Annotated in this window: 54 protein-coding genes, 1 tRNA gene and 1 riboswitch (1 of these 56 running past the window's edge); of the genes, 17 read left to right on the top strand and 38 right to left on the bottom strand. The window is 52.4% G+C overall.

Features of this window, described 5'->3' with window-relative positions:
* The 4 genes from xseA to D568_RS0109720 form a co-directional block, all read left to right on the top strand.
* Positions 1-515: the 3' end of an exodeoxyribonuclease VII large subunit gene (xseA, locus tag D568_RS0109735; protein ID WP_020209411.1), read on the top strand. The gene continues 856 nt to the left of window position 1, outside the view; the window shows 515 of its 1371 coding nt (coding positions 857-1371); its start codon lies beyond the left edge, outside the window; the stop codon is at positions 513-515.
* A 14-nt stretch (positions 516-529) separates the two neighbouring features.
* Positions 530-668, top strand: a riboswitch (TPP riboswitch).
* A gap of 40 nt (positions 669-708) precedes the next feature.
* Positions 709-1869, top strand: a complete 1161-nt coding sequence (gene thiO, locus D568_RS0109730) for a glycine oxidase ThiO (protein ID WP_020209410.1) — start codon at positions 709-711, stop codon at positions 1867-1869.
* The gene (gene thiS / locus D568_RS0109725; RefSeq protein WP_020209409.1) at positions 1862-2086 is read left to right on the top strand and encodes a sulfur carrier protein ThiS; all 225 of its coding nucleotides are present in this window, start codon (positions 1862-1864) and stop codon (positions 2084-2086) included. Before thiO ends, thiS begins: the two co-directional genes overlap by 8 nt.
* 2 nt (positions 2087-2088) lie before the next feature.
* On the top strand, positions 2089-2883 hold the full coding sequence (locus D568_RS0109720) for a thiazole synthase (RefSeq protein WP_020209408.1): 795 nt from the start codon (positions 2089-2091) through the stop codon (positions 2881-2883).
* A 73-nt stretch (positions 2884-2956) separates the two neighbouring features.
* On the opposite strand, the gene D568_RS0109715 is transcribed toward D568_RS0109720, so the two are convergent.
* From D568_RS0109715 to trmJ, 20 genes are all read right to left on the bottom strand, one after another.
* Positions 2957-3853 carry an AEC family transporter gene (locus D568_RS0109715; RefSeq protein ID WP_020209407.1) on the bottom strand — a complete coding sequence of 299 codons (897 nt, stop codon included), beginning with the start codon at positions 3851-3853 and terminating at the stop codon, positions 2957-2959.
* A 72-nt stretch (positions 3854-3925) separates the two neighbouring features.
* A complete protein-coding gene (gene der / locus D568_RS0109710; RefSeq protein ID WP_020209406.1) occupies positions 3926-5305 on the bottom strand; it encodes a ribosome biogenesis GTPase Der in 1380 nt (459 codons plus the stop codon).
* Positions 5306-5347: 42 nt separating this feature from the next.
* Positions 5348-6490: an outer membrane protein assembly factor BamB gene (gene bamB / locus D568_RS19845; RefSeq protein ID WP_020209405.1), complete on the bottom strand. Its 1143-nt coding sequence runs from the start codon at positions 6488-6490 to the stop codon at positions 5348-5350.
* Positions 6487-7155 (bottom strand): YfgM family protein, encoded by a 669-nt coding sequence (locus tag D568_RS0109700; protein ID WP_020209404.1) that lies wholly within the window; start codon positions 7153-7155, stop codon positions 6487-6489. The genes bamB and D568_RS0109700 overlap by 4 nt, the downstream gene beginning before the upstream one ends.
* A 35-nt stretch (positions 7156-7190) precedes the next feature.
* Positions 7191-8459, bottom strand: coding sequence for a histidine--tRNA ligase (hisS, locus tag D568_RS0109695; RefSeq protein ID WP_026286954.1), 1269 nt, complete (start codon positions 8457-8459; stop codon positions 7191-7193).
* A gap of 27 nt (positions 8460-8486) precedes the next feature.
* On the bottom strand, positions 8487-9599 hold the full coding sequence (gene ispG, locus D568_RS0109690; protein WP_026286953.1) for a flavodoxin-dependent (E)-4-hydroxy-3-methylbut-2-enyl-diphosphate synthase: 1113 nt from the start codon (positions 9597-9599) through the stop codon (positions 8487-8489).
* A gap of 3 nt (positions 9600-9602) precedes the next feature.
* Positions 9603-10550 carry a RodZ domain-containing protein gene (locus D568_RS0109685; protein ID WP_020209401.1) on the bottom strand — a complete coding sequence of 316 codons (948 nt, stop codon included), beginning with the start codon at positions 10548-10550 and terminating at the stop codon, positions 9603-9605.
* 6 nt (positions 10551-10556) lie between these two features.
* Positions 10557-11342: a type IV pilus biogenesis/stability protein PilW gene (gene pilW / locus D568_RS0109680; RefSeq protein ID WP_020209400.1), complete on the bottom strand. Its 786-nt coding sequence runs from the start codon at positions 11340-11342 to the stop codon at positions 10557-10559.
* A gap of 17 nt (positions 11343-11359) precedes the next feature.
* Positions 11360-12526 (bottom strand): dual-specificity RNA methyltransferase RlmN, encoded by a 1167-nt coding sequence (gene rlmN / locus D568_RS0109675; protein ID WP_020209399.1) that lies wholly within the window; start codon positions 12524-12526, stop codon positions 11360-11362.
* A 16-nt stretch (positions 12527-12542) separates the two neighbouring features.
* Positions 12543-12968: a nucleoside-diphosphate kinase gene (gene ndk / locus D568_RS0109670; protein WP_020209398.1), complete on the bottom strand. Its 426-nt coding sequence runs from the start codon at positions 12966-12968 to the stop codon at positions 12543-12545.
* A 127-nt stretch (positions 12969-13095) separates the two neighbouring features.
* Positions 13096-13512, bottom strand: coding sequence for a SufE family protein (locus D568_RS0109665; protein WP_020209397.1), 417 nt, complete (start codon positions 13510-13512; stop codon positions 13096-13098).
* Positions 13513-13523: 11 nt separating this feature from the next.
* On the bottom strand, positions 13524-14063 hold the full coding sequence (gene sufT, locus D568_RS0109660) for a putative Fe-S cluster assembly protein SufT (RefSeq protein ID WP_020209396.1): 540 nt from the start codon (positions 14061-14063) through the stop codon (positions 13524-13526).
* Positions 14064-14071: 8 nt separating this feature from the next.
* On the bottom strand, positions 14072-14434 hold the full coding sequence (locus D568_RS0109655; RefSeq protein WP_020209395.1) for a HesB/IscA family protein: 363 nt from the start codon (positions 14432-14434) through the stop codon (positions 14072-14074).
* Between the two features lie 9 nt (positions 14435-14443).
* Positions 14444-15697: an aminotransferase class V-fold PLP-dependent enzyme gene (locus D568_RS0109650; protein WP_051084041.1), complete on the bottom strand. Its 1254-nt coding sequence runs from the start codon at positions 15695-15697 to the stop codon at positions 14444-14446.
* Positions 15654-16964 (bottom strand): Fe-S cluster assembly protein SufD, encoded by a 1311-nt coding sequence (gene sufD / locus D568_RS0109645; protein WP_020209393.1) that lies wholly within the window; start codon positions 16962-16964, stop codon positions 15654-15656. The genes D568_RS0109650 and sufD overlap by 44 nt, the downstream gene beginning before the upstream one ends.
* Positions 16964-17713 carry a Fe-S cluster assembly ATPase SufC gene (sufC, locus tag D568_RS0109640; protein ID WP_020209392.1) on the bottom strand — a complete coding sequence of 250 codons (750 nt, stop codon included), beginning with the start codon at positions 17711-17713 and terminating at the stop codon, positions 16964-16966. Before sufC ends, sufD begins: the two co-directional genes overlap by 1 nt.
* 45 nt (positions 17714-17758) lie before the next feature.
* Complete coding sequence (gene sufB / locus D568_RS0109635; protein WP_020209391.1) at positions 17759-19195, bottom strand: Fe-S cluster assembly protein SufB; 1437 nt, start codon at positions 19193-19195, stop codon at positions 17759-17761.
* 96 nt (positions 19196-19291) lie between these two features.
* On the bottom strand, positions 19292-20437 hold the full coding sequence (locus tag D568_RS0109630; RefSeq protein ID WP_157497811.1) for a cysteine desulfurase family protein: 1146 nt from the start codon (positions 20435-20437) through the stop codon (positions 19292-19294).
* Position 20438: 1 nt separating this feature from the next.
* Positions 20439-20912, bottom strand: coding sequence for a Fe-S cluster assembly transcriptional regulator IscR (gene iscR, locus D568_RS0109625; RefSeq protein ID WP_020209389.1), 474 nt, complete (start codon positions 20910-20912; stop codon positions 20439-20441).
* A gap of 115 nt (positions 20913-21027) precedes the next feature.
* Entirely contained in the window at positions 21028-21813 is a 786-nt protein-coding gene (gene trmJ / locus D568_RS0109620; RefSeq protein ID WP_026286949.1) for a tRNA (cytosine(32)/uridine(32)-2'-O)-methyltransferase TrmJ, read from the bottom strand.
* Positions 21814-22002: 189 nt separating this feature from the next.
* Between trmJ and D568_RS0109615 the strand changes: the two genes are divergently transcribed.
* Positions 22003-22806, top strand: coding sequence for an inositol monophosphatase family protein (locus D568_RS0109615; protein WP_020209387.1), 804 nt, complete (start codon positions 22003-22005; stop codon positions 22804-22806).
* A 43-nt stretch (positions 22807-22849) separates the two neighbouring features.
* Here D568_RS0109615 and D568_RS0109610 read toward each other — a convergent pair whose 3' ends face one another.
* From D568_RS0109610 to queA, 5 genes are all read right to left on the bottom strand, one after another.
* Positions 22850-24886 carry a PAS domain-containing protein gene (locus D568_RS0109610; protein WP_020209386.1) on the bottom strand — a complete coding sequence of 679 codons (2037 nt, stop codon included), beginning with the start codon at positions 24884-24886 and terminating at the stop codon, positions 22850-22852.
* A gap of 94 nt (positions 24887-24980) precedes the next feature.
* Positions 24981-26138, bottom strand: a complete 1158-nt coding sequence (gene secF, locus D568_RS0109605; RefSeq protein ID WP_020209385.1) for a protein translocase subunit SecF — start codon at positions 26136-26138, stop codon at positions 24981-24983.
* 10 nt (positions 26139-26148) lie between these two features.
* On the bottom strand, positions 26149-28005 hold the full coding sequence (secD, locus tag D568_RS0109600) for a protein translocase subunit SecD (protein ID WP_020209384.1): 1857 nt from the start codon (positions 28003-28005) through the stop codon (positions 26149-26151).
* Positions 28006-28152: 147 nt separating this feature from the next.
* Positions 28153-29268, bottom strand: a complete 1116-nt coding sequence (gene tgt, locus D568_RS0109595; RefSeq protein ID WP_040516628.1) for a tRNA guanosine(34) transglycosylase Tgt — start codon at positions 29266-29268, stop codon at positions 28153-28155.
* A gap of 118 nt (positions 29269-29386) precedes the next feature.
* Positions 29387-30430, bottom strand: a complete 1044-nt coding sequence (queA, locus tag D568_RS0109590; protein ID WP_020209382.1) for a tRNA preQ1(34) S-adenosylmethionine ribosyltransferase-isomerase QueA — start codon at positions 30428-30430, stop codon at positions 29387-29389.
* Between the two features lie 110 nt (positions 30431-30540).
* Between queA and D568_RS0109585 the strand changes: the two genes are divergently transcribed.
* From D568_RS0109585 to D568_RS0109560, 6 genes are all read left to right on the top strand, one after another.
* Positions 30541-30627: transfer RNA gene (locus tag D568_RS0109585), tRNA-Leu, on the top strand.
* Positions 30628-30772: 145 nt separating this feature from the next.
* On the top strand, positions 30773-32047 hold the full coding sequence (gene egtB / locus D568_RS0109580; protein WP_020209381.1) for an ergothioneine biosynthesis protein EgtB: 1275 nt from the start codon (positions 30773-30775) through the stop codon (positions 32045-32047).
* Positions 32048-32062: 15 nt separating this feature from the next.
* Positions 32063-33031, top strand: a complete 969-nt coding sequence (gene egtD / locus D568_RS0109575) for an L-histidine N(alpha)-methyltransferase (protein WP_020209380.1) — start codon at positions 32063-32065, stop codon at positions 33029-33031.
* A 55-nt stretch (positions 33032-33086) separates the two neighbouring features.
* A complete protein-coding gene (locus D568_RS0109570; RefSeq protein WP_020209379.1) occupies positions 33087-33773 on the top strand; it encodes a PhzF family phenazine biosynthesis protein in 687 nt (228 codons plus the stop codon).
* A gap of 82 nt (positions 33774-33855) precedes the next feature.
* Positions 33856-34773, top strand: a complete 918-nt coding sequence (locus D568_RS0109565) for an adenylate/guanylate cyclase domain-containing protein (RefSeq protein WP_020209378.1) — start codon at positions 33856-33858, stop codon at positions 34771-34773.
* A gap of 12 nt (positions 34774-34785) precedes the next feature.
* A complete protein-coding gene (locus D568_RS0109560) occupies positions 34786-35253 on the top strand; it encodes an RDD family protein (protein ID WP_020209377.1) in 468 nt (155 codons plus the stop codon).
* Between the two features lie 21 nt (positions 35254-35274).
* Here the strand turns inward: D568_RS0109560 and lptG are convergent, their stop codons facing one another.
* Together lptG and lptF are read right to left on the bottom strand one after the other, a co-directional pair.
* Positions 35275-36333, bottom strand: a complete 1059-nt coding sequence (lptG, locus tag D568_RS0109555) for an LPS export ABC transporter permease LptG (protein ID WP_020209376.1) — start codon at positions 36331-36333, stop codon at positions 35275-35277.
* On the bottom strand, positions 36330-37421 hold the full coding sequence (gene lptF, locus D568_RS19835; protein WP_020209375.1) for an LPS export ABC transporter permease LptF: 1092 nt from the start codon (positions 37419-37421) through the stop codon (positions 36330-36332). Before lptF ends, lptG begins: the two co-directional genes overlap by 4 nt.
* Before the next feature lie 204 nt (positions 37422-37625).
* Here lptF and D568_RS0109545 point away from each other — a divergent pair, with 204 nt between their 5' ends.
* From D568_RS0109545 to D568_RS0109535, 3 genes are read left to right on the top strand one after another with little or no spacing between them, the layout of a single operon-like run.
* Positions 37626-39107 (top strand): leucyl aminopeptidase, encoded by a 1482-nt coding sequence (locus D568_RS0109545; RefSeq protein ID WP_020209374.1) that lies wholly within the window; start codon positions 37626-37628, stop codon positions 39105-39107.
* Positions 39104-39529 (top strand): DNA polymerase III subunit chi, encoded by a 426-nt coding sequence (locus tag D568_RS0109540; protein ID WP_020209373.1) that lies wholly within the window; start codon positions 39104-39106, stop codon positions 39527-39529. The genes D568_RS0109545 and D568_RS0109540 overlap by 4 nt, the downstream gene beginning before the upstream one ends.
* Before the next feature lie 19 nt (positions 39530-39548).
* Complete coding sequence (locus D568_RS0109535; RefSeq protein WP_020209372.1) at positions 39549-40139, top strand: hypothetical protein; 591 nt, start codon at positions 39549-39551, stop codon at positions 40137-40139.
* Positions 40140-40147: 8 nt separating this feature from the next.
* On the opposite strand, the gene D568_RS0109530 is transcribed toward D568_RS0109535, so the two are convergent.
* The 6 genes from D568_RS0109530 to D568_RS0109505 form a co-directional block, all read right to left on the bottom strand.
* A complete protein-coding gene (locus D568_RS0109530) occupies positions 40148-41344 on the bottom strand; it encodes a sugar efflux transporter (protein ID WP_020209371.1) in 1197 nt (398 codons plus the stop codon).
* Between the two features lie 110 nt (positions 41345-41454).
* The gene (gene aceF / locus D568_RS0109525; protein WP_020209370.1) at positions 41455-43371 is read right to left on the bottom strand and encodes a pyruvate dehydrogenase complex dihydrolipoyllysine-residue acetyltransferase; all 1917 of its coding nucleotides are present in this window, start codon (positions 43369-43371) and stop codon (positions 41455-41457) included.
* 105 nt (positions 43372-43476) lie between these two features.
* Entirely contained in the window at positions 43477-46125 is a 2649-nt protein-coding gene (gene aceE, locus D568_RS0109520; protein WP_020209369.1) for a pyruvate dehydrogenase (acetyl-transferring), homodimeric type, read from the bottom strand.
* Between the two features lie 284 nt (positions 46126-46409).
* Complete coding sequence (locus tag D568_RS0109515) at positions 46410-49127, bottom strand: insulinase family protein (RefSeq protein WP_020209368.1); 2718 nt, start codon at positions 49125-49127, stop codon at positions 46410-46412.
* Between the two features lie 5 nt (positions 49128-49132).
* Positions 49133-50218 (bottom strand): AI-2E family transporter, encoded by a 1086-nt coding sequence (locus D568_RS0109510; RefSeq protein WP_020209367.1) that lies wholly within the window; start codon positions 50216-50218, stop codon positions 49133-49135.
* A gap of 9 nt (positions 50219-50227) precedes the next feature.
* Complete coding sequence (locus D568_RS0109505; protein ID WP_020209366.1) at positions 50228-50500, bottom strand: sulfurtransferase TusA family protein; 273 nt, start codon at positions 50498-50500, stop codon at positions 50228-50230.
* 245 nt (positions 50501-50745) lie between these two features.
* Here D568_RS0109505 and D568_RS0109500 point away from each other — a divergent pair, with 245 nt between their 5' ends.
* Complete coding sequence (locus D568_RS0109500) at positions 50746-52182, top strand: M48 family metalloprotease (RefSeq protein WP_020209365.1); 1437 nt, start codon at positions 50746-50748, stop codon at positions 52180-52182.
* 29 nt (positions 52183-52211) lie between these two features.
* Here D568_RS0109500 and D568_RS0109495 read toward each other — a convergent pair whose 3' ends face one another.
* Genes D568_RS0109495 through D568_RS19830 form a run of 3 tightly spaced genes read right to left on the bottom strand, consistent with a single transcriptional unit; the run spans position 52212 to position 54045 of the window.
* Complete coding sequence (locus D568_RS0109495; RefSeq protein WP_020209364.1) at positions 52212-52421, bottom strand: SlyX family protein; 210 nt, start codon at positions 52419-52421, stop codon at positions 52212-52214.
* An 11-nt stretch (positions 52422-52432) separates the two neighbouring features.
* Complete coding sequence (locus D568_RS0109490) at positions 52433-53662, bottom strand: serine hydrolase domain-containing protein (RefSeq protein WP_020209363.1); 1230 nt, start codon at positions 53660-53662, stop codon at positions 52433-52435.
* Complete coding sequence (locus D568_RS19830; protein WP_020209362.1) at positions 53659-54045, bottom strand: c-type cytochrome; 387 nt, start codon at positions 54043-54045, stop codon at positions 53659-53661. Before D568_RS19830 ends, D568_RS0109490 begins: the two co-directional genes overlap by 4 nt.
* Before the next feature lie 86 nt (positions 54046-54131).
* Between D568_RS19830 and yciH the strand changes: the two genes are divergently transcribed.
* The gene (yciH, locus tag D568_RS0109480; protein ID WP_020209361.1) at positions 54132-54455 is read left to right on the top strand and encodes a stress response translation initiation inhibitor YciH; all 324 of its coding nucleotides are present in this window, start codon (positions 54132-54134) and stop codon (positions 54453-54455) included.
* Positions 54456-54550: 95 nt separating this feature from the next.
* Positions 54551-55090 (top strand): hypothetical protein, encoded by a 540-nt coding sequence (locus D568_RS0109475; RefSeq protein WP_020209360.1) that lies wholly within the window; start codon positions 54551-54553, stop codon positions 55088-55090.
* An 875-nt stretch (positions 55091-55965) separates the two neighbouring features.
* On the opposite strand, the gene D568_RS0109470 is transcribed toward D568_RS0109475, so the two are convergent.
* Positions 55966-56169 carry a hypothetical protein gene (locus D568_RS0109470; RefSeq protein WP_020209359.1) on the bottom strand — a complete coding sequence of 68 codons (204 nt, stop codon included), beginning with the start codon at positions 56167-56169 and terminating at the stop codon, positions 55966-55968.
* 908 nt (positions 56170-57077) lie between these two features.
* A partial coding sequence (locus D568_RS0109460) for an IS3 family transposase (RefSeq protein WP_020209357.1) occupies positions 57078-57671 on the bottom strand: 594 nt, incomplete at its 5' end.

The raw sequence follows: 57671 nt of genomic DNA, 5'->3' as shown, positions 1-57671 counted from the left end.
AGCAGCGCGAGCTGGCGCTTGGCAAAGCCATCGCTACTCAGTTAGCGCAAGTGCACGCAAAGCTCGACGCCTTGCAAAAACGGCTCCGCCATCCGGGCGAGTCTTTACGACACCAGGCTCAACGTCTCGACCAGCTTGAAATTCGCTTAACACGCTCGATGCAACAGCGTCTGACACAATGCTCACAGCAGTTTGCCAACCTGCAAAAGCGACAGCAGCACCAGGCCCCACAACCACGCCTAAAACAGGCACAACAAAATCTGGCTGGCCTGCAACAACGGCTTGAGCACACCATGCAACTGCGTCTTGCCAACCTGCAGCAGCAACTGCAGGAAAAAGCCCGCCTACTGGATAGTGTCAGCCCATTGGCAACACTTAACCGTGGCTTTGCTGTCGTCAAAGACGCGCAGGGCACAGTAGTGCGCGATGCCTCACAACTGCAAGCTAAGCAGCAGCTCACTACTCAGCTAGGCACCGGCGAGTTTACCAGCGAGGTGATTGCAACCTCGTCTTAATATCTTTATATTGAGCGCACTTGTCGGGGCGCCTTGGCCACGTAAACAACCCAATTGTTTGCAAAATGTGGAGCGAAGGCTGAGATCGGTACGGCCGAACCCGTGGAACCTGAACAGGCTGGCACCTGCGGAGGGAACAAGTAACGCCAGCACTGGCGGCCTCCCTGATTCCAGCCTCATACGTGAGGCAATTGTGACCGCAAGTTTTCCCAAATTAACTTCGGATGCCAACATTGGTATCGCAGGCGCAGGCTTACTCGGCAAACTCCTTGCCTGGCGGCTTAGCACTGCAGGGTTTCGCGTGAGCCTTTTTGATGCCGCAAGTATGAGCAACCCTCAATGCGCCGCGCACACGGCCGCCGGAATGCTCGCCCCCATCAGTGAAGCCGCAGAATCCGGGCCTGAAGTGTACACCATGGGCGTATATGGACTTGAGCGCTGGAGCCAATGGCTAAACGAGCTTGGAACAAACGCCGCAACGTGCATTCATCAAAATGGCAGCTTGTTGGTAGCCCACCCGCAAGACGAAAACGAGCTGCACCAATTTTTGGCCGACACACACAAGCTTCGCGCAGAGCCAGGCTGCAGTATTCAGCAAGTACAAAGCGCTGAGCTCCAACAGCTGGAACCAGACTTAAGCCGACAATTTCAAAAAGGCCTACTGCTATCGCCCGAAGCGCATCTGGATAATCGCCAGCTACTGCAGCATCTACATGAACAACTGTCTCTGCCACAGGTAAGCATTTACGAGAACACAAGCGTTAGCGCAGAGCCTTTTTGCATCAAGAACAAAAATACCGCCGAGCGTCATACCTTTGACCTCGTACTTGATTGCCGTGGGGTGGGCGCACGAGAAACACTGGCAAACTTACGCGGTGTACGCGGCGAAACCTTACATCTGGAAACCACAGAAGTCATATTAAACCGCCCCGTGCGGTTAATGCACCCGCGCTATCAATTGTATATTGTTCCCAAACCAGATCATCGTTTTGTCATTGGCGCAACGCAAATCGAAAGTGAAGACACTTCACCGATCTCATTGCAATCAAGCCTTGAATTATCAAGCGCTGTTTACACCTTGGCACCGGCCTTTGCCGAAGCACGAATAGTAGAAGCCGGGGTTAATCTGCGCCCCGCCTTTGCCAACAACTTACCCAGCGTAACCGATCAGCCGGGGCTGATTACGGCCAATGGGCTTTACCGCCACGGGTATTTACTGGCGCCCGCGGTTGTCGACCACGTAATGGATGTTATTCAGCACACTTGCCAAAGTCCTTTCGGCACACTATTTAAAAGCCCCAATAACTGTTCATCAAACACTACGAACTTAAGCAGCGAGCCTGTGTATGAGTAATCGCACCATAGAAGTTTTTTTAAATGGCGAGTCTTGCCTATTGCCGGCAGGGAGTGACCTCGCCGATGCTATCGAGCACTGGCTAAGTGAACAACAAATACCAGAAAAATTTGCCGCCGCCATTAACGGCGAGTTTGTGCCCCGCTCCGCGTATGCTGACACACTGCTCGGCAGCGGCGATTTAATTGACATTGTCGCGCCGGTAGGAGGAGGTTAATCATGCAATCCGATGAATTAACACTGTACGGTAAAACGTTTACGAGCCGCTTTTTACTGGGCACCGCACTGTACGAATCCCCGGAGCAAATGCGCGACAGCGTTAGCGCCTCCGGCGCCGAAATAGTAACCTTAGGCCTGCGCCGACAAAACCCAAGCGCGGGAGACGGCGAACGTTTTTGGCAACACATTCGCGAAACTGGCTGCACTCTGCTACCCAATACCGCCGGTTGTAAATCCGTGAAAGAAGCGGTGAACTTAGCGCAAATGTCTCGAGAATTATTCGACACCGATTGGGTTAAGTTGGAAGTGATTGGTGATGACTATAATTTACAGCCCGACCCCTTTGCCCTTTTAGAAGCAACGCAAGAACTAATAAGCCAGGGCTTCAAAGTATTACCCTATTGCACCGATGATTTAATTTTATGTCAAAAATTGGTTGAGGCCGGGTGCCAGGTTCTCATGCCATGGGGGGCACCAATAGGCACAGGGCGTGGATTATTAAACCGATACGCATTAAAAGCTTTACGTGAACGTTTTAATTGCCCGCTGGTGGTTGACGCTGGCCTGGGCGCCCCCTCCCAGGCAGCAGAAGCCATGGAGATGGGCTACGATGCGGTGCTGTTAAATACGGCTGTAGCTAAAGCGCAAAACCCGCCATTAATGGCTAAAGCTTTTGCCGGCGCGATCAAATCCGGCCGAGAGGCTTACCTGGCCGGTTTAATGCAAACACGTCAAACTGCAAGCCCAAGCACACCTACCATTGGCCAGCCTTTTTGGCACCAACAAAAAACCTAAAAAACTCACACAGTGCAATAATGTCCACAACACATCGTGTGATGTGTCGACATCAAACAGAGAGTAAAAAAGATTATTGCAGTAGGAAGCGCCAAACAAATAGCGACAGAATTCCTGCCGGCAGGCTGTATCCGACCAGTGATGCAGCGAGCCTGGGGGCCAGGTTATAGCGCATTGCTAACACACCGGCTGAAATCATCGCTGGCATTCCCGCCTCTAAAACCACCACTTGGTGCGCTAAACCAGTCCCACCATAGAGGTGCGAAAACAGCACCGCAACGAGTGGCTTAAAAACGCAGTACGTCAGCAGTGCAGCACTGAATACGACGATATCTTCGCGGTTAAGCTTCAAGCGCCAGGATATGCCCACAGCCACCATCACTACAGGTACCAACGTCCAAGCAACAAACCTAAAACTTTGATCCAACCAAACCGGATACTCCCACCATAGCAACGCAAAAGCCAACAATAAGCAGAGAAAAGGTGGAAAGCTCATAATTCGTTTGGCGATAGCAACAACAGAAGCCTGCCCACCGCTATAGCCAACGGCGACAGCTATGCCAAAGGTGTTCAACGCTAAAAAGGTGCCAAACTGATCATACAAAATGGCGTAACCGACTCCTTCGGACCCAACCAAAGCGTCAATCAGGGGGATGCCCACAAAACCGGTGTTGCCCAACGGCAGCATTAATAATAAACAACCGCTTATGGATTTCGACAGAGAAAAGAGACGTGAAGCCAGTAGCACGCCAAGCGCAGTTACCACCATTACTGACCAACACACCAATACGGGCAGAATTATGGTGGCATCAAAAGTTAAGCGCGGTAACTCGAAAAAAATGAGCGCTGGCAGGGCAATATTGATGACATAAGCATTAAGCCTGGCCGCTAAAGACTCGCCCGCTAAGCGGCCAAACTGAAGCGCCAGCCCCACAGCCAAACAAAAGCCGATTAAAACGAACGAATTCATCAGTGTTTAGCGGCTCGCAAGTCACACAATAGCCTTATATAAGCGCGTCGCACACAGAACATACAGTGCTTATTAGCTGCCTTTGCGAGGTGCGCGGCGCGAACTGCGCGCCGGCGCTTTGGCTTTTTTACGACCAGCAAACGGGTTATCGCTTGACCGAAACTCAATACGCACTGGGGTGCCACGCAAGTTCAATGCACGGCGGTACGTCTTTTCCAGATATCGCTCGTAATGAGCGGGAACCTTTGCTGTTTGATTACCATGAATCACAATCACTGGCGGGTTGGCTCCGCCCGCGTGCGCATAACGCAGCTTAATGCGACGACCGTTGATCATCGGTGGCTGATGCTCGCTGACAGCGTCTTGCAGAATTTGAGTTAAAAAGCTGGTAGACAGCTTATCGGTAGCACTTTGGTAGGCCTGCTCAATGGACTTATAAAGCTCACCCACTCCCGTGCCGTGCAGCGCAGAAATATAGTGAATATTGGCAAAATCGATAAAACGTAAGCGCCGATCCAGTTCGTTTTTCACATACTGCTTATGACTGTCTTCCAGCCCATCCCACTTGTTTAACGCGACCACCAAAGCGCGACCCGCATCGATGACCGTGCCCATCAGGTGTAAATCTTGCTCCACTACACCTTCACTGGCATCAATCACCAGAATAACCACATTGGCATCATCAATTGCCTGTAGCGTTTTTACGATAGAAAATTTTTCTACCGAAAGGGAAACATTTTTTCGCCGACGAACACCCGCGGTATCAATAATGGTATAGGGCTTACCGAAACGCTCATACTGAATGTAAATACTATCGCGGGTGGTGCCAGGCAAGTCGTAGACGACCACTCGGTCTTCGCCCAGCATACGGTTTACCAGGGTAGACTTACCAACGTTGGGCCGGCCAACGATGGCCATTTTAATGCCCTTGGGCGCCTCGGCTTCAATTTCTTCTGGCGCGGGGGGAATAGCTTCAAGCACCGATTCCATCATCGACTTTACACCGCGACCATGGGTTGCGGTGGTGGCAAAGACCTCACCTAAGCCCAGCTCGTAAAATGGTGCAAGGGCGATATCAGGGTCCATACCATCAATCTTATTTGCCACGAGGTAGGTAGTTTTACCACGCTGGCGCAGCTCTTTGGCAATCATGTGATCGGCTGCGGTTAAACCGTCCCGCGCAGACACCATAAACAAAACGATGTTCGCTTCTTCAATGGCCTGCAAAGACTGTCCCGCCATTACCGTGTCTATGCCCTCTTCTTCACCGCTGATACCACCGGTATCAATCAGCATACAGCGACGCTCACCAATCAGCGCTTCGCCGTATTTTCGATCGCGGGTAAGGCCTGCATAGTTCGCCACAATGGCGTCGCGACTGCGGGTTAAACGGTTGAACATGGTGGACTTGCCAACATTAGGGCGTCCGACCAAAGCAATAACAGGGATCATAGTTTTAGTATCTGATACGGCCGCCCGCAGGCGGCACGAGGGTTATTTAGGCGAGATGCGGTAGGCGGCGAGCTTGCCATCGTTGGCCAGTACGTAAAATAGCTCACCATCACTCCATAAAGGTGCACGCACCCCAGAGCCATCAATGTTAGTACGCGCGGCAAAACTGCCATCGCTGCGATTCAGTACATGAATATAGCCGTCGTCATCGGCTACTGCCACATAGTCACCCACGCTGACCGGGCCCGTTAGCAGGCGGCGCAGCATCTGTTCATTGCGCCAGCTTTCGGTGCCGCTGTTGGCATCGTAAGCAACTACAGCACTGTTGTCTTCGGTCACAAACAGCTCGCTACTGTCAAACCATAACTCTTGGTAGCTGGAAGAATCCACCGCCCACAGAGGACGGCCGGTAGCACGACTGACCGCCATTAAGCGCCCCTGATAACCACTGACATACAAAATGCCATCCACTAAAATCGGAGACGCCTGAATGTCGACCATTTTTTCCAGATCAGAGCGGCCTTTCGGCATAGCCACACGCTGCTCCCACAAAATCAAACCATTTTGCGGATTGAAAGCCATTAATCGACCGTTAGAGAAACCGGCATAAATGGCAGAGTCAGTAATAACAGGTGCAGAGCGGCCCCGTAGCGTCAGCTTGGGTGGAGGGTTGTCGTAAAACCAAAGCACTTCACCCGTTTGCGCATCCAGTACTGTAAGACGGCCATCCAGGGTGTGTGCTGCCACCACCTTGCCGTCACCTACCGGTGTCGACATAATTTCACTACTGAGCTGGGTGCGCCATAGTTCGCGGCCATCATCACTACCCAGCGCCAGAACTTCACCTTCATCGGTGCCCAACAAAAGTTGTCCGCCACCAACACCCACCCCACCGGCGAGTAACTCATCGAGGTCACGATCCCAGCTAACCTTACCGCTTTGACGGTCGATTACCGTTAATTCACCACGATAATCCACCGCATACAGCAGGCCATCATTGATGGCGGGCTCCAGGCGGGTGTGACCATCGCCCTGCCCTACACCAGAGCTGCGCTTCCAAACCCGATCGACTTTAGCGGTGGGCTCAAAATCCACCAACTCCATAGGCTCTGTGCCATCTTCTTTGCCAAACAGTGAACAGCCAGCCAGCAGCGCGGTCAATGACAGGGTCAGAACTAATCTCATGCAGACGGCTCCTCGGTACTGGCCGGTTTCATGTCGTCAGCTTTCATCTGCAAAACCAGACGACGCTGCTGGTCGCCATCAAAATTTTCCAAGGCCTGTTGATACGAGGCGTAGGCGGCAGATTGATCGCCCTGCATGCGCAGCACATCGCCGCGCACTTCAGCTTGCTCTGCCACAAAGCCTGCGGAAGCTTCTGACTTGACCAAGCTAAGTGCCGCGTCAAAATCGCCTTTAGCCGCCAACACCCGAGCCAGTCGCATACGCGCGATTTCCTGGAAAGCTTCAGTGTTGGCGTTATCTACCACCCACTGCAGCTGCTGCTGCGCTTCGTCAAGATTGCCATTTTCTACCGCCGCTTTAGCCGCAAAAAAAGCGCCCTGCGCCGCGTAGGCCGTATCGTCGGCACTGTCTTTAATTTGCGCCGCCAAATGGGCTGTTGTCGCGGCGGCCTCGTCACCAGCAGCCTGCCCTGAGGCGCTGGCAACAATCTCTTCATAGGTATCAGAAGCTTGCGCAATACGCTGTTGCTCAGAACTCTGCCAATAGTTCCAGCCAAAGTAGCTGGCCGTCGCCACGGCCACGCTGGCTATGATTGTGGTGCCATACTCTTTCCACAGCCTTTTGAGGTTTTCTAGTTGTTCTTCTTCGGTCAGATGATCGCTCACAATCTACTCCTAGCGGATTCTACTCATTAATTAGATTAAAACTCACCCAGCAACTGCGTCAGTGCTGACTGTTTACAGGTTTCCTGAGGTTTATCTTCACGCAGATATTTTACCCCGACTTCACCGGCTGCCGCTTCGTTCTCGCCCAAAATAAGGGCGATAGCCGCGCCGCTTTTATCGGCTTTCTTCAGCTGGCTTTTAAAGCTGCCACCGCCGCAGTGCATACTCAAACGCAGGCCCGGAAGCGCCCGGCGAATGCTCGCGGCTAATTTTAATGCTTCGGCCTGAACATCGCCCACCGCGGCCAAATACACATCCACGGGGCGTGACAATGATTCGGGCACATGGCCTTCGCTTTGTAGCAAGAGTATCAGTCTCTCAAGGCCAATCGCAAAACCTACCGCCGGTGTAGCGCGACCGCCGAGCTGTGCTACCAGATTGTCGTAACGCCCCCCGGCGCACACCGCACTCTGCGCGCCCAGCTTGTCGGTCACCCACTCAAAGGCAGTGCGCGAGTAGTAATCCAGTCCACGTACCAGACGACGATTGATCTGGTATGGGACACCGGCGGCATCCAGCAGTTGCGTCAACTGTGTAAAATGCTGCTCGGACTCTTCATCCAGATAGTCTTCTAAGCTAGGGCCGGCGTCCAGTAATGCCTGGGTGGCTTCGTTTTTACTGTCGAGAATACGCAGCGGGTTGCTGTCCAGACGACGCTTGCTGTCCTCATCTAACTGGTCTTTACGCTCGCTTAAGTAATCTACCAATGCCGTGCGGTAGCGGGCGCGAGCTTCATCGCTGCCCAGCGAGTTAACCTGTAACTCGACGCAATGCTCAAGCCCGAGCGTCTGGAACAGGTTGTAGCTGAGCAGTAAAAGCTCGGCGTCGATATCTGGCCCCTGCAGGCCGTAGGTTTCAATACCCACCTGATGAAACTGACGGTAGCGTCCTTTCTGTGGCCGCTCGTAGCGAAACATGGGGCCCATGTACCACAGACGCTGGGTCTGGTTATACAACAGGCCATGCTCTTCGCAGGCACGCACACAACTGGCTGTACCCTCGGGTCGCAGGGTCAAACTCTCGCCGTTGCGGTCTTCAAAGGTGTACATTTCTTTTTCAACGATATCGGTCACTTCGCCGATGGAGCGTTTAAATAGATCGGTTTGCTCCATAATCGGAAATCGAATTTCGCTGTAACCAAAACCCGCTAGAGTCTGTTTAATCACAGACTCTAAGTGCTGCCATAACGCCGTTTCGGCGGGCAGCAAATCGTTCATACCGCGTATTGCCTGAATCTTCTTCAAACTAATTCCTTACTCGATCCGCGCATTTTAATAGCGCGCAATAATATTCTTTTCACTCTGTTCTTTTTCCGCCGCTTTACGGCGAATCAGTTTTTCCAAGTCGTCCACCAAGGATTCATTGGTTAACTTGCTATCAGGCTGACCGTCCACGTAGACCAGGTTGCTCGGAGTGCCACCGGCGAGACCAAGATCCGCCTCTTTGGCTTCGCCAGGGCCATTTACCACGCAACCGATAACCGCGACATCTAGAGGCACTGTAATGTCCTCTACCCGGGTCTCAAGTTCGTTCATAGTTTTGATTACATCAAAATTCTGACGCGAACAACTAGGACAAGCGATGAAGTTCACTCCCTTGGTGCGCAACTTTAAGCTTTTCAGTAGGTCCCAGCCTACTTTTACCTCTTCGACCGGATCGGCAGCGAGAGAAATACGAATGGTATCGCCAATACCATCTAAAAGGAGCGCGCCCAAACCTACGGCGGACTTAACCGTACCGGCGCGCAAACCGCCAGCCTCGGTAATACCCAGGTGCAGTGGCTGATCAATTTCTTTAGCCAACAACCGGTAGGCATCCACCGCCATAAACACATCGGACGCCTTAACACTGACTTTGAAGTTATCAAAGTTCAAATCCTGCAGAATAGACACATGACGCAGCGCTGACTCCACCAAAGCTGCAGGTGTTGGCTCGCCGTACTTTTTTTGCAGGTCCTTTTCCAAAGACCCCGCATTAACCCCAATACGAATCGGGATATTCATATCCCGCGCTTTATCCACCACTGCACGAATGCGCTTCTCACGACCGATATTACCCGGGTTAATACGCAAACAATCAACACCCAAATCAGCAACGCGCAACGCGATGCGGTAATCAAAGTGGATATCGGCTACCAATGGCACAGTCACCTGTTTGCGAATCTCGCCAAAGGCTTCAGCGGCCTCCATAGAAGGCACCGAAACCCGCACGATATCTGCGCCGGCATTTTGCAAACGCTGGATTTGCCCCACAGTCGCGTCAACATCGCAGGTTTCCGTATTGGTCATACTCTGCACCGCGATAGGCGCATCGCCGCCGACCGGCACATCGCCCACCATTATCTGGCGAGACTTACGGCGTTTTATGGGTGATTCATGATGCATAGACTACTGATCGCTCCCGGCGACAAAATTAACCACATTACCTGTGGTGGAAGATGGCACTTGAACGGCATTACCGTTTACTCGCGCTGAGACACCTTCAGCATTGCCTAGTCGAATCTGAAACGGTGCGACACCGAACAACTCAACGCTGCTACCGGCTTCTTGCAACGTCTCTAACAACACTTCTCCCTCTGCGTCACGAACCCGCACCCAACAATCCAGTGAAAATGCGAGCGCTATTGTATCTGTGGCAGGATCAAGCTGCGGTGCGGCCTCTGATTCAGAGACCAGACTCTCCTGAGAGTCGCTCAACACTGCAGCTTCTTCAGAAGGTGCAGAGACAGCGGTCATTTCTGAACTGATAGAATTCCCGAGCTCTTGCTCTGGAGACTCTTCAAGCTCGGCATTACTTGCTGGCTCGAAAGACAGCTCGTACGGGTTAGCTTGCTCGGCAGAGTTAGCGGGTGAGTCTAAACGGGTTATGTCCGAAGCATTACTTAACTCAAGCTGTTCAGGCTCTGCCTCATTAGACACAGCAGCGGGCGAAAGGTCATTGTCAGCGGCGAAGTACCAATAAGCCAGCCCCCACAAAACCAAAATAATAATGACCATTACCAAACGCCCCGCCCAATTGGAGCGCTTGCCACCCATTTTCACATTCAGAGACTCCGATGCCGGTAACGGCTGCGCCTCTGAAGGAGCCAGTTGGTCAAAACGCTCAACCAAGGGCGCGCTATCAATACCTAAAAATTTTGCATAGCTGCGAATATAACCCCGGGTAAAAACAACCGAAAACATTTTCTCGTATTCACCCGCTTCCAAGGCTTTCAGCTTGTTGGGTTGAATGTTTAGCTCGGTGCACACCTGTTCAGAACTGATGCCCTGGCGTTCACGCTCGGCACGAAGCATTGGCCCAGGTTCAAGTTCAGTCAGTGATTCTGGCTGAGTCATACCGGTTTAATTCTCCAGCATCTGTGTGTATTCCAAATACTCCTGAGAATAGGGATATCTGTTTTTTAACAATAGCGCGTAACTGGCTTCTTTATTTTGATTGCCAAATATTCGTTCAATTTTAATCCCAAGCAATAGCGTTTGAGGAACGGGCCGGGCAATTTGCTCGTAGGCGTCTAAGTATTTCTTGGCATCGGTATAGTCTTTCTGGGAAAAGTTTAAGGCTGCCAACTCGTACTTAACCGTAGGTAACGCAGGGTCAAGACGATTGGCATGCTCAAACACGGCCTCAGCTTTTTCCGGTTTATCCAGCTTAATCGCGGTACGCCCTAGATTTACCATTGCCTGGGCACGATTATCGTAATCCAAATCTTCGGCGGCGATCTCAAACTGCTCGTAAGCATCTTTATAACGCTCGTGGCTGTACAAAAACACTCCATAATTATTGCGCCCGCGCGTGTAATTCTTATCCAGCCTTAACGTCTTTTTAAAATACTCTTCAGCCATTTCGGGCTCGCCCTCAAGCTGGTAAAGCATCGCCATGGCAAAGGTCGCATCTACCGAGCGAGAATCGATTTCAAACGCCTTACGCAGATGATGGCGCGCGGACTCACGATTCTGTGCTTCGATATACTTGAGCGCCAACGTAACATGACTGTCGAGCGCCTTTTCTTCGTCAACCTGATACTTCGATGGCGGCACAGTGCTTACGCAACCCACCAGTAAAATTGCGCAAAATATCGCTATTAACCATTGACTCAGTGCTGTTACTCGCAGGTGTTTTTTCAACACGACTTTGCCTCTAGTTTTTATTGACTAACAATAGTAACCGGCTCTGCCTGGGAAAACTGTGCCCTGTATCTCTCAGAGCGTTTGGTTCGGTCGTTTACCTCACCGGCCAGCTGACCACAGGCCGCGTCGATATCATCACCGCGGGTAGTTCGCACCGTGGTGATGTAGCCTTCCTGCATCAGAATGTCCTGAAAACGACGCATGGCATTATTGCTCACCCGTTTGTAGTTGGACAAATTAAACGGATTGAACGGAATTAAATTGATTTTCACCGGCACGTCCCGCAGCAACTCGGCCAACTGTCGAGCATGCTCAGGGCGATCGTTTACGTGATCGATGAGGGTATACTCAATGGTGATTTTGCGGTGAGTATCCGGCAGCGACTCGATATAGCGCTTCGCCGAAGCCAGCAACATTGCAATAGGATACTTTTTATTAATGGGCACCAGCTCGTTGCGCAACTCATCGTTCGGCGCGTGCAGAGAAATCGCCAGGCAAGCATCGGTGTAATCTCCCAAGCGATCCAGCTCAGGCACCACACCGGAAGTACTGAGGGTTACCCTGCGCTTGGAGATACCGTAGGCGTTATCGTGCATCATTAAATTCATGGCATCGACAACGTTATCGAAATTCATTAACGGCTCGCCCATACCCATCATCACGACATTCGTGACTTTACGAGGGCCGTTCGGGGTCAACTGGCCGAAGGACTTGGCCGCAATCCACACCTGAGCAATGATTTCGGCGGCCGTCAAATCACGGTTAAATCCCTGTTTGCCTGTCGCACAGAAGCTGCAATCCAAAGAACAGCCCACTTGCGAGGACACACACAAAGTGCCGCGCTCACCATCGGGAATAAAGACCGTCTCGACCACACTGCCGCCGGTGACTCTAATCAAGAACTTTCGGGTTCCATCGGCCGAATCCAACTGCCGCAAAACCTCCGGGCCGCGAATCTCACAGTGGGCTTTCAGTTTTTCCCGCAGCGCTTTGCTGATATTGGACATTTCATCAAAATCGTCCACGCCCAGCTGATGAATCCATTTAAGTACCTGGGCGGCGCGAAAGCGCTTCTCACCCATAGACTCAAAAAACGCCACCAGCTTAGCTTCGGTTAACCCCAACAGGTTTACCTTGGCTTGCTCTGTGCCGGTAACGGTTTGATTTGTATCAGCGTTGGTCATGATGTCACCTTCGCGCTTAGCGCGGGTAAATCTCCTGAGCATTGAAAAAATAGTCAATTTCGCGCGCGGCGGATACCGCACTGTCCGAACCATGCACCGCATTGGCACTGACGGCAGTGGCGAAGTCAGCGCGAATGGTGCCAGGGGCAGCCTCTTCGGGGTTAGTGGCGCCCATCAGCTCACGGTTGCGGCTGATCGCAGCTTCACCTTGCAGCACCTGCACGCACACAGGTCCCGACATCATAAATTCCACCAGTGACGGAAAAAACGGACGCTCTTTGTGCTCAGCGTAAAACCCTTCGGCTTGCTCGCGGGTTAACTGCAACATTTTCAAGGCAATGACTTTCAGGCCGGCCTCTTCAAAACGTGCGACGATAGCGCCGATATGATTGTTGCCCACGGCATCTGGTTTAATGATCGATAAAGTCTGTTCTACAGCCATTTGGCACTCCGTTCTTCCATCCGAAACCGGGTAATAGGCCCTTAAGGGAAACCCTATATACCCAAAACCCGCGGATTATACGCGGGTTTTGGGTATATTTATACGTAATCGCACCCAGCGCTAAGGCTCAAGCAGCCGCGATGCCTTGAATTCGCTGAACCATGGCCTTCAGACCATTTCCACGGGTGGCACTGAGGTGGTTGAGCAGGTTTAACTGCTCGAAATATCCCTCAATGTCAAACTCAGACACCTCAGCCGGGGTCTTGCCATTGTAGGCGGCCAAAACCACCGCCAGCAGGCCTTTAACAATAAACGCATCGCTATCGGCGCTAAAATGCAAGCGCTCATCCTGTAGACGACTCACGAGCCAAACCTGACTCTGACAGCCGCGCACCAGGTTTTGCTCAGTCTTATGTTCGTCCGCCAGCGGGGGAAGCTCTTTACCAAGGTCAATAATATACTTGTAACGCTCCTCCCAGCCGTCGAAAAAACTTAGGGTATCGACAATATCGTCCGCCGTTACATCCACACCAAATTCAGTCACAGAACCCCACCTTAAAAGAACATTCCAGTTTCCAGCTGCGCTTCTTCGCTCATCATGTCGCGATTCCACGGGGGATCAAACACCAGCTCTACGTCAACTTCACGCACATTTGGCACCTGCCCAACCCGGTACTCTACATCCCCTACCAGTACCGGTCCCATACCACAACCGGGCGCAGTCAGTGTCATAGAAATACCAACGTGGCCGCGCTGCTGATCAATATCCAACGCATAGATCAAACCGAGATTTACCAAATCCACAGGAATTTCTGGGTCAAAGACGGTTTTTAACGCCTCCCACACCTGAGACTCTTCAATTTGACCATCGCCAGCGTCAACAAAATTCAGCTGCTCGGGCTCTTTGCCGATAGCAGCGGCGTCCAGCCCATCGACACGCACCATCTGCCCCTGAAAGCTGAGGGTGTAGTTGCCACCCAACGCCTGAGTAATAGTAACGAATGTATCTTTGGGGATGGTGACGGGAGTACCATCAGGCACACGTCGTGCCGGGCAGTCAGCCTGTGTGACCACCATTTCTCTCTCTGCGGCCATAAGCAGTCCTAACCGATGTTAAAGCTTTCCCCACAACCGCAATAATCGCGCGCATTGGGGTTTAAAAACGCCAACTGACGGTTAACACCCTCAGTGACAAAATCGATGGTGGTGCCACGAATCACGGGCAAACTGGCTGGATCCAAATACACCTCTACACCATCCGGCAGATGGATTACTTCATCACCTTGCTCAGCCTCTGGCACCAAATCGAGCACATACATATAACCGGTGCAGCCACTTTCTTTAATTGATAGGCGTACGCCGCGGGCACCGCTCGAATCTGCCTGCAATTGTTGCTTGAAGTGAGCTGCGGCTTTATCGGTAATCTCGACAGCTACAGTCTTAGGATCGAAACTTTCTACACTCATAAGCTCCCCTTAAGCGAGAAACATTTTGGCTTTTGCCAAGCCTGCCATTAGCGCATCTATGTCGGCCTGGGTGTTGTACAGACTAAAACTGGCGCGCACGGTTCCAGGTAATCCATATTGATCCATGATGGGTTGTGCGCAGTGATTCCCCGTGCGCACGGCAATTCCCTGTTGATCCAGAATCATGCCTATATCTTGCGGGTGGGCAAAATCTGCGACAAAGCTCATCACCGCGACCTTGTGCTCGGCGCGCCCGACCAGTTTAAAGCCACCCAATTCAATGAGCGCCTGCTCGGCGGCACCCAGCAGTTGTTTTTCATGGGTGTCTGCCCCACTGCGGTCCAACCCACGCAGAAAATCGACCGCGGCCCCCATGCCTACCGCTCCGGCAATATTCGGTGTACCGGCTTCAAATTTGTAGGGAAGCCTGTTGTAAACGGTTCCGGCAAAGCTCACAGATTCAATCATTTCACCGCCGCCCTGATAAGGCCGCATCGTCTCTAACAGCTCACGTTTTCCGTACAATACTCCCATCCCTGTGGGACCGAACATTTTATGGGCTGAGAACGCTAAAAAATCACAATCTATTCGCTGTACGTCTATAGGCCAATGAGCGATGGACTGAGCCGCATCCACCAGCACTTTTGCACCGACCGCGTGGGCTTTTTGAATCACATCTTCAACGGGGTTGATAGAGCCGAGCGCGTTGGAAACATGTCCCAACGCCACCATTTTTACGCGCTCATCCAATAAGCTGTCGAAGACCGCCAGATCAATCACGCCAAGCTCATCCACAGGGATAGGCTCGACCTTGGCCCCCACCTCTTGCGCCACCATTTGCCACGGCACAATATTCGAGTGATGCTCCATTGCGGACACCAATACGCGATCGCCGGGCTGCAAATGTTCACGCCCCCAACTGCTGGCAACCAAATTAATACCTTCAGTAGTACCTCGAGTCCAAAGCACCTGCAGTGAGGTTGGCGAATTAATAAACTCAGCCACCTTATTGCGGGCACCCTCAAACTGTTCAGTTGCCCGGTCACTCAGGGCATGAGCGCCACGATGCACATTAGAATTATCAAATCGATAATAATTAGCGATTGCCTCAATAACCGACTCAGGCTTTTGAGTCGTCGCAGCGTTATCCAGATACACCAGCGGGTGACCATTAACTTCTTGCTGCAGAATAGGAAACTGGGCGCGAACGGCAGCTACATCAAAGCTCGTCAAAAGACTCAGCCTCCAGTTGCAACAACTCATTTTCCCGGCCGAACTGCTCTGCAAGAATAGGCAGTAAGTAATTCATCACAGCTTCATTTTTGATGGTTTGAATCAACTCATTAATAAAGCCAAAACTCATCATCACCTTAGCCTGTTCTTTACTCACTCCACGAGTCTGCAGGTAATAGAGCGCCTCATCATCCAACTGCGCCACGGTTGCCCCGTGAGCACACTTAACATCGTCAGCGTAAATCTCAAGCTCTGGCTTGGTATCGATTTCAGCACGATTCGAGGTCAACAGGTTTTTGTTGGATAACTCGGCCAGCGTTTTTTGCGCATCTTCAAAAATATGAATCCGGCCGTTAAATACGGCTTTGGCACGATCACCGATAATCCCGCGAAATACCTCATTGCTAGTGCAATGAGCAACACGGTGTTTAATGTTGGTGTGGTAGTCAACCACCTGCTGGCCACGCGGCATATACACGCCTTGCAACTCTACGTGCGCTCCCGGACCGCAATGCTCTAAAACGTAATCGTTACGAATCAGCTCACCACCTTTGGCAATGGCAAAACCATCGAAGTTTGCATCGCGCCCCAACTCGACAAAAACACCGCCCGCATGGGTTATGCCTTCTTGCTCAAGATTAAGGCGATAATGCTGAACACTGGCATTGTCCGCGAGAAAGATTTCTGTTTGCGCGGCAACTAAATTGGCTTGCTGTGCATCGCTGGAAATAAATTGTTCAATAATTTCAGCTTCAGCTCCAACACCTAAAACCACCAGCACACGTGTTGCAATCAATTGCGCCGCTTCGCCACTGGAGTAGTTAACCACATACAAGGGTTTATCAAGCTTTTGGCCTGCCGTGACGTGCACTACCACGCCCTCAGTAGACGCGGCCTCGCTTAAAGCGGCAAAAAGATGTTGCGAACTGTCCGCCAGGGCTCCTAAACGGCTCTGCACAAGCTCAATCTGTTGTTCATTCACCGAGGCAAAAGTTGCCACTGCATCGGGTAAAGAATCTGACTGCGCTTGATCCAACACGCCATTTACAAATACTAACTTATAGGCATCTAGCGCTATCAAGTCCTTCTCTGGCACAGATACCGGCTGAACCTCGGGCAGCCTCAACTCTTTTTTCGCAAGACCGGCCAATGAGGTGTATTTCCAGTTTTCTGTGCGACGGTTAGGCCAGGGGGTTGCAGCAAAACGCTCGGCCCCGCGGCGGCGCACAGCATCGAGCCAAGCGGGCGCGCTTTGCGTTTCAGCGAGCTTCAGCGCAGCGGTTTGCAAATCGCCCATTAAGCCACCTCACCTTCTAGCCAGCTGTAACCCTTCGCTTCTAATTCCTTAGCCAGACTTTTATCGCCAGATTTGACAATTTTTCCATCGGCCAAAACGTGAACAAAATCTGGCACGATGTAATCCAAGAGACGCTGGTAGTGGGTTACCACAATGAAGCTGCGTTCCGCACTGCGCATAGCGTTCACACCGTCGGCAACGGTCTGCAATGCGTCGATATCCAAGCCGGAATCCGTTTCATCCAGAATACAAAGCTTGGGCTCGAGCAGCATCATCTGCAGAATTTCATTGCGCTTTTTCTCGCCGCCGGAAAAGCCCTCATTCACCCCACGCTTTAAAAAAGCCTGGTCGAGCTTCACTTTCTTACTGGTTTCGCGGGCAAGCTTCATAAATTCGACGCTGGACAACTCAGGTTTCCCCTGATGCTTGCGCACGGCATCGACCGAAGCTTTTAAAAATTCCATATTACTCACGCCGGGGATTTCCACCGGGTACTGAAACGCCAAAAACAAACCTTCGCGTGCACGCTCTTCAACGTCCAACTCCAGCAGGTCTTTGTCAGCAAAGGCCACTGAACCATCGGTAACCGAAAATGCTTCGCGCCCAGCGAGCACGCTGCCCAGTGTACTTTTACCCGCACCATTGGGCCCCATAATGGCATGAACCTCACCCGGCTTAATGTCCAGGCTCAGGCCTTTTAGAATATCTTTGTCTTCAACGCTGGCGCAGAGATTGTTAATGCTTAACATGACTTGATCATCTCTTGTCGGTCAGGCCGCGGCCTGATTTTCGATTTAACCTACCGAGCCCTCAAGGCTCACTTCAAGCAGCTTGCCGGCCTCAACCGCAAACTCCATAGGCAGTTCTTTAAACACTTCGCGGCAGAAGCCGTTAACGATCATCGATACTGCTTTTTCCGCGTCCAGACCACGCTGCTGACACAGGAACATTTGATCGTCACTCACTTTTGAGGTGGTAGCCTCGTGCTCAATTACCGCGCTTGGGTTTTTACTTTCGATATACGGGAAGGTGTGCGCACCACAGCGATCACCGATTAACAGCGAGTCACACTGGGTATAGTTACGTGCGCCTTCCGCGCCCGGATTCATACGCACCAGGCCGCGATAGCAATTTTGGCTTTTACCCGCCGATATGCCTTTTGAAATGATGGTAGAGCGGGTGTTTTTACCGATATGAATCATCTTGGTACCGGTATCGGCCTGCTGATAATTATTGGTCAGCGCGACTGAGTAAAACTCGCCCACACTGTGATCACCACGAAGAACACAGCTTGGGTACTTCCATGTCACAGCAGAACCTGTTTCGACCTGAGTCCAGCTGATTTTCGCACGGGTATGACACACCCCGCGCTTGGTCACAAAATTATAGATACCGCCTTTACCGTTTTCATCGCCGGGATACCAGTTTTGCACCGTTGAGTATTTAATTTCGGCATTATCTTTAGCCACTAACTCAACCACCGCCGCGTGCAATTGGTTTTCATCACGCATGGGTGCGGTACACCCCTCAAGATAACTGACGTAAGCCCCCTCTTCGGCAACGATCAGGGTGCGCTCAAACTGGCCGGTGTTTTGCTCATTGATTCGGAAGTAGGTCGACAGCTCCATGGGGCATCGAACACCTTTAGGAATGTAAACAAACGAACCATCGGAGAACACCGCCGAGTTCAGAGCGGCAAAGTAGTTATCCTTTTGCGGCACCACTGAGCCCAGATGCTGCTTAACCAGTTCGGGGTATTTTTCCACCGCTTCGCTGATGGAACAAAACAGCACGCCCGCTTCTTCAAGCTTTTCGCGAAAGGTCGTGACCACGCTCACCGAGTCGAAAACCACATCCATGGCAACGCCTGCCAACATTTCCTGCTCGTGCAAGGGAATGCCCAGCTTTTCATAGGTTTCCAGCAGCTTGGGGTCTACTTCGTCGAGGCTTTTAGGCTTATCTTCCATGCTCTTGGGCGAAGAAAAATATGAAATCGCCTGATAGTCGACTTTGGGGTAATCCACGTGCGCCCACTCTGGCTCTTCCATTTCCTGCCAGGCACGAAACGCCTGCAGACGCCATTCGAGCAACCACTCGGGCTCATTCTTTTTCGCGGAAATAAACCGCACCACCTCTTCGTTCAAGCCGGGCGGCAAGGTATCTGTGTCAATCGCCGTATGGAAACCGGCGGCATACTCTTTTCTGATTAGGTGTTCGACCTGTTCAGACATGTTTCACCTCTTCTTCACCTGTGTGAAGTGGCGGGCGTTGCCCACCTGCTAATCACTTGCAGCTAACGCTGCCCAAAAGCGGTTTGATTGCCGTCTTTAACTTGCTTTGCTTTGCAACTTGCCCACCACCTCACAAATATGTGAGATGGCCTGTTCTATATCCGCACTACTGGTGTCGCGCCCAAGGCTGATACGCAGCGACGAAAGCGCCGCGGCATCATCAAGACCAATGGCCTTGAGCACGTAGCTCGGCGCCATAGTCGCGGACGTGCACGCCGAGCCCGTCGAAAGCGCCAAACGGCGCAGACTGAGCAGGAGCATTTCCCCATCAATGCCGCTAAAAGCGACATTTAAGTGAGTGTAGAGCCGCTGCTCCGGGTGACCGTTCAAACGCACACCCGGCAGATTTTTAATTCCATGCCAGAGTTTGTCGCGCAAGGGCTCAAGACGTTGCTGATCCGACTCCATTTGCGCTGCTGCTAGTTCACAAGCCACCCCGAACCCCACGCACTGATGGGTGGGCAAGGTGCCCGAACGCATACCGCGTTCGTGGCCGCCGCCGTGAATCTGGGCTTTTACTTCAATCTCTGGGCTGCGACGCACATACAATGCTCCAATACCCTTGGGGCCATACAGCTTGTGTGCAGACACCGACAGCAAGTCTACGTCCAGAGCTTTGACATCCACCGGCATCTTGCCCACCGCCTGAGCGGCGTCCACATGCAGCAGACAACCTTTGTCACGACAGACTTTGGCAATTTCCGCAATTGGGTTAATGGTCCCCAATTCGTTATTCACCAACATGACACTGACTAATTTGGTCTCAGCGGTAATGGCCTCGGCTACGGCCTGTGCGCTCACCAATCCGGTGGCGTCTGGCTTGAGCAGATCGAGCTTTACCCCCTGGCCAACCAACCACTGGGCCGGGTCGAGCACCGCTTTGTGCTCAATGGCACTTGCCAGCAGATGATCCCCCGATTCACACACACCTTTTAGGGCAAGGTTATTGGCCTCTGTCGCGCCGCTAGTCCAAACAATTTCACGAGCATCGGCGCCCAGCAGCGCCGCGACCTGGCCCCTGGCGGCTTCTACTGCCTCTTCGGCCTGCCAGCCATAAATGTGCGAGCGAGAAGCCGGGTTGGCAAAATTGCCATCACGTTTCAAACACTCGGCCATAGCGGCTGCGGCCTGTGGCGCCACAGGTGTTGTGGCGGCATAATCGAGATAAATCGGCTGCATCAGATCACCCTAAATCGCTACAGAGAATCTGCCGACCCTCGCGGCGCAGATCCTGACGCTGACAGACCGTCTGAATATCGCGCCGGGCCACTAGGTCCGCGAGAGAAATACCACTGAGGAACTCATGTATCTGACCACTTAGATCCTGCCAAAGGTGGTGGGTGATGCAAATCTCACCGTCCTGACAATCGCCCTTGCCCTGACATTTGGTGGCATCCAGTGACTCGCTGACCGCATCGACTACCTGCGCCACCGAAACCCGGCTGGCCTCAGCCGCTAAACGATAGCCTCCACCGGGGCCGCGAATACTGATCACCAGATCTTCGCGGCGCAACTTGGAAAACAACTGCTCAAGATAAGACAGAGAGATGCCTTGGCGCTCGGAAATATCCGCCAGGCTCACCGGCCCCGCATCGCTGTGCAGCGCCAAATCCAACATAGCAGTGACCGCATAGCGGCCTTTGGTGGTCAGTCGCATGGTGTTTCAAGGCTTTCAGTGAAACGGCGTGCAGTGATTGTGATCCCGCACTCATAATAACTGAGTATTTTACTCAACTATTCACAAAATTCCAAGTCTCACGCGGCCTGCAGCCTTACTCTTGCCGCCCACCATCGTTATTTTCGAGCTTTCGCTCGGCGTGATAGATATAATTTTGGGTCGCCGTGAGCACACCGCGCAGTATCGACAACTCCATTTCATCCATACGAATTCGATTATACAAACGGCGTAAACGCGTCATGGTTTGGCGCGGATTATCCGGCTCCAAAAAGCCCAGATGCTCCAGGGTTTGCTGTAAATGCTCGTAATAGCGCTCCATCGCCTCGACCTTGGCAGGAGGCACATCCCAGTCGTCGAAGGTCGGCGCCTTGCCATCTTTAGCGGTCAGCCAGGCCATGCGCAACTCATAGGAAATCACCTGCACCGCTGCGGCCAGGTTGAGGGAGCTATATTCGTCGTTGGCTGGAATGTGCACATGGTTGTGACACTTGTGCAGCTCTTCATTGGTCAGGCCTCGGTCTTCGCGGCCAAACAAAATTGCTACCTCGTGCTGCTCAGCCTCGTGCACCGCCTTTTCTGCGCACTCGCGCGGATTCACCAACGGCCAGGGAATGCGACGCTCGCGCGCACTGGTGCCGACCACTAGGCCACAGCCTTCGATGGCCTCGTCCAGTGTCTCCACCACCACGGCATTGTCCAGCACATCGAGAGCGCCGGCTGCGCGCCACACGGCCTTTTCGGCGGGAAATTCTTTGGGCGCCACCAGATACAAACGAGACAACCCCATATTTTTTATCGCCCGGGCAGCGCCGCCGATATTACCTGGGTGAGATGTGTTGACCAGTACGATACGTACCTTATCCAGTTGATTATCACTCATGGAGCTGCCTCGGGTTGCGCGCCACAGGCGCCAAAAGCGCGGCATTTTAACAAACTTGTCGCCCTTGGCGTAGTAGCCTGCAGAAGCTTGCTGAGTTTTCCTTGGTAAGCGGCGCAGGCGTTGTTATAATCGCCGCCTCGGCCACCCCGGCCCCCGTTCTTTAAACCCTCTTTCGTAACTGGTGCCCCCATGGAACCCATGCTGACAATTGCCCTGCGCGCGGCGCGCAAGGCCGGTGAAATTATTGAGCGCGCAACCGAGCGCTTAGATGTTGTAGCTATCGAGGAAAAAGGCCGCAACGACTTTGTGACCGAAATCGACAAAGCCGCTGAAAAAGAAATCATATATCACCTTAGAAAAGCCTATCCGGACCACAGCATTATTGGCGAAGAAGGCGGCTCTCAACCGGGCAGCAACTCTGATGTCGAATGGATTATTGACCCTCTGGATGGCACCACCAATTTTATTCATGGTATCCCTCACTTTTCAGTCTCTATTGCCTGCCGTATCAAAGGGCAGCTGGAGCACGCTGTTGTCTACGACCCCATCAAACGTGAAGAATTTACCGCCAGCCGCGGGCGTGGCGCTGCTTTAAACGGTCGCCGTATACGTGTCAGTAACCGCAAAGGATTGGCCGGTGCACTTATCGGTACAGGCATTCCCTTTAGCGGTTATGCCCTGGAAAACATATCCGCCTACCTGGCTGCAGTACAAGAAATTGCAGGGCAAACCTCAGGCATTCGCCGCCCCGGCTCTGCCGCACTGGATTTGGCCTATGTAGCTGCAGGTCGTTTTGACGCCTTCTGGGAAATGAACCTAAATCAATGGGATATTGCGGCCGGCCTACTACTGGTTAAAGAAGCGGGCGGACTGGTAAGTGACTTTAACGGTGGCAACACTCACTACGAAACCGGACATGTGGTGTGCGGCAGCCCCAAAGTCTTCAAGCCCGTACTGCAAATTGTGAAAAAGCACATGGGCCACATTCGCTAAATAAACCTTTTAGCCGGTACAAGCCGTACCGGCTATTATGAGATCAACCCGCCTCAAAACCGCTCTTTTCATCACCCAACAAGTCGTTGAGTATATTTACCAGCTGATCGATTCTTAACGGCTTTGTCAAATACTCGTAAAACCCGGCCTCACGCCCTTTTTCCAGATCAATTGACATCACGTTGGCCGATAAGCCTATCACCGGAATTTTCTGGGTGACCGGGTCGCTTTGCAGCACATTTAACACTTCGTACCCGTCTAACCCGGGTAAATTAATATCTAAAATAATTGCAGAGGGCGGATTCTGGCGGGCACAGTACAAACCAACAAATGGTTCTTCAGCAACCACTAACGATAAGTTTTTATACCGATTAAAGAAATGCTCCATTAAACGGATGTTGGTGGCATTGTCTTCAATGTAGAGAATATGATGGCGTGAAGCTATTCGTAACTCAGTCAGCGCCCCCACCTCCGCCTGAACCCCATCGGCCATCACAACTGGCTCAGCAGGTTTCACTTCGTGTAGATCCACCCAAAAGGTCGTCCCCTTCCCCGAGGTACTGGTAAAGTCGATATTGCCGTCCATTTTCTCAATTAACTGCTTGGTGATAACCAGCCCGACGCCAGACCCCTCTACCTTACTCATTTCGGCGTGCAATCGATTAAAAGGCTGAAACACTTCTTCACGGCGAGACTCATCTATTCCCGAACCCGTGTCATGCACCAGAACTCTTAGCATTCGCTCCGGGCGCGTTTCCAGCTGAATACTGACCTCTCCGCCGACACGGTTGTACTTAATGGCATTGCTCATCAGATTTAATAATGCCTGTTTCAACCGCACAGGATCGGCACGAACACAGGCCGAGTCCAACCCTGCAAAATCTGTTTTTATTAACACGCTTCGCGCATCTGCCTGAGGTTGCAGCAATGTCACACAGTCCGTCAATAAGCGACTCACAAGTACATTTTGGAAGCTCGTATCCATGGTGCCAGATTCGATCTTTGCCAGATCCAGCACATCATTAATTAAGCGCAACAAATGTTCGCCTGCAGCATGAATCTCACGAATGTTATCCTTCTGAACCTGCTTCAAATTATCATCGTATTCGAACAGTTGCGCATAGCCTAAAATAGCGTTTAACGGGGTTCGCAATTCATGGCTCATGCTTGAGAGAAATTCACTTTTTGCAGAGTTTGCTTTTTCGGCCTGTTCTTTTGCCCGCATTACACGCGCTTCCGCCCGCTTAATATCGGTAATGTCCATATTGGTGCCCGACATACGCATGGGCAAACCGTCAAAATCAAAACTGGCTTTTCCTCGCGCCCGAATCCACCGAATTTCTCCGTTTTTGGCACGCACACGGTACTCGACATCGAAAGGCCGCTGGTCTTTAAGGTGGCACTCAAGGGCATGATCAAAAAGCGACAGGTCTTCACTTAGAATATGACTTCGCCATAACTTAATAAGGTCTTTGCCACTTCTATGTAACTCGGCGTCATCGCTATAGCCAAGATGTTCCCAGCATCTTGCCGAGAAATGGAACGCATCGCGCTCAGCGTACCACTCCCATATTCCATCGTTCGAGGCCTGAATTATCCGAGCTTGGCGCGCCTCACTCTCACGCAGAGCGGCCTCGACATCCTTTAACTCTGAAATGTCGAAATTAACACCCGAAATATACATAGCCCGGCCAAACTCATCACGGATTGAGTCAGCGCGAACCTGCGTCCAGATATAATCCCCCCACTTCGTTTTTACGCGATAACAGGTGTATAAAGGCTCAGCGGTGCGCAGATGCTCACGCACCGACTCAAACATTTGCTCTACATCGTCCGGATGAATAAACGCGGGGAGCTGCCGGGCATCCGTTAACCGCTTGCGATCTTCGTCGTCGTAACCGATCGACTCCCAAAATCCGCCCGACCAATCGATATAGTGACTGTTTAAATCCCACTCCCAAAACCCGTAGCCACTACCGCAAAAAATACGTCGATAGCGCTCGACCAATGCCTTAAGTTGATCCCCGTTTAAATCATCCAAGGGTTGAGACATGCTGATAGTGGGTTGGTATTCGGTCATTTTTATCTCCAGGTCCTCGGTAAGCATACCCTTTATTGACTCGCAAAAAAAAGCCCGCACTTCGCAGCGCGGGCTTTTTTGAAATACGCTTAAACTAAGGCATTTCGTCTATTTCAGTGCCTTCTTTTTCTGGGGGCATCAGGTCTTCTTTTTCCAAATGCAGCCACATCAGAGTATTAGCCGATACGTAAATGGAGGAATAGGTACCCACCACAACACCGACAATTAACGCCAGAGCGAAACCACTAATCAGCTCGCCACCAAACAAGAACAGCATCACCAGCACCAGTAAGGTGGTTAACGAGGTGATAAAGGTACGCTCCAGAGTTTGGGTTAATGATGCGTTAATGACCTCGCGGGTGGAGCCTTTCCGCATTTTGCGGAAGTTTTCCCGGATACGGTCAAACACTACGATGGTGTCGTTCAAAGAGTAACCAATAACCGCCAGCACCGCCGCCAGCACGGTAAGATCAAAATCGATTTGCAGCAGCGCAAAAAAGCCCAGCACAATAATCACATCGTGAACCAGAGCCAGAACCGCACCCACCGAAAATTTAAATTGGAAACGCGCGGCCACGTAAAGCATCACCACAGCCAGCGCAATCAACATACCCATACCACCTTCGTCGCGCAGCTCGGCACCAATTTGCGGGCCCACATACTCGCTGCGGCGCAACTCAACCTGGCTGCCCGTTTCAGCGGACAACACCTCAAGCAGCTCTTGGGTGTAAGCGTTATCGAGAGAGTTCTCCACCAGCACACTGACGGCCCCATCGGTTTCTACAATGCGGGTATCGCCAAAAAAACGTGGTGGGAAAAGCTCGGTAGAATCCAACACCCCGGCCGAGGCACCGCTGAACACCAACTCCTGGGCGTAATTACCTTGATCGCTAGGGGCGCGATTCACCGCTTCCAACGCAGCCCCGCTACCGGTATTTTGCAAGCGCCGTTCAAGCGCAACCTGGCCGCCATCACCCATGGCGCCCTGGGTGCGAATCAGCACTTCGGTATCCGAGCCAAACAACACAGCCACCGGATTGTTCAATCCCTGCTCGTCCAAAATAGAACGAATTTCCGGAATATCCGCAGGCTCCGAAAAGCTGACTTCAACCTGCGCCCCACCGGTAAAATCCAACCCCAGCTTCAGGCCGTTCATCGCCAGCGCGCCAATAGCTACCACCAGCATGATCACAGACAGAGCGGTCGCGGGGATCCGGGCCCCCATAAAATTCAGTATTTTTTGTTCAGACATGACCGGCTCCTTAAATCCAAAGCTTTTTCAGGTTTTTACGACCGCCGTACACCAAGTTGGTCAGGGCACGGGTACCCATAATGGCGGTAAACATGGAGGTAAGAATCCCGATGGACAGTGTTACAGCAAAGCCTTTAACCGGCCCGGTGCCAATGGCATAAAGAATCACCGCCACAATTAAGGTGGTGATGTTGGCATCCAGAATGGTGACATAGGCGCGATCGTAACCGGCGGAAATTGCCGACTGCGGACTGGCCCCGGCCTTTAGCTCCTCCCGTATTCGCGCAAAAATAAGCACGTTGGCGTCCACCGCCATACCCACGGTAAGCACGATACCGGCAATACCCGGCAGCGTTAAGGTGGCACCCAGCAGCGACATAACCGCTACCAGCAAAAGAATATTGACCGCCAAGGCGATATTGGCAAAAACACCAAACACCTTGTAATACACCAACATAAAGAGCAGCACCAACGCCAAGCCCCACTGCACGGACTTTACACCCAGCTGGATATTTTCAGCCCCAAGCGATGGACCGATGGTGCGCTCTTCGACAAAGTACATAGGCGCGGCCAGGGCGCCCGAGCGCAACATCAAGGCAAGCTCAGAGGCGGCGCGCGGTGAATCTAACCCGGTGATACGAAACTGTACCCCCAGCGCCCCTTGAATCGTGGCCAGACTGATCACACTGCGCTCAACGTACTGTTCGGGCACCTGAACCTGCTCGCCGTTTTCGTCTTCTTCAACGTTCATGCGGGTTTTGTACTCAATAAACAGCACCGCCATGCGTCGCCCGATATTGGAGCGCGTGGCGTGGTTCATTTTGGTACCGCCCAAGCTATCAAGCGTGATGTTTACCTGCGGCATATTGGTTTCCGGATCCATGGAAGCATTGGCGTTCGCTACATGATCCCCAGTCAGAATGAGCTTGCGCTCCAAACTGGCAGGATAACCGTTGTAGTCAAACTCTTCGGTTGCCGCCGACAGAGCGTCGGGGGCTGCTTCCAGGCGAAATTCCAAATTTGCGGTTTTACCGATAACCCGCTTAGCCTCGGCGGTATCCTGTACGCCCGGTAATTGCACGATAATACGATTGCGGCCCTGGCTCTGCACAATAGGCTCAGACACACCCAGCTCGTTCACGCGCTTACGCAAGGTGGTTAAGTTTTGGGTCAGCGCATCCTGCTCCATTTGGCGCTGCGACGCTTCACTGAGGGTTGCGGTAAAACGATAGTGGCCATTTTGCTCAGGGAAGTCATTATCAAACAGCATTTCACGGTATTCACTGCGCAGCGCACTGACGGCTTGGTCGCGCAGCTCTTCAGAGCGGAAATAGCCCACAATGACCGAGTTTTCGACGTCAAATTTCAAGTAGCGAATGCGCTCATCGCGCAGCTGGTCTTTCATCTCATCGGCGCTGGTTTGCTGACGCTTGGTGATGGCCGAGTCGACGTCCACCTCCAGCAAAAAGTGCACCCCACCGCGCAAATCCAAACCCAGTTTCATGGGGCTGGCGCCCATGGACACCAGCCAATCGGGGGTAGTAGCAGCCTGGTTGAGCGCCACCACATAATCGCTGCCCAAGGCGTCCTGCACCACTTTTTTACCTTGCAGCTGATCTTCGCCGTTGTTAAAGCGCAGCGCTGCGGCCGTGTCAGAAAACTCGCTACCGAAATGCGTAATGCCCGCTTCATCCAGCGCTTTTTCGGCGCGCTTGAGAGTCGCGGCATCAATGGTTAAATCGCTGGAGCTGCCAGAGATTTGAATGGCATCATCCGGCGGGTATAGGTTGGGCGCCGAGTAAACAAAACCCAGCACTGCCACCAGAAGGATAAGCAGATATTTCCAGAGGGGATAGCGGTTTAACATACGAAAATCCGTCAAGGCGCTGACTTAACCACGGAGGGACATCAGGCGTGTTATCAATTGTGCCCCTGTATATGGGACTGAACGCAGTAATCTCAAGTACGGAGGCGGATTATACCGAAACTCACCGCCACCACAATGACACCCGGATCACGGGGCCGGCGGTACCTCTAACCCCTGACGGCCGTAAAAATCCGCCAAAAAATCATCCAGCGTGTTGTCGTCAATGGCCTTACGCAAACCGGCCATCAGATTTTGGTAATAGCGCAGGTTATGAATGGTGTTGAGCTGGGCGCCAAGAATTTCGCCGCACTTATCCAGGTGATGCAAGTAACTGCGGCTAAAGTGGGTGCAGGTGTGGCAGTCACAACGCTCGTCCAGCGGGCCCGTGTCGTGGCGGTGCTTGGCATTGCGAATTTTAATTACGCCCTCGCTGGTAAATAGATGGCCATTGCGGGCATTGCGGGTGGGCATCACACAATCAAACATATCCACACCGCGGCGCACAGCCTCAACGATATCGGCGGGCTTGCCTACCCCCATCAAATAGCGCGGACGGTCAGCCGGCATTTCCGGACCAAGATGCTCCAGCACCCTCAGCATGTCTTCTTTCGGCTCGCCTACAGACAAGCCGCCGATGGCATAGCCGTCAAAATCTATCTCGGTTAAGCCTTGCAAAGATTCGCTGCGCAGGTTCTCGTACATGCCACCCTGAACGATACCAAATAATGCCGATGGGTTATCGCCGTGAGCCTCTTTGGAGCGCTTGGCCCAGCGCAGGGACAGCTCCATAGAGCTTCGCGCCTCGGCGGGCGTCGCCGGATACGGCGTGCACTCATCAAAAATCATCACAATGTCCGAGCCCAAATCCCGCTGCACCTGCATCGAAAGCTCCGGGTCCATAAACACTTTGCTGCCATCAATGGGCGAGCGGAAAGAAACGCCCTCTTCGGTGATTTTGCGGAGCTTGCCTAAACTGAACACCTGAAAACCACCGGAGTCGGTGAGGATAGGCTTGTCCCAGCGCATAAAGTCGTGCAAATCCCCATGAGCCTTAATCACTTCCGTGCCAGGGCGCAGCATCAGGTGAAACGTATTGCCCAAAATAATCTCGGCACCGATTTCTTCTATCTCCCGCGGCGCCATGCCTTTTACCGTGCCATAGGTGCCCACCGGCATAAACGCTGGTGTTTGGATATCTCCCCGAGGAAAACGTAAGGTACCCCGGCGGGCGCCCTGCTCTGTTTTATGCAACTCAAAGGTCATTTTGCACTCTCGGGTCATAGCTCGCTCACTGCTGTCTCAATGTTGATGCGAAAATAAGCACTTTTATTTATAAGCACTTGGTTTCGAAGATGGTTCGGTGCGTAACGCGTGGATGGGCCTAAGGCGCATCGGGCGCTGGGTTACGGGTAATAAACATGGCGTCGCCGTAACTAAAGAAGCGATAGGCTTGATCCACCGCCTCACGATAAGCATTCATTGTATTTCGATAACCGGCAAACGCACTTACCAGCATCATTAAAGTGGATTCGGGCAAATGAAAATTTGTCACCAGCGCATCCACCACATGAAACTGATACCCAGGGTAAATAAAGATATCCGTCTCCCCCTGAAACGCCTCAAGACGACCGCCATTAAAGTGCGCGGCACTTTCAAGGCTACGCACACTGGTAGTGCCCACTGCGATGACACGCCCTCCGGCCGCCTTGGTAGCCGCCACTTTGCGGCACACGTTATCGCTGACCTCGGCCACCTCAGAATGCATTGTATGCTCGGCGATATTATCCACCTTTACCGGCTGGAAGGTACCCGCCCCTACGTGCAAGGTGACAAAGGCGCGCTCGACACCCCGCTCAGCTAACTCCTGCAGCATTGCCTCATCAAAATGAAGGCCAGCCGTAGGTGCCGCCACCGCACCCTCGCGCTTGCCATAAACCGTTTGATAGCGCTCGCGATCTTCTTCGCCATCATTGCGATCAATATAGGGAGGTAAAGGCATGTGCCCCAAGCGGTTAAGCACATCAAGTACAGGCTGCGGAAATTCAATAACAAACAGTGCGCCTTCGCGTCCGGTGACGGTAAGGCGGGTATCGTCTTCGAGAATTAATTCAGAACCGGGCTTAGGGGAGCGACTGGCGCGGGTATGAGCCAACACCTGGCGTTCGGAGGTTACACGCTCCACCAAAATTTCCACCTGCCCGCCCGATGCTTTTTTGCCGAATAACCGGGCAGGAATTACACGGGTGTCGTTAAACACCATTAAGTCACCGGGGCGCAACTGCTCCAGTAAATCCGTAAATTGGCCGTGACGGGTCTGGCCCGATGGACCATCCAACATCAATAAGCGACTACCCCGCCGCTCAGAGGCAGGTTCTTTGGCGATTAATTGTTCAGGCAGAGAATAGAAAAAGTCCTGGCGCTGCATAAAAAACGTCCGGAGCCGATTACAAGGCGCGCAAGAGTAGCCCAATTAACCACTTCTTGCCAGTATTTGGTTGACGAAGCGAAACTCGCTGATATAATCACGCCCACTTCGCCAGAGTGATGAAATTGGTAGACATGAGGGATTCAAAATCCCTTGCCTTCACGGGCGTGCCGGTTCGAGTCCGGCCTCTGGTACCATACTTAAATAAGGCTCCGCTTGCGGGGCCTTATTTGTTTCTAGCCTGCACCAAAAACCTCCCTGTGCTTTTTACTCGCCACTTCGACTTTAAAACGTCTTATTTCTTGCCTATGCTGAAACTTCACTTTGCGATGGAGGGAAGCCGTGCACCAAGACAGCCTTACCAGCCAAGAAAGCCAAAGCCCTGACGCCCATTTTTTGGGTATACGGCAACGTAGCCTTGATCTTATCGAAGGCTTCAGCGCTGAGGATTTGCAAATTCAATCTATGCCTGACGCCAGCCCGGGGAAATGGCACCTTGCTCATACCACTTGGTTTTTCGACCACTTCATTTTACGCTCCCATCAGCATAACTACCGGCCTTTCGATAATCGTTTCGATTATTTATTTAACTCCTATTATGATGCGGTAGGCAGCCGCCATGCCCGCCCAGAGCGCGGCCTTTTGAGTCGTCCGAGCTTGCAGCAAGTGCTGGATTACCGTAACCAGGTTGATCTGGCCATAACCGAGCTGCTAGAAAAACATGGGGATAACAGCGCTCTGCAAACACTCGTCGTCACGGGCTTACACCACGAAATGCAACATCAAGAGCTGATGCTCACAGACTTAAAACACGCGCTATCACGAAATATCTTTGCCCTACCCGAGCATAAAGCAAGCGCCAGGAATGGGGCGACCATTGAAAGCCGGTTCATCCGCTATTACGAGTCCATTACCCGCATCGGTGCCAACGATGAAGGATTTAGCTACGACTGCGAAAAACCCAAGCACCGCGTTTTCTTAGAGCCCTACGAACTGCGCAACACACTGATCACCAACCGGGAGTGGTTACAGTTTATGGCTGATGAGGGCTATCAAAATCCTACCTGGTGGCTCAGCGACGGTTGGTTTTACTGCCAAAAAGCCCAGTGGCGCGCTCCTCTGTATTGGCGTGAACATCAAGACGGATGGGAAGAGATGACCTTTGAGGGATACCAGCCGGTGGTATTGGACGCACCTGTATGCCACATAAGCTATTACGAGGCCGATGCATTTTGTCGCTGGGCAGGCTGGCGATTACCCACCGAATATGAGTGGGAGCATTCAGTTCGCAGCGCGGGCAAAAGTCACGGCCACTTTGCCGAACAAACACCGTGGCACCCACAACCTCCAACCTCTGAAACAGAGGGTCTTTGTCAGGCCCAGGGCACGGTATGGGAGTGGACCAGCAGTGCATTTTCACCCTACCCTGGTTTTCAGCCACTGCAAGGCGCACTAGGGGAATATAACGGCAAATTCATGGCCAACCAGTTTGTGCTTAAAGGTGGCTCTTGCGCTACTCCCGCCGAACAGATGCGTTTCAGTTACCGTAACTTTTTTCACCCTTACCAGCGCTGGCAATTTAGTGGTGTCAGGCCCGCACGAAACATCGACTTATAAATTAAAGGAGAGCCCATGTCACAGACTCACGCTATTGCAAATGACTTGCACACGGACAATGAATTTTTATCGGATGTTTTAAACGGTTTAAATAGCAGCCCCAAAACCCTACCACCCAAGTATTTTTACGATGCCAAAGGCTCACAGTACTTTGACGACATTTGCAGCCTGCCCGATTATTATCTCTATCAAACCGAACTGGATTTATTGCCCATAGTCGCTCAAGACCTCGCCAAACACATCAAACAACAGGATGAATCGGGCCTAGAGATTGTCGAGTTTGGTGCAGGTTCCTTACGCAAAGTGGGGATGCTGCTGCGGGCTATACCTCAGATCAATCACTTCACCGCCATCGATATCAGCCATGAGCATTTAATTTCCGCATGCCGAACCCTAGAGTCACAGTACCGAGAGCTGTCAATAACACCCTGTGTTCATGATTTTACAAAGCCGCTGAAACTTTGCAGCACTGCACGCACACGAATTGGCTTTTTTCCAGGCTCCACCATTGGCAATTTAAACCACCGCGAAGCCGAAGAATTCCTGAACAATGCGGCACTAACCTTAGGGAAACACAGCTATTTATTGATTGGCGTTGACACCAAAAAATCCGAATCTGTATTGCAACGCGCCTACAATGATACAAAAGGGGTAACCGCTAAATTCAATAAAAACATTCTGCACCGAATTAACCGTGAGCTTGATGCTAACTTTTCATTGGAATCATTTGGTCACCAGGCTTTTTACAACGCCGAACACGGTCGTGTAGAAATGCACCTTAGAAGTTTAAAATCCCAAACCGTATTTATTTCCGGCGAGCCTATTGAGTTTACAAGAGGTGAGAGTATTCATACTGAAAACTCCTACAAATACCATCCACCCGAATTTAATCAACTGGCCAAACGCTCTGGGTGGTCTACGGAAAAGCTGTGGCTTGCACCTCAAGATCAATTTGCCATTTATCTACTAAAGCACCGTGACTGAACCTTTTATATGCCGAAGCTTTTGCGGCAGCAATGCCGCTGGCAACCTCCATTGTGTGCAACTTGCAAGCAACCCCACGCAGGCTCTGCAAGGGCATGACAACCACACAGAATTGAACCTCGGGCAAACGCCCTTTTGGCTTGAGCATTGGCAAAAAGAACAGCGGGTTCGTCGTTGCGGATCGGGCAACATCGCCATAGCCGCTTTCTTGTATCACAGGGTTAATAAAAGGACTTACCAACAAAATCTAAACTCCCCTTTCGGTAGCATCACCGTGGGTTACGATTCGCGAGGCCCTTTTTATCTGGACACCCCCTTGGTTCAATCCAGCATTCAACATCAAGCACTATGGCGACATTTAACCGGCTGTCATATTCACACGGGCGTATACGTGGGCGGCCCGGCAGAGTATTGCATTGTGGTGTACCCAAGCCTTTACCACCTAAAATCCACCCAGCCAAAACTTGCGCAATTTTCACTGTATACGCAGCGCGCATTAATCGCCGCCTATCTTGAGCCAAACCTTGCCCACATGCGTTATTTCGCACCTCAGTATGGGCAAGCTGAGGACACAGCCACAGGGTCGGCAAGTGTGCAACTTGCCGAATTTCACTATCGTCAATATGGTCGCAGAGAGATCAAGATTCAGCAGCACTCGCGTGAGGGTGGAATTATTCAGAGTCAGAAAACAGCCACAAATCAGATAAAAGTCCGAGGGCAATATCAGCTTTTAGCGCCTTAGATTACTCGCCTGCCTCCTACTTACGCTGGCCAACCTGATTGTCGTGATATACTCGGCCATAAGATCGAGACGAGACTTGACCATGCACCCTTTGCGAGTATCACAAGCCGTTATGTTTGCCGATATTTCGGGCAGCTCGCGCCTGTATAAAAAGCATGGCAATACCCACGCCAAACTGCAAATCGACAACACCCTGCTCTGCACCCGACAAATTATTGAAAAAAACCAAGGCGTGGTAGTTAAGACTTTGGGCGATGAGATTATGGCTCGCTTTCAATCCCCAGTATCAGCCTGTCGCGCCGCCATTGCCCTGCAACGTCACGCTCAACAAGAAGATAACCTCGCCCTGCGAATTGGTATATCTTACGGCGATACATTAATGGATGAGCATAATGACGTCTTTGGCGATGTGGTAAATGATGCCGCCGACGTTTCCCATATTGCTCGAGGTCGGCAGATTGTGCTTACTGACAAGCTCAAAAATCAATTGCCCGAGGTTTTCCAGCATCAGTGCGAAGCGTTTGACCGTATCGCACTCAAAGGGGCCTCTCAGAGCAGGCTGGTTTATCGTTTATGCTGGGAAACCCCAGCCCAGTCTAACAAAGCCACTGCCGTGCTGGAGGTTGCCGAGCTTACCCAACGGCTACAATCGCATCGCCTGACTTTAACCGGGCCCGACAAAACGAATAGCTACAGCCCCGATCAATTACCACTTAGTCTGGGGCGTGACGCCAGTGCTGTTAACTGGCTCGCCAGCAATGAGCGGGTATCCCGAGAGCACTGTGACATTGTGTTTCGCCGTGGAAAATTCGTCCTCCGTGACCACAGCACTAACGGCACTTATGTGCATACGAATAACGCAGACCCCATCTACATACGACGTGAAGAAATCCCACTGATTGACTCAGGTTCAATCACCTTAGGGCAAAAACCCGACGAAAAAAACGGTTATCAACTCCACTTCTGCGTTCACTTTCCAGACACCTGTAAACCGAGCTAATTAATTACACACATGACTCAGACTACCCCTATCCCGACGGTAACCAATGCCGGACTGCGCAAACGATTAGCCGCCGCGGTATACGATTGGCTACTGTTACTCGCCATTAGTATTGCTTATGGCGCCGCTGTGTTAGCGGTTAAAATAAAACTCTTAGGGCTGGTTTTGGCAGAAGGAGAAAAAGCGAGCATGGGGCCTATGGGTCTAATTGGCTGGCTTTTTGTCTTGATGGCTTTTTATTGTCTTTTTTGGCGACGCTTTGGACAAACATTGGGAATGAAAGCCTGGCGACTTAAAGTAACCGACATTGACGGTAAAAGAATTTCCATTAGCCGCGGCCTGCTTCGCTGCTGCTGTGCCATATTGAGCGCTATACCAGCAGGATTGGGCTACTGGTGGATGCTGTTGGACCCAGAGCGACTCACTCTTCACGACCGTCTCTCAGGGACACGCGTATGGCAACTGCCTAAAGAGCCCTAGCTTTTCTTTTGGCCGCTAGAATCAACCCGCACGACGCAACAACACTACCCCCAAACCCATGCACAAAATAATTGGAATGGCGACGGCAACAAATGGCGAAAAACCAAACACCAGGCTCGAGGGCCCAAGTAAGCTCTGAAGCAATCGAAAACCTATTCCAAATGCTACACCTGTAAACACTTTCTGCCCCAAGCTAACACTGCGTAGCGGACCGAAAACAAACGAGATGGCAATTAACACCAGACTAATTGTCGCAAGTGGCTGAAGCATTTTTTGCCAAAATGCCAACGCATACTCCCCGGCATGCAAGTTTTGATCTTTCAGGTAACGACTGTAGCTATACAAGCTTCTTAGCGATAAAGCGTCCGGCTCCATTGCGACAACGTTCAGCAAAGCAGGGGTCAATTCAGTTATCCAGCGACGCTGCGGCAACTCTTCCGTAGTGACTTGTTCGTCGGTAAAACGGGTAACCGACACATTACGCTCCTGCCAGTAATCACCCCGAAATTCAACTTCCCGCGTAAAACTGGCACTGGCCAAGCTACCCTCTTCAAAGCGATAGCGTGTAACACCATAGAGCTTGCCATCGGGCTGAACAACATTGAACCATATATACTCATCGGCCTCACGATGCCAGACACCCCGGCGGGCCTGATCTTCGTTGGTGTACCCTAAAGCCAAAGAGCGCCTGCTCTCTGCCGTTTGCTCAGCGTAGGGAACGACATACTCGCCCAAACAAAGAGACAGCGCGATAAACACCAAGACAGGCTTAAGAACCATCCAGCTGATTTGCAGCACCGAGACTCCCGCCGCACGAATAACCACCAGCTCACTACTGCCAGCCAGTGCCCCCAAGCCAACCAGACAACCAATTAACACCGCATAAGGAATAAACTCGTAAACGCTGGTGGGCGTACTCCAAGCAATGTAAACCAGCATTTCATAAAAAGTGTAGCCTTCACGCAGACTGTCGAGCTGGTCAATTATCTTGCCAATAAAGTCCAACCCCAACACCAGTATTAACACCATTACTGTGGCCAGAAAAACCTGTTTAGCGATATAGCGATTTAACTGTTTCAACTTTGCCTCCGCACCACAGCCAAGAACTTAGCGGGGCCCACAAAGAGAAATACCGCAATTAACAAAAACACTAAATGCACTCCCCATAGGCCGGGCATTGAGGGAAACTCACCATCCTCAATCGCACTACGAACCGTACTCAGGGCGGCCACATATATCAGATACAGCAATATAGCGGGCAGCATTTTTAAAAACCGGCCCTGCCTTGGACTGGTACGGCTTAGCGGGATGGCCAAAACGGTGACCACTAAAACCAAAAGAGGCATTGATAAACGCCACTGAAGAGCGGCTTTACTTTGAGCCGATGAATCAGACCAGAGCGCGAGAGTGGTGCGACCATCGGCCGCCACTGAGAACGTATCAGCCACCGCGGGTTCTGGAATGTGTTGCCCTAAACGCTCGAACTCTGTCACTTGAAAATCCGCTGAGCCGGGTCGCCCCTGATAGCTAATGCCATCATGGAGCTCCAGATAGCGCCCCCCAAACTCCGGATGGACAATCTGGTTACCCCTTTGTGCCAGAGATACAGAAGGCTGCTGCCCCCACCCCGGCATTTGAGCCACAAACAAATTATTAAGCTGGCTATTGTTCTGACTTAACGACTCGACATAAGTAACCTGTCGCCCACCGTTGAGCTTTTGGAAATGGCCAGCGCGCAACATGGTAAATTCACTACGCGATGCCTGCTCAGCAAACACCAGCTCTGTTTGCGCCGCCCCCCAAGGGCTTACCCATAAGCTCATAGCACCAATTAACAAGGCAACCAACACCCCGGGCACCGCGGTTATCCCCAACAGTTGGCGCTGACTGATACCACACGCCGACAACACCACCATTTCGCTGTCCATGTGCAAACGCCCATAAGCAAGCAAAATAGCAATCAAAAATCCAAGAGGAATAATCAGTTCTAGAAATCCAGGAAGGCGGTACGCCATTATTGCAAAAAGAACATCCACCGCAATTTTACCCGCCGCGGCATCAGCCAAATACTTTACAAATCGACCACTCATAATAATAAGCAGCAGCGTCGTGCTCACCGCCAGCATGGTCAGCAAGATTTCACGGGATAGATAACGATAGATGATCAAAATATAAACACCCAACCTTCAACGGATAGGTTAAAGGACTTTAACAGCGTAAAAACTTGGCGCCACCTGACGCCGTGGTAAACTCTACAACAAGGTTGAGTCCATTACGACCAATTCGGCGGCGCTATTATCCCGCAGCCGAATGAGTTTGTCTTGCTAATGCGGCCCTTCTCTCATACATAGACCGAAAGACCGAGGACAGACATGCAATTTTACGCTAAATCCCAAGATGCACTCGCACTCAAATCCGACGTACTGGCTGTAGGCATCTTCGAAGGTGGCCAGCTAAGCACCACGGCCGCCGCCGCTGATAAAGCCAGCAAGGGCGAATTGAAAAAGCTGATCGAGCGTGAGAAGTTTAAGGGAAACGCTGGTAGCACTTTATTATTGCACCACGGTCTGGGACAAAGCTCAGCGCGACTATTACTCCTCGGACTTGGGAAACAAAAAGACACCGCAATATCAGCGGAAAACTTCTCCTGCGCAATCCAGGCGTTAGCTACAACCGTTAAAGGCTACCGCAATGCAAGCCTTGCGCTGGAAGGCGTCACTGTAGAACAACAGAGCTTTCAGTGGCAAGCCCAGCAACTTGCGCAAATTCTGCTCACCAACCTCTGGCGTTTTGATCAGCTTAAAAGCCAAAAGCAGCCTCGCCCTACCCTCAGTAAAGTCACCTTATGCACCGACAAGGCCTCGCTAAGCGCGGGTAAAAAAGGCCTGACCGAGGGCCAGGCACTGGCCGAGGGTATTAATTACGCCCGCGAACTGGGTAACCTGCCGGGCAACATTTGCACCCCCTCTTACCTTGCTCGCCAAGCAAAATCTTTGGGGCGCAGTCGCTCCGATCTGACGGTAAAAGTCCTGTCTGAAAAACAAATGAAAGAACTCGGTATGGGCGCGTTTTTATCGGTTTCGGCAGGCAGTGACGAACCTGGCCAGATGATCGTCATGGAATACAAAGGCGCCGCTAAATCCACCGCGCCCTATGCACTGGTGGGCAAAGGCATTACCTTCGACACCGGCGGCATTAGCCTTAAGCCGGGCGCAGGGATGGACGAAATGAAATTCGATATGTGCGGCGCTGCCAGTGTTTTCGGCACCATGAAAACGCTGCTTGCACTCAAACCTAAAATTAATGTGGTCGCGGTGGTAGCTGCCGCTGAAAACATGCCCTCGGGTTGCGCCACCAAGCCTGGCGATATCGTCACCACCATGTCCGGCCAAACCGTCGAAATTCTTAACACCGACGCAGAAGGTCGACTGGTGTTATGTGACGCCCTCAGCTACGTGCAAGAGTACAAACCCAAAACCATTGTCGATATCGCCACCTTAACCGGCGCCTGCGTCATCGCGCTCGGCAGTCACGCTCACGGCCTATACAGTAATGATCAGGCGCTGGCAGATTCATTGCTCGCCGCCGGTGTTCGCAGCGGCGACCGCGCCTGGCAAATGCCGCTGTGGGACGAATACCAAAAACAACTGGACAGCAACTTTGCCGATATCGCCAATATAGGCGGCCGTGAAGCGGGCAGTGTTACCGCCGCCTGCTTCCTCTCACGGTTTACCAAAGAGGCCAAGTGGGCGCACCTGGATATTGCCGGTACCGCCTGGAAATCCGGTAGCGCCAAAGGGGCAACCGGCCGCCCGGTTTCACTGCTGGTTAACTACCTGTTAAACCCCGTATGACCCGAATCGATTTCTACGTGTTAAAAACTGCCAGCCATGAAAGCGAACGCTGGCAGTTTGCGGCTCGGTTAATGGAAAAAGCCATTCTACAGAAACACCAGCTGCTGGTAGTGGTTGACACCCCTGATCAACGCCAGGCACTTGAAGATGTGTTGTTAACCTTCAAACCCGAATCGTACCTTCCATTTCGACGGGTAGAAGAAGCCGATTTACAACAGCCTGCTATTATCAGCTGCGGCGAAGATGCGGGACAGCAACATGACATTTTGATCAACCTCAGCAGCACTTTGCCGGCTTTTTTTAGCCGCTTCCAAAGGGTTATTGAGGTCGTCATACAGCAGCAAGATGTATTAGAGTACACCCGAGAACACTGGGCGTACCTAAAAGAGCGCGGTTACCCTATTCATCACCACCCACTGTAGCCTCTGCGGAGTATTGGCAATGGACCGGGAAAAAGAAAAAACCAAAACCGAGTTGCTCAACGAACTCGAATCCATTCAAGGACTGCTGCTTGATGATATTCCACTATTAAATGAGGTGATTGAGAAAACGGAAGCTCGTATATCACTCGAAACCCCAAGCAAGAATAATACGGATTATTCAGACGCCGACCGTCAAGGTAGCGAAGAAGAAAACTTCGAGTTGGATTTGAGTACAGACGTCTACCCCCAAAGCTCAATGCCACCAAAGGTTAGCGAGACTAATAAAAAGAGTGACATCGCTGAATCACAGCAAACGCTATTTCACCCGCCTCAAAACGAAACGCCCGACACGTACAACCACCCCAGTTCGCTGCCATCAACCAGCAAAGCGATGGGTGAAAACCCTTTTCTGCCCCAACATATCCGCGAGCGTTTAAAAGGTAATCGCGCCGCCGAGTTTGCACTCTCACCAAACAGCCCAGTGGATACCCAAAGTGAGCTTATTGACGAGTTGATAAATTCGGTGATGCCTCAACTGGAGGCTCAACTGCGATTAAAGCTCTCCGGCATGACCGAAGAGCAATTGCAACAGCTGTTAAAATCACGATAAATAAAACATTAATACGGCGGCGAAGCTTCACGATCACGCACCAGAAAAAACAATATCGTCGCTAACAAAACCAACAGCATATTAGCAGCGAAGACATTGTGGTAACCGAAAGCTTCCGCTACACCACTGACCAAGGCGCTACTGATTAACGTGCCTACGTGGGTGGTGTTGGTATACAGTGCCGACGCACTGCCCGCCCTCCCCGGCAGCATCTGCTGCACCACCGAAACCCCAAGCCCAGCGAGAATCCCTACAAACACAGCGTTCGCAAGCTGCAGCGCAAACAACTGCCACAAGGCATCCGCCCAGTAAATTCCCGCGTAAAGAATCAAGCCCGCCACGCCACTTGAACGCACAATAGTTATAGGGTTTATCCGCGACGCCAGCACACCGGCCAACAACATCACCGGCACCTCCAAGCCTGCCGCTGTGCCCATAATCCAGCCGACCCACCCGGTACTCAGCTCCAGATTGCGGGTAATATGCAATGGCAAGCTGATGAGATAGGCGTTATTCACTCCCCACATCAGCGACAAGGCAAGCAAGCACAGCCATAAATTGCGTCCATTAACACCGCCCATCAGTTGCCAAAACGACGCCGAAGCAGGCTTAGGCTTTTGATGGTGCTCGTGCAGAGCGGGCAACAGTGAAACAGTGAGTAGCGCCACCACCACAAATAATCCAGCGGCGCTCCAATACAAGGTTTCAAAACCAAAATAACTGACCAACAAAAAGCCTGCCGGAGGCCCGGCAACCCAGGCAAAGGCAATTTGTGCTCTCACCAAGGCGTTAAAGAGCGCCACACGCTCGGCTGGAATGACCGTTTCGGCGTATTCCAGGCTGTAAGCCAACACCTGAGAAAACGACACCATTGCCAAGCTTAACAACCCTACAGCGCACAGGCAGGTGACCCAGTAATCCCGCGACCACGCAAAAATAGCGCAGGCGAGCAACCCCACCAAACACAGCCCCACCACCAGCGAGCGGCGGTCGTGCAATCGATCAGACCAATCCCCCAGCAACTGATTGTAGATAATACTGCCAAGGGCAATTCCGGCGTAAGGAATACCCACCCAAAAGGGACTAACGCCAATCTCATCGGCGAAAAAAATACTTAAGGTAGGCAGCAGCAGCGCACCGATAACACCGGTCGCAAACGATAGAAAATAAATCCCCAAAGCCCGGGGGCGCCACAGTGAACTCACCGAACCTCCAATCTGTAAACCATCAACCCCAAATGTAACCGATTACCACTAGGCCAAGAAAAAAGCCCCGCCCTTTCGGGGCGAGGCTTTTTCATCCAATGTCCTGTCAATTACAGCAACAGGCGACGGACGTCTGCGATCACTGCCGTCAGGTAGGTAAAGAAGCGCCCTGCGTCAGCGCCGTTAATGGCACGATGATCGTAAGACAGAGACAGAGGCAGCATATTGCGTGGCTCGAACTCTTTACCGTTCCATACAGGCTTCATTTGCGCGCGTGAAACACCCAAAATAGCCACTTCAGGCGCGTTCACAATTGGCGTAAAGCCATTACCGCCCATAGCACCCAGGCTTGAGATCGTAAAGCAACCGCCCTGCATATCGGCAGCAGTCAACTTACCATCGCGCGCTTTTTTCACTATGGCACTGAAGTCGTCAGCCAATTCCCACAGGCCTTTTTTGTCCACATCGCGGATAACAGGTACCACCAAGCCATTGGGGGTATCTACCGCTACACCGATGTGCACGTATTTCTTCTGCACAATGTGTTCGCCATCGTGATGAATCGAGACATTAAAGCTTGGCTCGGCCACCAAAGCCGCAGCACAGGCTTTGAGCAGGAACGGCAGCGGCGTTAATTTGCTGCCACGCTTTTCGGCTTCGGCTTTAAGACCTTTACGGAAGGCTTCAAGCTCGGTGATGTCCGCATCATCAAACTGGGTGACATGAGGAATGTTCAACCAGTTGCGCACCATGTTATCCGCGGTGAGCTTTTTGATTTTGCTCATTTTCACGGTTTCAATTTCACCAAACTTGGCAAAATCCACGGCAGGAATCGGTGGAATACCACTGCCGCCCGTGGCCGCACCCGCTTTGCCTTCCTGGGTGGCGGTAACGATGTTTTTCACGTAAGCGCGAACATCGTCTTTAGAAATACGGTTGCGGGGGCCAGATGCTTTTACTTTCGCCAAATCAGCGCCCAGCTGACGAGCCAGCTTGCGCACGGCGGGACCTGCGTAAACATCGGCATTACTGCTGGCCACTTCAACACTGTCGGCCGTGACAGGTGAGCCCGACGACCTGGTCGGCGCAGGGGCAGAGGCGTCGGCTTTAGGTGCGGCAGATTCAGACTTGGCAGCAGGCGCTGGCGCGGCACTGGCCTCGCCTTCGAGCTGACAAATCAGATCGCCCTGAGAAACCTTGTCGCCTTCTTTCAGTGCTAACTTGACGACTTTACCGGCCGCTGGAGCGGGAATTTCCATGGACGCTTTATCGGTTTCCAGTACGATCAGGGTGTCACCCTCACCAACTTCGTCACCTTCGGCCACAGAAATTTCAATCACATCAACGCCTTCAGCGCCACCGATATCCGGCACCGGCACATCTTGCACGCCACCAGAGGCAGGCGCCGCTGCAGCGGGCTTAGATTCGGCGGGGGCAGACGCTTGCGGCTCGGCAGGTGCTTCACCAGCATCAGAAGTCATCACACCCAAGGTGTCGCCCTGGGAAACTTTGTCGCCCTCTTTCAGCGCGATACTGACAATCTTCCCGCTGGCGGGCGCTGGAACTTCCAGCGAAGCCTTATCGGTTTCCAGGACCACCAGTGAGTCGCCTTCAGACACCTCATCACCGGCCGCTACACATACCTCGATTACATCGACGTTTTCAGAGCCGCCTAAATCAGGGATGGTGATGGTTTGCTCTGCACCACCACTGGCTTTTGCCGGCGCAGGCGCTTCGCTTTGCGCCTTCGGCTCTTCTTGAGCGGCTTCTGGCTCAGCCGCGGACTCGCCCGCCGCTTCTACCTCGACGATCACATCGCCTTCAGAAACCTTGTCGCCTTCTTTAACTTTAATGGCGGTCACTTTACCGGCCACGGTGCTCGGCACTTCCATAGAAGCTTTGTCGGTTTCCAGCACCACTAAAGAATCTTCAAGCTCAACGGTATCGCCTACGGCCACCGAAATTTCAATGACGTCTACGTTTTCCGAGCCACCAATATCGGGGACTTTTACTGATTCAATTGCCACTGTAACTCCTCGCTACTTTTTGCTATCCGCCCGGGCTTTTGGCTCGGGCGTAGGGTTATCCATTGATCTCGCAGCCGCCAGTGCGGCTACTGGTCGCGGTAGCGACTATACGGTCAACGGATCGGCTTTATCCTGGTCGATACCAAATTGCTTGATGGCTTTGGCGACCACGTCTGCTTTGATTTTGCCTTCATCGGCCAGCGACTTAAGCGCGGCGATAACCACAAACTCACGGCTCACCTCAAAGAAATGGCGCAGTTTCTGACGTGAATCGCTGCGGCCAAAACCGTCGGTACCCAACACGGTGTATTTACCGGGGATGTACGGACGCAGTTGCTCGCCGTAGTTTTTCATGTAGTCGGTGGCAATCACAAATGGGCCGTCTTTGCCTTCCAACTGCTCAGTTACATACGCTTTGCGCGGTGTTTCGGTTGGGTGCAGCAGGTTCCAGCGATCTACCGCCTGACCTTCGCGGGTCAGTTCGTTCACGCTGGTGACACTCCACACGTCAGCTTCCACACTAAAGTCGTTGCGCAAGATTTCAGCGGCCGCGCGAACTTCATTGAGGATGGTGCCAGAGCCCATCAACTGTACGCGGTTTTTCTTCTTGCTGGTGCCCTTCTCCAGCTGATAAATGCCTTTGATGATGCCCTCTTCGGCACCTTCTGGCATATCAGGATGAACGTAGTTTTCGTTCATCAGGGTGATGTAGTAGTAGCAGTTTTCTTTGTCCTGATACATACGCTTCAGGCCATCCTGCACAATCACCGCCACTTCGTAAGAGAAGGTTGGATCATAGGTGTGGCAGTTAGGAATGGTGTTCGCCAGAATCAGGCTGTGGCCATCCTGGTGCTGCAAACCTTCACCGTTCAAGGTGGTGCGACCGGCGGTACCACCTAACAGGAAGCCGCGCGCCTGAGCATCACCCGCCAGCCAGGCCAAATCGCCAATACGCTGGAAGCCAAACATGGAATAGTAGATATAAAACGGCAGCAAGGGTTTCTCGTGGTTGCTGTAAGAGGTCGCCGCAGCAACCCAGGCAGCCATAGAACCGGCTTCGTTAATACCTTCTTCGAGGATCTGACCTTTCTCGTCCTCTTTGTAATACATGATTTGACCGGCATCCTGCGGCGTGTACTTCTGACCAAAGCGCGAGTAGATACCCACCTGACGGAACATACCTTCCATACCAAAGGTACGGGCTTCGTCCGGCACGATCGGCACAACCTGCTGACCAATCTTTTTGTCTTTGATCAGGGTGTTCAATACGCGCACAAAGGCCATGGTGGTCGAAATTTCACGCTCACCAGTAGACTTAAGCTGAGCTTTGAACGCTTCCAGAGTTGGAATTTCCAGCGCTTCAAAGTCTGCCTTACGCGCCGGCAAATAACCATTCAGCTGCTTACGACGCTCCTGCAGGTAGCGCATTTCGGCGCTGTCTTCCGGCGGACGGTAGTAAGGAATGCTTTCTAAATCTTTATCTTCAATGGGAATATCAAAGCGATCGCGGAACGACTTCAGCGCTTCCATATCCAGCTTTTTCACCTGGTGAGCATTGTTAACGGCTTCACCGGTGGGGCCCATGCCGTAACCTTTAACAGTTTGCGCCAGAATAACGGTTGGCTGACCTTTGGTGTTAACCGCGTTGTGGTAAGCGTTGTACACCTTGTGCGCATCGTGACCGCCGCGCGCCAGACGCAGAATTTCGTCGTCCGACATATCTTTAACCAGCTCCAGCAACTCCGGGTACTTGCCGAAGAAGTGCTCGCGGGTATAGGCGCCGCCGTTGGCTTTGTAGTTCTGCATTTCACCGTCGCAGACTTCGTCCATGCGCTTTTGCAGCAAGCCAGTGGTGTCTTTTTCCAGCAGCGCATCCCAGCCGCCGCCCCACAAGACTTTAACCACGTTCCAGCCTGCGCCACGGAACACACCTTCAAGCTCTTGTACGATTTTGGCGTTGCCACGTACCGGGCCGTCCAGGCGCTGCAGGTTACAGTTGATCACGAAAATCAGGTTTTCTAATTTCTCGCGGCCAGCCAAGGCAATGGCGCCCAGGCTTTCTGGCTCATCACACTCACCGTCACCCAGGAACGCCCAAACCTTGCGGTCAGACATATCGCTCAAGCCGCGCTGATGCATGTACTGCATCACATGGGCCTGATAAATAGCGCCGATTGGGCCCAAGCCCATAGATACGGTCGGAAACTGCCAGTAATCCGGCATCAGCCAGGGGTGTGGATACGAAGACAAGCCCTTGCCATCCACTTCGCGGCGGAAGTTGTCCAGCTGGTCTTCGGTTAAGCGACCCTCTACATAAGAGCGGGCGTACATACCGGGCGAGCTGTGGCCCTGGAAGTAAACCAGGTCACCGGGGCCATTTTCGTTGCCGCGGAAGAAATGGTTAAAACCCACTTCGTACAGGGTAGCCGCAGAGGAGAAAGAGGCAATGTGGCCGCCCAGCTCGTCAGCACTTTTGTTGGCACGCACCACCATCGCAATCGCATTCCAGCGGATAATCGAACGGATTTTCTGCTCGATAAAATGATCGCCGGGGCTTTGTACTTCTTTGGACGGGGGGATGGTGTTACGGTAGGGAGTAGTGATGGCTGAAGGCTGATCAATACCATGATCGGCAGCGGATTCTGACAAACTCTTCAGAAGAAATGCAGCACGCTCTTTACCGACGTGGCGAACAACTGAATCGAGGGCGTCACGCCACTCTCGGGTTTCCAGAGCATCAATATCTTCTATCATTTAATTCTCCTCAGTCATGCGCCTTTTGAGCACATATAGACAATGCGTTAGCACCAACGCGGACCTAGCCTGGTAGGATAAATACCAGTGGCCTCGCCCCCATTTAGCACTGACTTTCGCAGGGTTTACCCCCAAGTCGGGGGCCGAAAAATGCGCGAATTTTTACACATTTACAGTGTTTTTACTAGCCCCGGCCCTTGACCCGAGCGGTGAAGCTAAGATTACCAACAGAACCGGTATGCTATTTGCTCACACCGATCACATTTCACCCAAAGGGCACCACTTCAGGGCAAATTAAAGCCAGCGCTTTGGGTTTTATAGCGCTTACGGTAGGTCTCGATGCCGTCAATTTGTGTCACATCCACCACTTCAGCTCCGAACAGTTCACGAGCGTAGCGCTCTAACGATGATGAGTTCAGGGCGGCCACCGCAGTGCGCTCATCCCCGCGATAGCCCTTGCGCAATTGCCGCCACAACAGCTCTGCCCGTTCAGACTCACTACCCCCCGTTTCAGCATGACGCCAGCGTCGTTTAATAGCCCCCAAGCGGGCACCGATACCGGGTTCGGATAATCGAGATCGTACCGCCTGCAAAAGCTCAGAGGCGGTGACATCGGCCGAAGCAATTAAACGCAAGCCAGGCTGTCCAGCAAGGTCCAAGTGAGTCGCGCGCACAGCGATGGGCGGTCCGTTCTGCTCCCCCCCCTCAGAGATAAGAGGGAGCAGCTCTCCATCAAGCAGCTGGACAATAGCACCGACAAACACCCGGTCACGTTCCTTCTCGCCTGGGGCCTGAACATAAACCTCCAGATTCGACTGTCTAGCAACAGCAATCAATGCTTTATCTTGTGCTGTCACTAACTCAGCAGGCTTAGCGCCCGGTGCATTCTTGGGCAAAAAGTAATGCTCGGCCAATGCCGTTAAACGCTGCGCCTCTTGTCGATACAAATCACCACTGAACAAGGCCTCCAGGCGCAACGCTTGAGGGATTTCAGTCATAGAGTCCTGGCTTTGGCGCGCTAGCGCCTCTAACAAAGCCCCCCTCGACCAACCCGGCTGATAATGCAACTGCGCCAAAACATCAAAATAAAACTCGGGCAAATCGCCTGTATGTTGCCCAGTTAAATTAGCAACCAGGCCATCACGCACCTGTTGCCAGCGCTGTAACAAAGGCCATGGTTCACTATAGACCTGCCCCATGCGATTCAGCATCAGTCCCAGCTGTGAGTTATAGCCCGCCAACTGAATATCCAAGCCCAGAGGGTGCGTTAGCAACTGGTATTCAGCACCGGCCACCTGTGCATCATAAAGCGCCTCATCTAAAGCATCTCGGTAAAGACGCGACCAAATCATCACCCGCGCCGCCTGGTCGGCATCCGTTGCCGGCTGATTAAACACCAAACGGATAAAAACACTGGCCGTCGGCATAGTGAGAGAGGACGGACGAGAGTACCAGCTCTGCAGCGATGGCTTTTGTGCCAGCACATCAATCCCGTCAAGCCGAGTACCACCCAGTAAAGATGACTCCTTCATACTGAGGCGCTTGGGAATAAAGTTATTCGCCTCGGGAAACGTCAGCTTGCGCTTAATCGATAACTTGATGTCCGGATAGAACTCGCTGGCCTGCTCGGCCTGAAATGACGTTCGACTTGCCACCGTCTGGCGCCCCTGAATACGCTCCCCAGTATCAACCATAATCAGCGCATTATCGCTGCGTAAAGCCTCTAAAAACTGGCGGTTAAGCTTTTCATTGTAAGCACCGTACAGGTAGGGCATAAAAAGAACATTTTCTGCGTCAACGTGGTGTAATCGGCGCGCTAACTCTGTGGCCGGGTAGGTATTTTCCCAATCGTGATAGAGAAAGTCGTACTCGGCAGATTGAGCCAGTTCGTTAAAGCGCCAAGCCTTTAAACCCTTCAAGCGAATCTGTTCAAGCTGATAAAACACCAGAGCCGAAATCTGATCACGCGCCTTAACCCCCAGCTCAGTCAGATGTATCGACACCGTATACACACCTTCGCCCTGTGTAAGCTCACTAAATCCCGTCCGAATACTCTCCGCCCAACCTAATGATCGCAATAGCGATACCAGGCTGCCTTCACCTCGGTGCTCTAAAAGATAAGACACTAAACGGTAAGGTTTATCGGGGCTGCGCAAGGTCGCCATAGAGACCGGGAAGTTCAGCTGCAACAGCGACCCGCCGTCTATTTCGGCTTGCACCAGCAAAGGAAGGCTTTCGCGGTCAAGCGCTACCGACTCAACAGGCTCAGCGGCAGATTTTTGTGGTTTAACATTAGCCAGGCCATCACGCAGAGCGGCTTCGAGACTCTCAAGCGGCCCCGGGGTACGTACCACCAAGCTTGCCCGATCTGGCCTAAAATAACGCTGGGCAAAGGCTTGCAGGTCGTCCTGGACATGCTCCAAAGGCACCAGACTCGCCGACGGGGTCACCAGCACTCCCGGGCTAAGAGGTTTGCGCAGCAACAGTGTTTGCATTACATCGGTGCGGCGATCCGCAGCAGTAATCGCCCGCGCTGCACGCATTTCATCGGCAAGGCGCTGTTGGGCGCGAGCAATATCCGCCTGCTCTGGCGCAACGCCCGAAAGAATTGACGCAATCTCGGCAACCGGCGCGGTTCCAGCCCGATTAAACATAAAATGGGTGTAAAGGTTTTCTGTGCTTGCCACCCAATCACGTCTGTTACTGGCAGTCGTCACACTGAGCGCGGCGAGCCTGGCGAGGTCTGGCACCTGGGCTGGGTCATGCAGGCTGCCGGCATTGACACTTAACACCCAGGTAGGCGCACCTGTGTCGCGTATTAACAGCACTTGCAAGCCATTGGCAAAGCGCAGGGCGCGGTATTCCCGAGGGTCATACTCGCTATGGCGAACCGCAACACGAGTGACGGGAGCATCGACAGCCTGATTTTGTGCTTGTGAAGGTATCCCGGCAATACTCAGCAAGCCACCCAACAACACAGCAACCATGCCACGGTAAAACATTGCCCTCAAACCTCATCACCTGGCTTCGGGTGGCTCGCTTCCTGGACCCCAATGGGCCAAGCGTAAAGAATGGCCTTGACTAGCGTGGCCAGCGGGATGGCAAAGAATACCCCCCAAAAACCCCACAGGCCGCCAAACACCAGCACGGACATAATGATAGCGACCGGGTGCAGGTTCACCGCCTCTGAAAACAGCAGAGGCACCAGCACATTGCCATCTAAAGCCTGAATAATGCCGTAGGCGAGCATCAGGTAGAAAAACTCCGAGCCCCAACCCCATTGGAAAAAGCCAATCATGGCCACCGGCAGAGTCACCACAGCCGCACCGATATACGGAATCACCACTGACAAGCCCACAGCAATTGCCAGCAGCGCCGCGTAATTCACCCCAAGCAAGGTAAACACAATGTAAGAAACAGCACCGACTATGAGTATCTCAATGGCTTTACCGCGCACGTAATTAGCGATTTGCTGGTTCATTTCCTGCCAGATTTTGCTCATTACCGGCCTTTTGTGGGGTAAAAAACTCCCCACCCAATTGACAATCAGCGAGCTGTCTTTGAGGAAGAAAAAGACCAGAATCGGCACCAGTACAAAATACACCAGCACCGTCACCAGCACCGGCAAACTGCTCACCGAAAAACTCAACACACTTTGCCCAAAACGACCCAGCTCGGTGGCAGTCACAGAAATCAAATCTTCAACCTGCGCCTCGCTGATCAAGTTCGGATAATTTTGCGGCAACAATAGTAATAGGTCTTGCCACTCGCCCAACATACGCGGCAGCTCGGCCACAAAACGCGCCGACTGATGCCAGATAACAGGCAACAACACCAGCACTAAAGAGGCGAGCATAGCCATGAGTAAAATCGAGGTAAGCGTGACCGCCAGCCAGTGCGGCGCCCCCCAGCTGCGCAAGCGCACCACTACGCCCTGCATCAAGAAAGCGATAATTACGCTGGCAATCATCGGTGCCAGCACAGTGCCCAGCGTCAGCAAAATGATTAAGCTGGCAGCGATCAGCACCACCAGCAGTACCGCCTCTTCATCGGAAAAGTAACGATCTATCCAGCCGCGAAACACCTTAATCATAATTTTCCCTTACGGCGTAATGCCGGCCTCGCCCTTGCGCACAAGATGGTAGTAAACGCCCTGCTCTTCCCACTGCTGCAACAATTCGTGGCAGGTCATATCGGCATAAGCGCGGATATCCCTCACCGAACCTTGATCGGTGGCCAACACCTGTAATACCGCCCCTATCGGCAAGCGGTTCAGTGCTTGCTTGGCTCTTAGCAAGGGCATGGGGCAGGTCAAATCTCGGGCATCAAGCGTTTCGTCTGCACAGACGGAACCGTGGCTGGTGGTATCGGTCATAGGCTCGGCTTACAGTAACGACAGGTTTGAGTACAAATGCGCGTTAACACATTGCTCATTCGTAACGATTTACGCCCGCCAGCCTCTCGGCCGCGCGGGACGAGACATGCTATTGAACAATCCCGCTACGCACAAGTACATAATACGTCGCCAGGTGTTTCAGCCCGCCCTGCTAGTGGTAACATGCGCTCAATCCAGCCTATGGCAATCGTGCGGCCCCTGAGAACAACGGAGTATTGAGTTTAGTGAAACGCAAAATTACTGGTGCCCTGCTGTCACTTACGCTTGCGCTGCCCTTAGCGCCAGCGACCGCGAACGATTTAAACCTGCCGGATTTCGGTGACACCTCATCGGGCATTGTCTCCTTTCAGGAAGAGCAACGCCTGGGCGAGCTGTTTATGCGCAGCTACCGCAGCCAGGTGCCCACCTCCTCTGACCCGCTTTTAATCAGCTACTTAGAAACCCTGATCGGACGACTGGCGCAGTACAGCGAGCTGCGCAACCGCAATTTTCATTTAATTGTGGCTGAAAACCCCACCATGAATGCGTTTGCCGCCCCCGGCAATATTATCGGGGTGCATACGGGTTTGTTTTTATACTCGCAAAACGAAGCTCAGATGGCCTCGGTAATGACGCATGAGCTGGCGCACTTAAGTCAGCGCCATTACGCGCGCCGCCTGGAGCAGCAGCGCAACATGACCCTGCCCTTTTACACCGCTTTGCTGGCAAGCCTGGTATTGGCCGCCAGCGGCAGCGGCGATGGCGGCATGGCTGCGATAGCCGCCACCCAGGTCGCAGCGGCCGATGCCCAATTGCGCTTTAGCCGTCAAAACGAGCAAGAGGCCGACCGCCTGGGCATTGAAACCTTAATTCAGGCGGGCTACGACCCCTACGCCGCCGCCGACATGTTTGAGCAAATGCTGCGCGCCTCGCGCTACTCGCGCCGCCCGCCCGATTTTCTGTTAACTCACCCGGTAACCGAAAGCCGTGTGGCCGATGCCCGCGCCCGCGCCATGCGCTACCCACGCAACCTGCGTGAAGACAGTCTGGAGTTTCACTTAATGCGCGCCCGCGTGCGAGTGCTGCAGGCCGAAAGCCCACAGCGTGCGGTGCAGCAATTTACCGGCGAGCTTGAAGGCGATAGCCTCTCGGATGATGCCAGTCGCTATGGCCTGGCACTGGCTTATGCCCAAGCGGGTAATGCCAGCAAAGCACGCGAAGCCTTTGCCCCGCTGTGGAAAAAAGACAACTCGCGCCTCACCTATCAGGTGATGGATGTCGACATCGATATCGCCGCCAAAGATTACGACACAGCGCTGCAAAAGCTGCAAAGCGGCTTGCGCAAGCTACCCAGCTACTACCCCTTTGTGGTGCGCTACGCCGAGGCACTGATGGATTCCGGCCGCTACCAAAGCTGCGCCGATTATTTATCGCAAGTGGTTCGTGAGCGGGACGACGACCCCTATCTGTGGTATTTGCTGGCCGAAGTAGAGGGATTGGCAGGGGATGTACTGGGCGTACACGAGGCGCGGGCCGAGTATTTTATTCAAGTGGGCATTTACGATAAGGCGATCATTCAGCTGCGTAACGCCCTTAAGCTGACCAACGACAATTACAAAACCGCGCTGCTCACCGAACGATTGCGCTACGTGGAAAAGCTGCGGGCAGACTTGAATTATTAATCCTGCACACCCTAAGTGAGAGAACCTCCTCAGTAATGCGGGGGCACTTCCGTGGCAGGGGCTGTGCTCCCCTGCTCGGCCTCGTAGGCCATGTCATCCAGCTTTTTTACCAGGCGGGTTAAGGCCTCGGTTAAGGCGTCAATCTGCCGATCTTGCCGGGCCACAATCTCGCTCAGTTCGTTTAAGGTGTCTTCCTGAAACGCCAAACGGCTCTGTAAATCTTCTATCTCGCGGCTCATGGCCTGTTACCTCATACCTTACCAAGCGCGGCAATCAAGCGCTGCGCTCTGGCGTCAATTAATAAACTCTGCCCCAGGCGCGCCGTCACATAGCCAAACCCAATACCGCTGGCGGGGTCGGCGTAGCCCAGGCTGCCCCCCGCTCCCGGATGCCCAAAACCCTGCAGGCTGCCGTAACGGCCATCGTCCACATCTCGCGATAGCATAAAGCCCAGGCCAAAACGCAGTGGCACGCCCAGCACGGCATCTTTGGGGGCCTCGGCCACAGCGTCAGTGCCAGATGCCGCACCGCTGAACTCCTGCAACACCGATTCACCTAACCACTGGCGATTGTGCAGCAGCGCATCGTAAAACCGCGCCAGAGATTTTGCGTTGGTGTGGCAATTGGCGGCGGGAATGCAGGCGTTTCGCCACTGCGATGTATTAGTGCTGTTCATTAACGTCATGGGGTTGGTAAACGCGCGATTAGTCACCCCGCGAGGGTCGGCTTTCATTAACTGGCCAAGGGCGGCACTGTTGGCGCCCGCGCTGGCCGAGCCCACACTGCCCAGGGGCTTTTTCAAGGGGGCGACGTCGGCAAGCTTGCTGTGCAGGTGTTCAGGCACGCCGCAATAGGCGGTTAACCCCAAAGGCGCAGCCACTTCTTGCTGAAACAGCTCGCGGTAACCGTTAGCCTCGCTGGCGCCATCCGTTCCTCCAGTCTTACCGGCGGCTTGCAAAGCCTTGCGGGCAAGCGTTGCGAGAATCCAACCGTATAGAAATGGCGAATAGCCCTGCTTGCTGCCCGGCTCCCACCAGGGCGTTTCGTACGCCAGCAGGCCTTCAATGCTGGCGGTATCGTAAATCACCGGGTCTTTTACCCGAGGGTGAAAAGCGCTGAGCCCGCTGCTGTGGTTCAGCACCTGGCGAACGGTAATGGATTCTTTACCCCGGCTGGCAAATTCCGGCCAGTAATCCCCCACCCGCGCATCCAGCTCAAGCACCTGTTTTTCCACCAACCGCATAATAACCGCCGCCACCAGCGGCTTGCCCGCCGAAAACACATTCACACAGGTGTCTTCCTGCCAGGGCAGCTCACCTTGACGATCACGGGTGCCAGCGTACACGCTCAGCAATAATTCACCGCCCTTATACACCGCCAGCGCTGCGCCCTGCTCGTCATACTCGCTAAAGTTTTGCGCAAAGGCCTCCACCACAGCCTCGGTGCCGGGCGCCCACTCGCCTTTTACCTCAACGGTCATTGCGGCTCTCCTGTCTGGTTAACGGACGGGTTTTGTACCTTAGGGCTGTTGCCGTTGGGATTGGCCTGCGCTGCAAAATACACCGCCAGGTGCTGCATATCGTCGGCACTTAAATTAACAGCCATGGCGTTCATCATCGGATTTTGCCGCTGCTGGGTTTTAAACAACTGCAACTGCTGCACAATATAGTCTTCATCCAGCCCCGCCAGCGACGGGTAAGACGCCACCCGCGATACTCCTTTGGGGCCGTGGCAGCCCATGCAGGCGCGGGCTTTTTTGGCTCCCAGCACCAAGGGGCTTTCGGGCTCGCTCACCGCCCCAGTTGCCGAAGGTTCGCAAGCACACAACCCCATTAAAGCCAAGACAACAAATAACAGTCGCACAGCGGTCGCTCCGGTTATTGAAAGTGACGGCATTATACAGATAATGCTCAGGTATACTGCCAAGTCCAACCAAAACTGGAGCCACTATGAGCAAGAATTCCCGCCTGGTTTACTCCACCGACCAAGGCCGCATTAAAGAAGAAAAAACCGAACCCGAAGCGCCCAGCGGCGATGGCATTGTGCGCATCTGGCGCGAGAGCAAAGGCCGTGGCGGCAAGGTAGTAAGTGCCGTAAAAGGTCTGCCCCTGCAAGGCGCGGAATTAAAAGCCCTGGCGAAAAAACTCAAGCAAGCCTGCGGCACCGGCGGCGCGATAAAAGACGGCGTGATTGAAATTCAGGGGGATCACCGCGACACACTAAAAGACGCACTGGAAAAGGCTGGTTACTCGGTCAAGCTCGCGGGTGGCTAAAGCTCTAGCCACAACAAACCCATGGCGCGTTTTTTGCTCAGCAGCCCTTAATGTTCAATAACGCCATTATTCTGACAGCTTGATTCGAGGCCTTCATGGAACCCAGCTTGGTCTATTCATTTTTCGACACCGCCTTAAAAGTAGGCCTTGGCGCGGTTATCGCCGTTGCCACTCAGTGGTGGTGGAGCCGCCGCCATCAAACCGCCGGACCGCGCTCGCTGCGCGAACAAAAACGCCTGGATGTACTGGAAGAAACCTCAAACTTCGTCGGCCAGGTTACCCACTGTTTCAGTAAATACGCCTCGCTCGCCACCGAATCGGTAGAGTTCGGCGAACGCTGGCCCGCCGACCGCAAACTGGAGCTGGCGCAAGTCAGCGAAGAGCTGGTGGCCAGCTTTCAGAAAATGGCCGACGCCGAAGCCAAGCTTTTGATGCTGGGTGAGAAAAACCTCGAACGCAGCCTAAAAATTTACGCCGGACAAATCGTCGCTTTCCGCCGCCAGGTATACGCCGGACGTAAAGACATCACCAGCGAACAAGCCGTTGCCTTACGCCAAGGTGTGCTGCAAGCGCGAGAGAGTTTTTACGATATGTTGAGCAGGAAATACGATAAGGTTTTGTCGGGAACGGTTTAGTTTTTTTCGCCTTTGGCGTATTCGCTTTAAAAGGTTAAAACTTACGTTTTGTGTTTTATTTGCCCGTGTCGCCGGGCGTTGCGAGTTACTTTTTAGGGGTAAAAAGTAACCAAAAACCCTTCCCCGGAGATTCCGCCCTGCGGGTTCCCTCACTTCAGCCTGTTTTTGAGGGCCGCATCGACAGGCCATCCCTGGCCTGACGATGCTTGCGCAAACGTCCTGTTTGCTTACCCCCAAAAAGCAGGCTTCCGTTCGGCGGGCTCTACGGGGCTGAGAACGGCACTTCGCAACCACAATCCTCGGCACTTAAAGCAAATAAAGCCGCCAGCCATTATCACTTTACCTTTTAGGCCGACGGCCACCACTTTTCAAACAAGCTTCCATTGTTCCGTATGAGGTATAGTTTTTAGTGCGTCCGTAATAAGTGCTCCCCTTCGCATGACAGATACCACTTTTGCTCTTTTTGACTGACGGTCCATCAGCTATGACAAACCCGGAAAAGGCTATACCAACAAGCAGCGTCAACACTGAAAACATTCTAATTATTTGACTCGAAAACACTCCGTATTCCTTGTTCAGAAAATAGATCTGACACCTTTTTCTTCTACACCTTTTATCTTCTACGGGGCGCCCTCTCTCCAGCCTATTTTAGCGGTCGGTTTAAACCGCACATCCATCTACGCTTAAACCTTTCGCGTTCGTAGCCCAGGCTGACCTCTCTGCTCCTTCGGAGCATTCACCTTCTCCAAGAGCGCTCAACCACTAAAATAGGCCTCCGTTCGGCTCAGATGTAATCGGGCGAAACCCGACTCACTCGATATACGATGCAAAAAATAAATCTGTCACCTTATTTACGATCCTAAAACCAAAGCTCGTTACTCGCTGACCTTGAAATCTTTTGGTAATTTTGATGCTGGATTATGTTTTCCAGATTTCAAATGCATAATTGTGGCAACCGCCCCCACAAGCAAAATACAACCAAGCGCAATTAACAAACCGCTGCTATCTTTTACACCAATTGCGATACAACCAAATGCAAGTAGCACGCTAACGTATTGATAATATCTGTTAATTGTCATATCTCTTTCTCCCTTCCTGTCAAAAGCTCATAACGCCGCCAGAACGCGGCAATTTTGGAGTTGATTTTTGGTGGCGGCGTAGCGACCGCCACCAAAAAGCGACGGAAAAATTACTCGCTGTTACTGGCCTTGTTATATGCCACTAGTTGACCCGAAGTGACCAGCCAAAACTATGCATGCTGCAATTATTGTAAGTAGGCCAACTGCACTACACCAAAAACCTTCTCTTCGACCTGAGCAGTCATCAAGGTAGACCACCTGCTTAGACGCCGGATATTTACCAAGGGTGATTATTTTACAGATAGGCCAACCAACCCAGTAACAGATTGTTCCAAAGAAGATTTCAGCAAGAAAGTAACCAATTGCCCGAATAAATCCCTTTCCGATGTCCTCTCCAAAATCATCCATATGTTCGTCGCTCCTGATTACATATACGCCCCGCTAAGGGCAAAATAAATAAGTTGGCTAAAATAAGCGACGAAGGAGCAAAAGCCAACTTTTATTTGTCCCGCCTTGAGCGGCTTGTTATATGCCGCTACCTCTGTACTAAAAAGCCTATTGGACTTATCAGTAATATGATTAAGGAAAAATACCCTAGAGTTAATGAATAAGAAGACAGCTTAACCGCTAGTTTAGTGAATTTATCCTCGCTAAACTTATACACAAAAACGCAAAATGTAAGAGTTATTACTGTTGCGATAGATGTAATTAATAATGAAGTTTCGCCAACCGTTGTATATGCGTTGCTACTATATCCGTAAAATTTATACCACTGCCATAAGCCATGAGAAATCCTCTCACCAATTCCATACCATTGAATCAACGCGATAGAACATATAATCACAGCGAGAAGTCGATACATTATTTTCATAGGCATTGGTGTTCCCCACAAAAAATAGACACCGTACCTATGCAGCGATAGCTGCCTTCTCTTCAAAATCAACAGGACATAGCCCGTCGTTTGCAGAATGCCTTCTTTTGCGATTGTAAAAGATTTCAATGTAGCCAAATATACCCGATCTCGCTTCGTCAATCGACTGATAGCACCTGGCGTAGATCAGCTCAACTTTGAGTCGAGCATAGAAAGATTCCATGACGGCATTGTCCCAGCAATTTTCCTTTCTGCTCATGCTCCGAGCGATGCCGTGTCTCTCGAGAAAGCTAACGTAGCTGTTTGAGCGATACTGCGTGCCCCGATCTGAATGAACAATCAAGCCGGGGACTACCCCACGAGCATCGATGGCCATTTGCATCGCCTGCGTGATCAGCGGCTCTGTCATACTCGTATCCAGGCTCCAGCCAATAATACGACGTGAATAGAGGTCCATGACCGTCGCCAGGTAGAGCCATTGGTGTCGAACCCAGACGTAGGTAATGTCCGTGACCCATTTCTGGTTGGGCCGCTCCGCCGAGAAATCTCTCCACAGCAAGTTGTCCGCCACGTTGTGCATCGTTAAGGCATGACCGCCGTAGTTAAACGCTTTACCGTTTCGCGCCACTAT

It is taken from the genome of Gilvimarinus chinensis DSM 19667, assembly GCF_000377745.1.
Taxonomy (GTDB): Bacteria; Pseudomonadota; Gammaproteobacteria; order Pseudomonadales; family Cellvibrionaceae; genus Gilvimarinus; species Gilvimarinus chinensis.
Note: the sequence above shows the minus strand (reverse complement) of the source record. Positions and strands in the feature narration are given on the sequence as shown.

Excerpts from the sequence above, each read along its gene's own strand:
- thiS (WP_020209409.1), top strand. The coding sequence starts at position 1,862 with ATGAGTAATCGCACCATAGAAGTTTTTTTAAATGGCGAGTCTTGCCTA.
- D568_RS0109720 (WP_020209408.1), top strand. The coding sequence starts at position 2,089 with ATGCAATCCGATGAATTAACACTGTACGGTAAAACGTTTACGAGCCGC.
- D568_RS0109715 (WP_020209407.1), bottom strand. The coding sequence starts at position 3,853 with ATGAATTCGTTCGTTTTAATCGGCTTTTGTTTGGCTGTGGGGCTGGCG.
- der (WP_020209406.1), bottom strand. The coding sequence starts at position 5,305 with ATGATCCCTGTTATTGCTTTGGTCGGACGCCCTAATGTTGGCAAGTCC.
- bamB (WP_020209405.1), bottom strand. The coding sequence starts at position 6,490 with ATGAGATTAGTTCTGACCCTGTCATTGACCGCGCTGCTGGCTGGCTGT.
- ispG (WP_026286953.1), bottom strand. The coding sequence starts at position 9,599 with ATGCATCATGAATCACCCATAAAACGCCGTAAGTCTCGCCAGATAATG.
- D568_RS0109685 (WP_020209401.1), bottom strand. The coding sequence starts at position 10,550 with ATGACTCAGCCAGAATCACTGACTGAACTTGAACCTGGGCCAATGCTT.
- rlmN (WP_020209399.1), bottom strand. The coding sequence starts at position 12,526 with ATGACCAACGCTGATACAAATCAAACCGTTACCGGCACAGAGCAAGCC.
- ndk (WP_020209398.1), bottom strand. The coding sequence starts at position 12,968 with ATGGCTGTAGAACAGACTTTATCGATCATTAAACCAGATGCCGTGGGC.
- sufT (WP_020209396.1), bottom strand. The coding sequence starts at position 14,063 with ATGGCCGCAGAGAGAGAAATGGTGGTCACACAGGCTGACTGCCCGGCA.
- D568_RS0109655 (WP_020209395.1), bottom strand. The coding sequence starts at position 14,434 with ATGAGTGTAGAAAGTTTCGATCCTAAGACTGTAGCTGTCGAGATTACC.
- D568_RS0109650 (WP_051084041.1), bottom strand. The coding sequence starts at position 15,697 with ATGAGTTGTTGCAACTGGAGGCTGAGTCTTTTGACGAGCTTTGATGTA.
- sufD (WP_020209393.1), bottom strand. The coding sequence starts at position 16,964 with ATGGGCGATTTGCAAACCGCTGCGCTGAAGCTCGCTGAAACGCAAAGC.
- sufC (WP_020209392.1), bottom strand. The coding sequence starts at position 17,713 with ATGTTAAGCATTAACAATCTCTGCGCCAGCGTTGAAGACAAAGATATT.
- sufB (WP_020209391.1), bottom strand. The coding sequence starts at position 19,195 with ATGTCTGAACAGGTCGAACACCTAATCAGAAAAGAGTATGCCGCCGGT.
- iscR (WP_020209389.1), bottom strand. The coding sequence starts at position 20,912 with ATGCGACTGACCACCAAAGGCCGCTATGCGGTCACTGCTATGTTGGAT.
- trmJ (WP_026286949.1), bottom strand. The coding sequence starts at position 21,813 with ATGAGTGATAATCAACTGGATAAGGTACGTATCGTACTGGTCAACACA.
- D568_RS0109615 (WP_020209387.1), top strand. The coding sequence starts at position 22,003 with ATGGAACCCATGCTGACAATTGCCCTGCGCGCGGCGCGCAAGGCCGGT.
- D568_RS0109610 (WP_020209386.1), bottom strand. The coding sequence starts at position 24,886 with ATGACCGAATACCAACCCACTATCAGCATGTCTCAACCCTTGGATGAT.
- secF (WP_020209385.1), bottom strand. The coding sequence starts at position 26,138 with ATGTCTGAACAAAAAATACTGAATTTTATGGGGGCCCGGATCCCCGCG.
- secD (WP_020209384.1), bottom strand. The coding sequence starts at position 28,005 with ATGTTAAACCGCTATCCCCTCTGGAAATATCTGCTTATCCTTCTGGTG.
- tgt (WP_040516628.1), bottom strand. The coding sequence starts at position 29,268 with ATGACCTTTGAGTTGCATAAAACAGAGCAGGGCGCCCGCCGGGGTACC.
- queA (WP_020209382.1), bottom strand. The coding sequence starts at position 30,430 with ATGCAGCGCCAGGACTTTTTCTATTCTCTGCCTGAACAATTAATCGCC.
- egtD (WP_020209380.1), top strand. The coding sequence starts at position 32,063 with ATGTCACAGACTCACGCTATTGCAAATGACTTGCACACGGACAATGAA.
- D568_RS0109565 (WP_020209378.1), top strand. The coding sequence starts at position 33,856 with ATGCACCCTTTGCGAGTATCACAAGCCGTTATGTTTGCCGATATTTCG.
- D568_RS0109560 (WP_020209377.1), top strand. The coding sequence starts at position 34,786 with ATGACTCAGACTACCCCTATCCCGACGGTAACCAATGCCGGACTGCGC.
- D568_RS0109545 (WP_020209374.1), top strand. The coding sequence starts at position 37,626 with ATGCAATTTTACGCTAAATCCCAAGATGCACTCGCACTCAAATCCGAC.
- D568_RS0109540 (WP_020209373.1), top strand. The coding sequence starts at position 39,104 with ATGACCCGAATCGATTTCTACGTGTTAAAAACTGCCAGCCATGAAAGC.
- D568_RS0109535 (WP_020209372.1), top strand. The coding sequence starts at position 39,549 with ATGGACCGGGAAAAAGAAAAAACCAAAACCGAGTTGCTCAACGAACTC.
- aceE (WP_020209369.1), bottom strand. The coding sequence starts at position 46,125 with ATGATAGAAGATATTGATGCTCTGGAAACCCGAGAGTGGCGTGACGCC.
- D568_RS0109515 (WP_020209368.1), bottom strand. The coding sequence starts at position 49,127 with ATGTTTTACCGTGGCATGGTTGCTGTGTTGTTGGGTGGCTTGCTGAGT.
- D568_RS0109510 (WP_020209367.1), bottom strand. The coding sequence starts at position 50,218 with ATGATTAAGGTGTTTCGCGGCTGGATAGATCGTTACTTTTCCGATGAA.
- D568_RS0109505 (WP_020209366.1), bottom strand. The coding sequence starts at position 50,500 with ATGACCGATACCACCAGCCACGGTTCCGTCTGTGCAGACGAAACGCTT.
- D568_RS0109495 (WP_020209364.1), bottom strand. The coding sequence starts at position 52,421 with ATGAGCCGCGAGATAGAAGATTTACAGAGCCGTTTGGCGTTTCAGGAA.
- D568_RS0109490 (WP_020209363.1), bottom strand. The coding sequence starts at position 53,662 with ATGACCGTTGAGGTAAAAGGCGAGTGGGCGCCCGGCACCGAGGCTGTG.
- yciH (WP_020209361.1), top strand. The coding sequence starts at position 54,132 with ATGAGCAAGAATTCCCGCCTGGTTTACTCCACCGACCAAGGCCGCATT.
- D568_RS0109475 (WP_020209360.1), top strand. The coding sequence starts at position 54,551 with ATGGAACCCAGCTTGGTCTATTCATTTTTCGACACCGCCTTAAAAGTA.
- D568_RS0109470 (WP_020209359.1), bottom strand. The coding sequence starts at position 56,169 with ATGACAATTAACAGATATTATCAATACGTTAGCGTGCTACTTGCATTT.